Here is a 56533-nt window from a genome sequence, read left to right on the forward strand (position 1 = left end):
TGATCTCCGCACCGACGGCCGCATACGCTTCGTCGGGTGCGCTTGCCGCCACCCCCGCGCCGCTCTGCACCTTCACGGTGTGGCCCTGGGCCTTCAGTTTTTTCGCCGTCTCCGGGGTGACGGCGACACGCGTCTCGCCCTGCGCCGTCTCGAGCGGCACACCGATCAGCATGGGGATCTCCTCGCCAACATGGGTGAATTCTGGAATTGCGGGCGCCGCTTCGGGCGCCGCTTACGGGGCGACGAAGCTACCACAAGTCAACGCTAAGATCGGACCATGCCGGTCAGCCGCTGGACCCCCTTCGTCACCGTCGCGGCGGTCGTCGCGCACCAGGGCCGCTACCTGCTCGTCGAAGAACACACCGCCGAGGGCCTCAGGCTGAACAACCCGGCCGGGCATCTGGAGCCGGGCGAGTCGCCACAGCAGGCGGTGGTGCGCGAGGCGCTCGAAGAGACCGCGCGCGAGTTCAGGCCCGAGGCGCTGGTCGGCGTCTACCTCTCTCGTTTCGTGCGCGCAGCCGACGGCCGCGACCGCAGCTACCTGCGCATCGCCTATTGCGGCGGCGTCGGCGAGCCGCTGCCAGGGCGCGCCCTGGACCAGGGCATCGTCGGCACAGTCTGGCTCACGCCCGACGAGATCCGCACCGAGGCGGCGCGTTTGCGCAGCCCGCTGGTGCAGCGTTGTGTCGAGGACCATCTGGCAGGCCGCCGGCTGCCGCTCGACACGATCCATGCCGATCCGTCGGTGTTCGCCCCTCGAGTCGATCCGGGCTTGCGTTAGCACAAGCAAGCCTCGTTTCGCCCTCAAGCCCGGACGCCTGCCGCCGAACTGCACGTTGGTCGAGAACACTGCCGCCGCCGGCAGGACCGACCGGGCCATCACCGTCAGTGGCCTACAAAAAGAAAGAACCATGCGTCAAAACCTTCCGGTGACGCAGCGCGAACACCCGTTTCCAGACGGGACCACGCTGATGTCGATGACCGATCCGCGCGGCAAGATCGTCTACGCGAACGCCGCCTTCGTCGCGATCTCGGGTTACGCCCGCGAGGAACTGGTCGGCCAGCCACACAACATCGTGCGCCACCCGGACGTGCCGGCAGCCGCCTTCGCCGACATGTGGACGACGCTGAAGGCCGGCCAGGCCTGGACCGGCATCGTCAAGAACCGGCGCAAGAACGGCGACCACTACTGGGTGCGCGCCAACGTCGCCCCGATCGTGCGCGACGGCCAGACCGTCGGCTACCTGTCGGTGCGCACACGCCCGACGGCCGACGAAATCCAGGGCTCAGAGGCGCTGTACCGGCAGATCCGCGAAGGCCGCGCCAAGGGCCTGGCGATCCAGTGCGGGCTGCTGGTGCGCACCGGCGCCGGAGCGCTGCTGTCGCTGCGCCAGCGCATGTCGCTGGCCTGGCGCGTGCACCTGGGCTGCCTGCTGGCGGCGCTGCCAGCCGTCGGCGCCGCCGTCGCGAGCGCGGCGCCGGCACCGGTCGTCGCCGCGGTCGCCGCGTGCGCGGCAGTCGGCGCGCTGGCCGCCGACTGGTGGCTGCTGCAGCAGCTCGTGCGGCCGATCCGCAGCGTCGCCGAGCAGGCGCTGAAGGTCGCGACCGGCCAGCCGGGCACGGCGGTGCTGCTGGACCGCGCCGACGACGTCGGCATGCTGATGCGCTCGATCAACCAGTCGGGGCTGAACCTGCGCTCGCTGGTGGACGACGTCGCGCACCAGGTCGACGGCCTGGGCACCGCCAGCCGCGAGATCGCCGCCGGCAACCTGGACCTGTCGCAACGCACCGAGCAGACCGCGGCCAGCCTGGAAGAGACCGCGGCCTCGATGCAGCAGATGACCGGCAACGTGCGCCAGACGGCCGACAGCGCCGGCGTGGCCCACGATCTTGCCGCCGAGGCCACCGAGGCGGCGGCGCACGGCGGCGCCGCCGTCGGCCTGATGGTGGCGACGATGTCCGAGATCAGCGGCAGCTCGACACGCATCGGCGAGATCGTCGGCGTCATCGACGGCATCGCCTTCCAGACCAACCTGCTGGCGCTGAACGCGGCCGTCGAGGCCGCGCGGGCCGGCGAGCAGGGGCGTGGCTTCGCCGTCGTCGCCGCCGAGGTGCGGGCTCTGGCCAAACGGTCGGCCGAAGCGGCGCGCGAGATCAAGCGCCTGATCACGGAGTCGCAGGAGCGTGTCGAGGCCGGCAACCGCCAGGCCGGCGACACCGGCGCGGCGATGGAGCGCCTGGTCGGGCAGGTGCGCCGCGTCGGCGACCTGCTGGGCGAGATCAGCTCGGCAGCGCGTGAGCAGAGCGACGGCATCGGCCAGGTCAACAGCGCGGTGTCCGAACTCGACCGCTCGACGCAGCAGAACGCCGCGCTGGTGGAACAGACCGCCGCCGCCGCCGCCAGCCTGCGCCAGCAGGCGCAGGCGCTGTCCGAGGCGGTCGCGGTCTTCGACATGGGCGCGAAGACGGCACGCGGGTGAGGGGCGCGCGGCTGTGGCGCCGCGCGAATAATCGCCGGGTCCCTTCCAGGAGGCCGGCTTGAATTTCCAGCAGCTGCGTTCGGTGCGCGAGACAGCGCGCCGCGGCTTCAACCTGACCGAGGTCGCCCAGGTGCTGCACACCTCGCAGCCGGGTGTCAGCCGCCAGATCCGCGAGCTCGAGACCGAACTCGGCATCGAGATCTTCGTGCGCGCCGGCAAACGCCTGACCGGGCTCACGCCGCCGGGCGAGACCGTGCTGCCGATCGTCGAGCGCCTGCTGCAGGAGGCCGACAACCTGAAGCGCGCCGGCGACGACTACGCGGCCCAGGGCAAGGGCACGCTGGTCATCGCCGCAACCCACTCGCAGGCGCGCTACGCGCTGCCGACCGCGGTGCGCGACTTCCGCGCGATGCACCCGAACGTGCAGCTGCGGCTGCACCAGGGCTCGCCCAAGCAGGTGGCCGAGCTGCTGCTCGAGGGCGAGGCCGACCTGGGCGTCGCGACGGCGCTGATCGCGACCTATCCCGAGCTGGTGGCGCTGCCCTGCTACCGCTGGACGCACTCGGTGATCGTGCCCGCCGGCCACGAGCTCGCCGAGGAGGCGGCGCGCGGCGTGCCGCTGACGCTGGAGCGCCTGGCCGAGTTCGCGCTGATCACCTACGAACCCGGCTACACCGGCCGCAGCCAGATCGACGAGGCCTTCACGCAGCGCGGGCTGGTGCTGGACCTGGTGCTGTCGGCGATGGACGCCGACGTCATCAAGACCTACGTCGAGCTGGGCATGGGCGTGGGCATCATCGCCGCGATGGCCTGGGACGAGCAGCGCGACCCGGGCCTGCGCGCGATCGACGCGCGCCACCTCTTCGCCACCAACATGACCCACGTCGGCCTGCGCCGCGGCGCCTACCTGCGCGACTACGTCTACGACTTCATCCGCACCTTCGCGTCGCCGCTGGACCGGGCCCACGTCGAACGGGCGATGGCGGCGCCGGTGGGGACGGTGGTGGAGCCGTGACTGGGTGATCGGCGACGGTCGACGCCGCGCGCGCCGGCATCGGCGCGGGCCGCGGCCGCCGGGTGGCCGGTTCCGGTCATGTCCCCCGGCCCGGCTGCGCCGGGCCTCCTCCTCATACTTCCCTCCACCGGCCACCCGACGTCCGCGGCGGGCGGTGCGGGGGCTGTTCGCCTTTGAGGTCATCCTTTCGCGCCGGTCGGCGGTCAGTTGCTGAATCGTCTCCCTCGACGATCAAATCCCCGGCGTGCCCACCGCGCCGCCCCACGCAACCGCTAGCCTGCCAGCCTCGACTGCCCCAAGGCCAAGGCATGCGCTTCGACGGCAAGCTCACGAACTGGAACGACGACCGCGGGTTCGGCTACATCGTGTCCACCCAGGGCGGCGAGCCGATCTTCATGCACATCTCGGAATGGCCGAAAGACGCGCCGAGGCCGCGGCTGCAGCAGGCGGTGTCGTTCGAGATCGAACTCGGCCCCAAGGGCAAGCGCGCGTGCAAGGTCCAGCTCATCACGCCGCGCCGACCGGCGCCCCGGCCACCCCCGGCACGTGCCACGCAGTGGGGCACGGCCACGCTGTTCGTGATTCCCGCCTTCCTGCTGCTCTACCTGGGTCTGGCGGTGCTGTGGCGGCTGCCGCCATGGGTCGGCGGCGTGTACCTTGCCGCCAGCCTCGTCACCTTCAGCGCCTACGCGCTGGACAAGTCCGCTGCGGAACGCGGTGCCTGGCGCACGCCGGAGAGCACGCTGCACACGCTGGCGCTGTTCGGCGGCTGGCCGGGAGCGCTGCTGGCGCAGCAGGTGCTGCGCCACAAGTCGAGCAAGCAGGCCTTCCGCCGCGTCTTCTGGGCGACGGTGGTGCTGAACGTCATCGCCCTGCTGGCGCTCGGCTCGCCGCTGCGCGCGACGATGACCGGCGCTGGCTGAAGGGCTGCGCTCACGTGCGCGCCGAGCAGCGGCGCACGCCGCAACAGATGGGGCGTATCTGGCCGCCAGACCCGCGCAAGAGCCTGACGACGTCTCCGGGATCGCTGGGGCGCCCGGCGAAAGCAGGTTCGCCACACAGCTCCAAATCGCCCGTGCTCGGTATCTGTCTGCACGCACAACCGCCTGAGCACCGGCAGTGGAACACCTCCCGGTCCCGGAGCCGGCCGGCGGGGCGTGTCCCGGAGTGAAGTATTAGGAGGAGGGCGGGCGCAGCCCGCCCGGGGGACATGAACGCAGGGGCACGCCCCGCCGGCCGGCTCTCGCACCGACGGTGGCGGCGCGGTCTTCGCGAGATTGGGCGCACGACGCAACAGCAGGCGTTCGATTCCGACTGCCACGAGCGCTCCCCCAACCCGCCTACACGCTCCCCGCCACGAACCGCGTCACGCGCCGCGGCCGCAGGTGGTAGCGGCCGCCGATGGTGAGCCCCAGCCGGTCGCGCAGCGCGACGTAGTCGGCGCGCAGCATTTCGACGTCGACGAAGCCGGCTTCGTCGCTGCGGCGGAACTCCAGCCGCGTGTGCGCGCCCACCGTCAGGGTATGCGCCAGCGTCGCCGCAAGCGCCCCGTCCTGGGCGTCGGCGAGGATGTCCAGCTCGTGCGGGCGCACGTAGCCGGTCTCGCCGTCGGGCACGCCGAAGCGGCCGTGGAACAGGTTCACGTCGCCCAGGAACTGCAGCACGAAGGGCGTTGCCGGGTGGTCGTAGACCTGGTCCGGGGCGCCTTCCTGCTCGATGCGGCCGGCGTTCATCACGACCACGCGGTCGGCGACTTCCATCGCTTCCTCCTGGTCGTGGGTGACGAAGACGCTGGTGACATGCACCTCGTCGTGCAGCCGGCGCAGCCAGCGCCGCAGCTCCTTGCGCACCTTGGCGTCGAGCGCGCCGAAGGGCTCGTCCAGCAGCAGCACCTGGGGCTCGACCGCCAGCGCACGCGCCAGCGCCACGCGCTGGCGCTGGCCGCCGGAGAGCTGGTGCGGGTAGCGGTCCAGCAGCGGGCCCAGCTGCACCAGCTCCAGCAGCTCGGTCACCTTGCGCCGGATCGTCGCGTCGTCCGGGCGCCGGCTCTTGGGCCGCACGCGCAGGCCGAAGGCGACGTTCTCGAAGATCGTCATGTGGCCGAACAGCGCGTAGTGCTGGAACACGAAGCCGACGTTGCGCTCGCGCACGTCGGTGTTGGTCGTGTCCTCGCCGTGGAACAGCACGCTGCCCGAGTCCGGCACTTCCAGCCCGGCGATGATGCGCAGCAGCGTCGTCTTGCCCGAGCCCGAGGGCCCGAGCAGCGCGACCAGCTCGCCCGACGGAATGTCCAGGTTCAGGTCGTCGCAGACGACGGTGCTGCCGAAACGTTTCCTGAGGTTGCGGACTTCAATGCTCACCGGCAGTTCCCTTCAACGTCGCCTTCACGCGCTGCTCGACGACGTACTTCAACACCAGGGTGACGAGCGCCAGCGCCGCCAGCAGCGACGCCACCGCGAAGGCCGCGGCGAACTGGTACTCGTTGTAGAGGATCTCGATGTGCAGCGGCATCGTGTTCGTCTCGCCGCGGATGTGGCCGCTGACGACGCTGACCGCGCCGAACTCGCCCATCGCCCGCGCGTTGCAGAGGATCACGCCGTACAGCAGCGCCCACTTCACGTTGGGCAGCGTGACGCGGCGGAAGATCTGCCAGCCGCCGGCGCCCAGCACACGCGCCGCCTCCTCCTGCTCGACGCCCTGGGCCTGCATCAGCGGGATCAGTTCGCGCGCGATGAACGGGAAGGTGACGAAGATCGTCGCCAGCACGATGCCCGGCACCGCGAACACGACCTTCAGGTCATGGTCGCGCAGCCACTCGCCGAACCAGCCCTGCATGCCGAAGACGAGCACGAAGACCAGGCCGGCGATCACCGGGCTGACCGAGAACGGCAGGTCGATCAGCGTCAGCAGCACGTTCTTGCCGCGGAAGTCGAACTTGGCGATGCACCAGGCCGCGGCGACGCCGAAGACCAGGTTCAGCGGCACGCTGATCAGCGCCGCCACCAGCGTCAGCTTGATCGCCGACAGCGCGTCGGGCTCGACGATGGCCGCCAGGTAGACCGCCCAGCCCTTCTTCAGGCCTTCGTGGAAGACGGTCGCCAACGGCACGAACAGGAACAGCGTCAGGAAGGCGAGCGCGACGCCGATCAGCAGACGCCGCACCCAGGCCGGCTCCTCGGTGGCGCCGAGCCGGTGCGGCGGCGCCACGGCCTTCGGCCAGGCCTCGGTCTTGCGGTGCACGACGGCGCGCCAGCCGCCGCGCAGCCGCGTCGTCGTCGCCGTCGTCGCCGTCGTCGTGTTCATACGCCCCCCTGGCGCTTGCGCGCCCAGGCCTGCAGCGCGTTGATCACCAGCAGCAGCGCGAACGAGGTCACCAGCATGACGACGGCGACCGCGGTCGCGCCGGCGTAGTCGTACTGCTCGAGCTTGGTGATGATGATCAGCGGCGTGATCTCGCTCACCATCGGCATGTTGCCGGCGATGAAGATCACCGAGCCGTATTCACCCAGCGCGCGCGCAAAGGCGAGCGCGAACCCGGTGAGCAGCGCCGGCATCACGATCGGCAGCACCACCTTCGTCACCGTCTGGAGCCGCGTCGCGCCCAGCGTCGCGGCGGCTTCCTCGAACTCGCGGTTCACGTCCTCCAGCACCGGCTGCACCGTGCGCACGACGAAGGGCAGGCCGATGAAGACCAGCGCGACGAACACGCCGACCGGCGTGAACGCCACCTTGAACGGCAGCCACTGACCGATGGCGCCGTTGCCGGCGTAGATCGCCGTCAGCGCGATGCCGGCGACGGCCGTCGGCAGCGCGAACGGCAGATCCACCAGCGCGTCGACGAAACGCCGGCCCGGGAAGCGGTAGCGCACCAGCACCCAGGCGACGAGCAGGCCGAAGACGGCGTTCAGCAGCGCGGCGGCGAACGAAGCGCCGAAGGTCAGCCGGTAGGAGGCGACCACGCGCGGCGACATCGTCGCGGCGACAAACCCCTCCCAGGTCAGCGTCGCGGTCTTCAGGAACGCGGCCGACAGCGGCACGAGCACGATCAGGCACACGTAGAGCACGACGAAGCCGAACGCGAGATCGAAGCCGGGCAGGACGGTGTGGCGGCGCAGCAGCGCGCGGGAAAACGGCATCAGGCCTCCACGCGCCGTGCCGTTCGCACGCGCTTCATCGGTTTGCTCATGGGAAAGGGCTGTTAACGAAGCTGAACGCATCGTAGGCAGCACTTGTCGGCCACCTACGAAGCGTTTCGAGGATCGTTATGCGGCCGGCGTCTGTCCCCGCGGATGCGGGCGCCGGCCCGCGGGGGTCACTTGCGGGCGTAGACCTGGTCGAAGGTACCGCCGTCGGCGAAGTGCGTCTGCTGCGCCTTGGCCCAGCCGCCGAAGACCTGGTCGATCGTGAACAGGTTGACCTTCGGGAACTGACTCGCGTACTTGGCCGCGGCCTTCGGGTCGATCGGGCGGTAGTAGTTCTGGCCGGCGATGTCCTGGCCTTCGGGCGAGTACAGGTACTCGAGGTAGGCCTGGGCGACGGCACGCGTGCCCTTCTTGTCGACGACCTTGTCGACCACCGTCACCGGCGGCTCGGCCAGGATGGACAGCGAAGGCGCGACGATGTCGAACTTGTCCGGACCGAGTTCCTTCAGCGCCAGCAGGGCCTCGTTCTCCCAGGCCAGCAGCACGTCGCCGACGCCGCGTTCGACGAAGGTCGTGGTCGCGCCACGTGCGCCGCTGTCGAGCACCGGCACGTTCGCGAGGATCTTGCCGACAAACTCCTTGGCCTTGGCCTCGGAGCCGTACTTCTTCTGCGCGTAGCCCCAGGCGGCGAGGTAGTTCCAGCGCGCGCCGCCGGAAGTCTTGGGGTTGGGCGTGATGACGGCGATGCCGGGCTTGATCAGGTCGTCCCAGTCCTTGATGCCCTTCGGGTTGCCCTTGCGCACGAGGAACACGATGGTCGAGGTGTAGGGCGAGCTGTTGTGCTTCAGGCGCTTCTGCCAGTCGGGCGGCAGCAGCTTGGCGCGCGCGCCGATCTCGTCAATGTCGTAGGCCAGCGCCAGCGTGACGACGTCGGCTTCAAGGCCGTCGATGACCGAACGCGCCTGCTTGCCCGAACCGCCGTGCGACTGCTTGACCGTCACGGTGTCGCCGGTCTTGCCCTTCCAGTAGGTCGCGAACGCCTTGTTGTAGTCCTGGTAGAGCTCGCGCGTCGGGTCGTAGGAGACGTTCAGCAGCGTGATGTCCTTGGCCCAGGCCCCGGCGGCAGCAACGGCGAGCGCAGCAGCGGCGAACGACGCGCGCCAGGGGAAACGGTGGAGGTTCATGCGTAATCCGGTCGGTGAGGGATGCAACGCATGCTAGGAACGAGGAAGCAGCGAAAGAACGAATGAAATCGCCGATCCTTATGCGCTTTGCGCCCATCGCGTGCCGCGCTGCGTCCGGCTTGCGGCCGATCCGCGGCCGCGCCGACGGCGCCGGCTATGCTCGGGCGCCATGCCCACCCCCGTCTTGCGAAGACCCGCACACGCTCCCGGGAGCGCGCGATGACGCTGCCGCCCGCGGACTGGCCGCTGCGTGACCTGAGCCGCTCGGTGCGCACCGGCGAAGTCGACTGGCACGTGCAGGTCGCCGGTCGCGGCCCGGTCATCCTGCTGCTGCACGGCTCCGGCGGCTCCTCGCACTCGTTCGCCGGCATGCTGCCGCAGCTGGCGGCGCACGGCACCGTCGTCGTGCCCGACCTGCCGGGCCACGGTTTCACCACCGGCGCACGTTACGACTCGCTGACGCTGCCGCGGCTGCGCGAGGCGCTGGCGTCGCTGCTGCAGGCGCTGGAGCTGCCGCGGCCGGCGCTGGTGGCCGGCCACTCGGCCGGCGCGGCGCTGGCGCTGCGCTGGGCACTGGACGCGCCGCGGCCGCCGAAGGCGGTGCTGGGCTTCGCGCCGTCGCTGGTGCCGCCGCCCGCTTATTACATGCAGTGGATGGCGCCGCTGGTGCACCCGTTCGCGACCTCGGCGCCGGTGACCTCGCTGCTGGCCTGGTCGGTCGGGCCCACCGGCATGCTCGACTGGCTGCTCGACTCCACCGGCACCCGGCTGCCGGAACCGGAGCGCCGGCTCTACCGCACGCTGTTCGCCCAGCCCGGCCACGTGCGCGGCGCGATGAGCTTCATGGCCGCGGCCGACCTGCCGCGGCTGCTGCCGGGCTGCGCGGCGCTGCGCTGCCCGACGGCCTTCGTGCTCGGCCGCGACGACGGCTGGCTGCGCGAGCAGCCGTTGCGCCGGGTGCTGGAGCGCCACCTGCCCCAGGCCGCGGTCGAGACCTGGCCCGGCGGCCACCTGCTGCACGAGCTGGAGTCCCGGCGCGCCGCCGAGCGCCTGATCGCGCTGTTGTGAACGTCGCCCGCCGGGCCCGACACGGCCGCGTCGGGCGCCGGCGGCATACTGGCTGGCGATGACCGAATTCCTCTTCATTCGACACGGCGAGACCGACTGGAACCGCCAGCAGCGTTTCCAGGGCCACATCGACGTGCCGCTGAACCCGACCGGGCAAGCGCAGGCCGAGCGCCTGGCCGCGCGGCTGGCGGCGGCACCCGCCGACGCCGTCTACAGCAGCGACCTGGTGCGCGCGCGCCAGACCGCCGAGCCGCTGGCGCGTGCCTGGGGGCGGCCGTTGCAGCTCGTGCCGGAACTGCGCGAGCAGAGCTTCGGCGTGCTCGAAGGGCTGGAGCTGGCGACTATCGCCAGCGTGCAGCCCGAGCTGTGGGCGTTGTGGGCCGCACGCCGCGCCGACTACACGCTGCCGGGAGGCGAAAGCGTGCGCGACTTCAGTGCCCGCGTGCTGGTCGCGGTGACACGGCTGGCGGCCGACCACGAGGGCGGGCGCGTCGCCGTCGTCACCCACGGCGGCGTGCTCGACATGTTGTGGCGCCACGCCCGCGGCGAGCCGCTGGATGGCGCCCGCGCCTGCCTGATCCCCAACACCGGGATCAACCGGCTGCGCTGGCGCCAGGGCGCGCTCGCCGTCGAGTCCTGGGGCGACGACGCCCACCTCGCCGACCTGCCTCAGACCGCGCCGGCGGCACCGCTGGCGCGCTGAACTCAGGCTTTGCCGCCGGGCGGCGGCAGCGCCGCATCCTCGGTCGCCGCGGCGTCGCGCACCGTGCTGCTGATCGCCTTGCCGAGCGACTCGAGCACGCCTTCGTCGTCCACCGGCGCCGCGCCGCCCGGCGAGCTGCCGCCGACGTCGGCGCCAGGCGCGCCGGTCACCGGGTCGACGGGGTTGGCTGCGGGGTCCAGCGGCGCGGCGGGCGGATTCGGCGAGGTCATGGTGGTCTCCGACACGGTTAACACCAAACCGGCAAGTGCCGCTCCCAGGGCTTTCACCCCCCGGGAATGGGCGGGCGCAGCGTGTGTCTGCACACCTACGATGGCTCGCCGCTTGCGTGGCATGACGAATCACAACACCGATACAGGAGCCGACTTGCGCATGAGCACCTTCACCTCGCGGCACGGCCGCATCAGCCGCACGGCGATCGCCGCCGCCATCGTCGTCGCCGCCGGCAGCGCCGGCGCCGCCCCCTCGGCCGAGCTGGCCAAGGCCGCCGGCGCACGCGCGCTGGCCCAGGTCCAGGCCTTCCCGGGCCGCACGCTGCACGGGGCCGGCCAGAGCTGGGCAGTGCGCAACGTCGTCGTCGATGCCGACGGCCGCGAACACGTGCGCCTGGACCGGCGCTTCCGCGGCCTGCGCGTGATCGGTGGCGACGTCGTCGTGCACGCCTCGCGCAGCGGGGCCTTCGAGGACGCCTCGCTGACGCTGCGCCGCACGCTGGCGCTGGACATCCAGCCCCGCCGCAGTGCCGGCGACGCGCTGCGCACGGCGCTCGCCACCCATTCGGGTGCACTGCGCGGCAAGCCCGAACTCGTCGTGCACGCGCGCGGTGACAGCCCGGTGCTGGCCTGGGACGTGCTGCTCGACGGCGAAGGCGAGGACGGCACGCCGAGCGAACGGCACGTGATCGTCGACGCCGCGACGGCGCAGGTGCTGGAAAGCTGGGACGACGTGCAGACCGCGCCGGCCGCCGGCAGCGGCAAGGCGCTGTTCCTGGGCACCGTGCCGCTGACGACCGAGACTTCGGGCAGCAGCTACGTGCTCAAGGACACGACGCGCGGCGGCCAGAGCACGGTCGACATGAACAACCGGGGCTTCGGCACCGGCAAGGCGCTGTCCGACGCCGACAACGTCTGGGGCAACGGCACGACCAGCGACCGCGCGACGGTGGCCGTCGACGCCCAGTACGGCATCGCGATGACCTGGGACTACTTCAAGAACGTGCACGGCCGCAACGGCATCGCCGACAACGGCGTCGGCGCGCAGAGCCGGGTGCACTACAAGCGCAACTACGCCAACGCGTTCTGGAGCGACAGCTGCTTCTGCATGACCTTCGGCGACGGCAACTCCAGCATCTACCCGCTGGTGTCGCTGGACGTGGCCGCACACGAGATGTCGCACGGCGTGACCTCGCGCACCGCGGCGCTGGTGTATTCGGGTGAGTCCGGCGGTCTGAACGAGGCCACCAGCGACATCTTCGGCACGATGGTCGAGTTCTACGCCGCCAACGCCAACGACACGCCCGACTACCTGATGGGCGAGAAGCTGTTCAAGAACGGCACCGGCGTGATCCGCTCGATGATCCAGCCCAGCAGCGACGGCGCGTCGGCCGACTGCTGGTACTCGGGCCTGTCCTCGCTGGACGTGCACTACAGCTCGGGCGTGGCGAACCACTTCTTCTTCCTGCTCGCAGCCGGCACCACCGCCGGTCAGCCCAGCCGCACCTGCAGCGCCGGCAACACCCGCGTGGCCAATGGCAGCGGCACGCTGGCCGGCATCGGCAACGCCAAGGCAGAGAAGATCTGGTACCGCGCGCTGACGGTCTACATGACCTCCAGCACCAACTACGCCGCGGCCCGCAGCGCGACGCTGAAGGCGGCTGCCGACCTCTACGGTGCCGGCTCGGCCGAGGTGAACGCGGTCTCGGCCGCCTGGACCGCGGTCAACGTCAACTGACGGGGCACGCCGGCGGCGGCGCTCAGGCCGCCGCCGGCTTCAGCATCGCGACCGGCTCGGGCGCCAGCAGCGAGCCGTCGCGCAGCCCGCGCCAGGTCGCCAGCACCAGCCAGGCGATGACGAGCGAGGCCAGCGCCAGCACCACCGGGGCGAAGGCGGCGAGCCGGCTGCCCGGTGTCGCCAGGCGCAGCGTCAGCGCCGCGAACGCGGCCAGCGGGAATGACAGCCCCCAGTGCGGCAGCGCGAACGGCAGCGCCACGATGCGCCGCGCCTGCGTGCCGGCCCAGATCACCGCGAACAGCGCCACGCCCCAGCACATCCAGCCCAGCAGCGCCGGCGCACCGAACTGCAGCGCCGACAGCCCGACGACGGCCGGCGGCGCGACCAGGATGAAACTCGTCGGCCGCAGGCGCTCGGGCCAGGGGCCGCGCAGCGCGACCCGGGTCGCGAGCAGGCCGACGACGACCGGCCAGAACAGCAGGCCGATGCCGAACTGCGCCGCCGCCCATTCGTCGCGGCCCAGCGGCACGCCGGCCAGCGGCGCGAGCACGTTGCCGACCACCGGGATCAGCATCGCCGGCGTCACGCCGGGCCACTGCAGGCCGCCGGACTCGGCGTCGTGCCACCAGTGCTGCAGCACCCAGACCGTGACCACCAGCTGGCCCAGACAGCCCAGCCACCAGCCGGCCTCGATCCAGCCGGCGGGCCCCAGCAGCGCGGTGGCCACCGTTGCCAGCAGGATCAGCGCCACCGGCATCGCGGCGACGAAGGGGTAGCGCACCGGGTGGCGTCGGTCTTCGACCCAGGCCTCGGGGTGGCGCTTGAGCCGCAGCCCGAAAGCCGCGGCGAGCGCGACGAAGACCAGCGCCGCGAACGCGCCGAGCGCCAGCGAAATCGCCCCGGCCAGATCGCCCATCAGCGGAACCGCGCGATACCAGGCGAGCGACAGGCCGCACAAGCCCATCACGATGGTGAACCAGCCGGGGTGCAGGTACTTCAGCGCGTCGGGTCGGGACATCGGGAAACCTCGGATCGGGTCGGCCGCCCGCGCGCAGGCACCGGCACGCCGGCGCCCGCGGTGCGGCAAGCGGGATACAGAGAAGAGCCGGTGTGGCGCCGCAGCCGCAGCGCCGCGGCTTCAGCGCACCTTGGACAGCAGGTTCTGCACGTCGGCCAGCACCGCGGCGAGTTCGTCCTCGCGCGACTCGGCCAGCGACAGCCGCTGCTGCAGCTCCTGCTGCATGAAGCACACCGTCATGCGCACGTAGGTGCTGTCCAGCGCCTTGCGCACGGCCGACATCTGGCCGGCGATCTCGAGGCAGGGTTCGCCTTCTTCGACCATGCGCTGGATGCCCCGCAACTGCCCCTCCGCCCGCTTCAGGCGGTTGAGGATGTCGGTACGGCTGGTGGTGTCGACGAGCGAGCTCATGGGGCAGGGCTCCGGGGACGGGGCGGGTTTGCGATCAGTCCCCATTGTCGTGCCTCAAGCCCTTTTCGTGCCGGGGACGCCCAGCTTCTTCAGCACGATGCCCAGCGGGCAGACGTCGGTGAAGCCGAACTGGAACAGGTTCAGGCCGACGAAGGCGGTGAAGGCGAGCCACCATTCGCTGACGAACAGCGGGCTGGCCGGCGCGCCCAGCGCCAGCGAGATCAGGATGAAACTGCCCGCGAAGACGCGGATCAGGCGGTCGACGGTCATCGTGTCGCTCCTTCGGTTGCGGGTGGGGTCTCGTGGCGCCGGCGGAACAGCGCGTAGTACAGGACCGGGATCACGACCAGCGTCAGCAGCGTGGACACGGCAATGCCGAACAGCAGCGAGATCGCCAGGCCGTTGAAGATCGGGTCGTCGAGGATGAAGAGAGCGCCCACCATCGCCGCCAGACCGGTGAGCGCGATCGGCTGCGCGCGCACCGCGGCGGCATCGATGACGGCCTGCTTGAAGGCCACGCCGCGTGCGGCCTGCAGCTCGATGAAGTCGACCAGCAGGATCGAGTTGCGCACGATGATCCCGGCCAGCGCGATCATCCCGATCATCGAGGTGGCGGTGAAAGGCTGGCCCAGCAGCGCGTGGCCGGGCATCACGCCGATGATGGTCAGCGGGATCGGCGCCATGATCACCAGCGGCACCAGGTAGCTGCGGAACTGGGCGACGACCAGCAGGTAGATCAGCACCAGCCCGACGCCGTAGGCAGCGCCCATGTCGCGGAAGGTCTCGTAGGTGATCTGCCACTCGCCGTCCCACTTCAGCGCGTACTCGGCGTAGGGGTTGGCGGGCTGGCGGATCCAGTACTCGCCGAGCGGGCCGGCGTTCGGCAGCGTGGCTTCGGCCAGGCGCGAGCGGATGCCGAACAGGCCGTACAGCGGCGAGTCGGGCGTCGTGCCGCCGGCGCCAACGTCGCCCCAGACGTAGCTCACGCCCTGCAGGTCCTTGGTGTAGAGCGGCTTGTCGACGACGCCGCGTTCGATGCGCACCAGCTCCGACAGCGGCACCAGCGCCCCGGAGGCGCTGCGCAGCGGCAGCGCCAGCAGCGCGTCCAGGCCGACCTGGGCCTCGCGCGGCAGTTGCAGGCGCACGGGCACCGGGTATTTGGACTGGCCGTCGTGCAGCCAGGCGGCATCGGCACCCGACAGCGCACCCTGCACCGTGGCCGCGATGTCGGCCGCGGCGATGCCCAGCGTGTCGGCACGCTGGCGGTTCACGCGCAGGAAGGCGCGTGGCGCGTCGATGTGCAGCGAGCTGTCGATCGAGGTCACGTCGGGCGTCGCGTGGAAAGCCTGCTCCAGGCGGGCGGCGAGCTGCTGGCGGCCGGCTTCGTCGGGGCCGTAGACCTCGGCGACGATCGGGCTCATCACCGGCGGGCCGGGCGGCACCTCGACGAGCTTGAGCTTGGCGCCGCGGCGGGCGGCGATCTTCTGCAGCTCGGGGCGCAGGCGCTGGGCGATCGCGTGGCTCTGCTCGTGGCGCTCGGACTTGTCGACCAGGTTGACCTGCAACTCGCCCTGCTCGGCGTCGGCGCGCAGGTAGTACTGGCGCACCAGGCCGTTGAAGGTGATCGGGCTGGCGGTGCCGGCGTAACCCTGCAGGTCACGCACCTCGGGCTGGCGGGCAAGGTAGCCGCCGAGTTCGTGCAGCGTCGCCGCGGTGTCTTCCAGCGGCGTGCCGGCCGGCATGTCGACGACGAGCGCGAACTCGCTCTTGTTGTCGAAGGGCAGCATCTTCAGCACCACCCACTGCACGGCGGCCAGGCCGACCGAGAGCATCAGCGCCGCGACGATGCCCGCCAGCAGCAGCCAGCGCTTGCGCGCGCTGTCCAGCAGCGGCTGCAGCAGCCGCGCGAAGAAGCCCCGCAGCCGCCCGGCCAGCGCCTCGGCGCGGCCGCCGTGCGCCGCCGCGCCCTGCGGCTTCATCAGCTTGAGCGCCAGCCAGGGCGTGACGGTGAAGGCGATCGCCAGCGAGATCGCCATGCCCAGGCTGGAGTTGATCGGGATCGGGCTCATGTACGGGCCCATCAGCCCGCTGACGAAGGCCATCGGCAGCAGCGCCGCGATGACCGTCATCGTCGCCAGGATCGTCGGCCCGCCGACCTCGTCGACCGCGGCGGGGATGACTTCCGCGAGCGGCCGGCCGGGCTCCAGGCGCTGGTGGCGGTGGATGTTCTCCACCACCACGATGGCGTCGTCGACGAGGATGCCGATCGAGAAGATCAGCGCGAACAGCGACACGCGGTTCAGCGTGAAGCCCCAGGCCCAGCTGGCGAACAGCGTCGCCGCCAGCGTCAGCACGACGGCGGCGCCGACGATCACCGCCTCGCGCCGGCCCAGCGCCAGGCCGACGAGCAGGATCACCGAGCCGGTGGCGAACACCAGCTTGCTGATCAGCTTGTTCGCCTTCTCGGCGGCGGTGGCGCCGTAGTCGCGGGTCACCGTGGCCTCGACGCCCTCGGGCAGCAGGCCGTTGCGCAAGGCGTCGACCCGTTCGCGCGCGGCGCGGGCGACGTCGACGGCGTTGCTGCCGGGTTTTTTCGTCAGCGTCAGCGTCACCGCCGGGTGGCCGCCCGCGGCGCTGGCACCGCCGGGCGTGAACCAGACGTAGCGCGAAGGCTGCGCCGCGCCGTCCACGACCTCGGCCACCTCGCGCAGGTAGACCGGGCGCCCGCCGTTCGTGCCGACGACGAGCTCGCCGACCTCGGCGGCCGAACGCAGGAACTCGCCGGTCTCGACCGTCAGCGCGCCACCGCGTTCGTCGATCACGCTGCCGGCCGGCATGCCCTGGTTGGCCGCGGCCAGCGTCTGCTTCAGGCGCAGGATGTCGACGCCACGCTCACGCAGCCGCGCCGGCTGCAGCGTCACCTGGACAACGCGGCCGGGGCCGCCGATGGTCTGCACCTCGCGTGCGCCGGGCACCCGCTTCAGTTCGGCCTCCAGCGCGTGTGCGACACGCTCCAGCTCGGCGGCTGCGCGGTCGTCGCGGCTCCACAGCGTCAGCGCCAGCACCGGCACGTCGTCTATGCCCTTGGGCTTGACGATGGGCGTGAGCGTGCCAAGGCCCGAGGGCAGCCAGTCCTGGTTGGCGTTCAGCACGTCGTACAGGCGCACCAGGGCCTCGGTTCTCGCGACGCCGACCTCGAACTGAACCGTCAGCACCGCCAGGCCCGGGCGCGAGACCGAAAACGTGTGCTCGATGCCGGCGATCTGCCCCAGCACCTGCTCGGCCGGGCGCGCCACCATGTTCTGCACGTCGGCCGACGAGGCGCCCGGGAACGGGATCAGCACGTTGGCCATCGTCACGTTGATCTGCGGCTCTTCCTCGCGCGGCGTCACCAGCACCGCGAACAGGCCCAGCAGCAGCGCCACCAGCGCCAGCAGCGGCGTCAGCGCGTGCGCCTGGAAGGCGCGGGCCAGACGGCCGGCGATGCCGAGCGCGGGAGCTTCGGTCGGGCTTGTGGACACGGTGCGGCCCGTCACTTCGCGGCGACCGCACCGGCCAGGCCGGCACGCACGGCGTCGGCGGCGACACGTTCACCCGGCTTCAACCCGGCCAGCACCTCGACCGCGTCGCCGACGCGGGCGCCGGCACGCACCGCCTGCAGCACGAAACCCTCGCCACGCTGCACGTAGACGGCACTCAGCTCGCCGCGGCGCAGCAGCGCGGCCACCGGCACCGACAGCCGAGCGCCGGCCGCAGCCGCCGGCGCCCCGGCGAACAGCACGCGCACGTTGCGCCCCGGGGACAGGCCGGCGCTGGCCTGGGGCGGCAGATCCAGCCGCCACTCGACGGTCTGCGAGATGGCGTCGGCCGCCGGCAACTCGGTGCGCACGACCGGCACGACGCGGCGGCCGTCGGGCAGCACCACCTCGACGCCGGTGGCGGCACGCGCCGCCGCCGAAAGCGAGGCCGGCAGCTGCAGCACGGCGCGCAGCGCGCCGGGCGCGTACAGCGTCGCGATCGGCCGCCCGGCGCTTGCCAGGTCGCCGGCCTCGACGTGCGTGGCCTGGACGACAGCGTCGAAGGGCGCCGTCACCGCGGCGAAACCCCGCGCCAACGCCGCCTGCGAACGTGCCGCCCGCGCCTGCGCCAGCCCCGCCTGCGCCGCCTGCGCCTGGCTTTCGGCCAGGTCCAGCGCCGCCTGGCTGATGAACCCCTGGGCGCGCAGGCCGCGCGTGCGTTCCAGCTGCAGCGAGGCGTTGCGCCACTCGGCTTCGGCCTGGGCGACGCCGGCCTCGCTGCGCTGCAGCCCGGCCTGGGTGTCGCGCTCGTCGATGCGGGCGATCAGCTGGCCGGCCCTGACGCGGTCGCCGGCCTTGACCGCGAGCTGCAGCACGTTGCCCGACACCTGCGCCGCCACCGTGCTCTGGCGCAGCGCCTGCAGGCTGGCGTCGATCTCGAAACCGCCGGCCGCCGCGGCCTGGCCGACGACGACGACGACGGGCACCGTCGGCGCGGCAGCGGACGCCGGCGCGGCGGCCAGGCCGGCGAGCAGCGCCGGCAGCAGGGACACGCGAACGAGGGCGCGGGCGATCGGATTCATGCCGCCATCCTATCTGATACCCCACCGGGTATAAAACAGGTGCAACCCGAACCCGGCCGCCCCGTGCCGGATGTCGCGCGCGCCGGCGTCTCAGCCGGGCAGGCCGGCGCAGGGGTCGCGGCGCGGCATGGCCGGCACGGCGACGCCGCGCTCCTGGGCACGCGCGCCCATGTCGGCGTGGTGCTGCTCGACGTAGGCGCGGCAGTCGGCGCGCGTCGTCATCGCGCGCATCTTCGCCTGGTGCGCCGTGCGCTCCTCGGGCGTCATCAGCGCCCAGCCGGGTGTCACGCCCTGGCCCGCACGCGCCCTGCCACCGCCGGGCCCCATGCCGGCACCCGGGCCGCGGCCACCACCAGGCCCCATGCCCATGCCGGGAGTGGCGGCCGGTGCGGCAGCGCTGGCGGCCGCGCTGGCGGGCGCCGGCGCGTTCTGGGCGAAGCTGGCCGTGGCAAGCAGCACCGCGGCGGCGAGAACGAGGGATGAACGGATCGTGGGCATCGACATCTCCTGAGTGAGGAGACCCAATCTACCCCCCTCGGTATCGAAGGCCTTGATCCAGCGACAGCGGCCGTGCTGCCGCCAGGCGCGCGGCGAGGCGCGCCAGCCGGGGCTGCTGGTGCACGCGTGCATCATCCAGCGGCAGCCAGCGCGTCGCCAGTTCGCCGCCGGGGCCGGCGTCGTCCGTCGCGGTCGCGACGAAACAGAAATCGAGGTGCTGATGCGCGGGTTCGCCTCGGCGCTCGGACGCCGGAATGGCGTGCAGGTCGATGTCGAACGGCTGCTCGTCCAGTGCCAGCAGCGCGGTGGCGGCGATGCCGCATTCCTCGTGCAGTTCGCGCAGCGCTGCCTGCAGCAGATGCTCGCCGGCTTCGAGGTGGCCGCCGGGCTGCAGCAGCCGGCCCAGCGTCGGGTGCTCGATGAGCAGCGTGCGCCGGTGCGCCGCGTCGACGACGAAGACACTGGCCGTCAGGTGCCAGGGAAAGCTCGAACGGCTGCAGTGCGCGGCACCGATAGGCCCGCAGCGATCGAGCAGGGCCCCGTGGCGCAGCGCATCGACGCGGCGCGCGCGGTCGATCTGCGCCAGCAGGGTCGGGAAGAAAGCGGAGGTCATCGCGCGGAGCGGCAAAACAAAAGGCCCGCAGCCGGGAGGCAGCGGGCCTGGAGCGGGGAACCGAAGCGGCCGATCAGAACGGGATGTCGTCGTCCATGTCGTCGAAGCCGGTGCTCGACTTCTGCGGTGCCGGCGCACGCGGCGCCGGGGCGGCCTGCGGGCGCGGGGCCGGGGCGCGGCGCGGGGCCGGCGCCATGTCGTCGCCGCCACCGCCCATGTCGCCGCCACCGCCGCCTTCACGGCCGCCGAGCAGCTGCATTTCCATCGCGATGATCTCGGTCGTGTACTTCTCGACGCCGTCCTTGTCGGTCCACTTGCGCGTCTTCAGACGGCCTTCGACGTAGACCGGGCGGCCCTTCTTCAGGTATTCGCCGGCGATCTCGGCCAGGCGGTCGTAGAAGACCACGCGGTGCCATTCGGTCTCTTCCTGGCGCTCGCCGCTGGTCTTGTCCTTCCATTGCCGGCTGGTGGCGATGGTGACGTTGCAGATCGCCGAGCCGCTGGGGGCGTAGCGCACTTCGGGGTCGCGGCCGAGGTTGCCGACGAGGATGACTTTGTTGACCGAGGCCATGAGCGTGCCCTCCTGGGGTGGGGAAGACGAGAGGGAAGGACGGACGCCGGCGCGAAGGCCGGCACTGGGCGCCGATGATACCGGCCGCCCTGCCGGCCGGGGCCCCGCCTTGGGGCTTCCCCCTGCAGGAGGAGGCTGCCCTCGCCCGAGGGCGCGGGCCCGCGCCGACGCGCCTCGCGTACCATCCGGCCCCTCCATGAGTCCCGCCACCGTCGAGGCCGATCCCGCGCAGCAGGTACTGAACGCGGTCTTCGGCTACCCCGCCTTCCGCGGCCGCCAGCGCGACATCGTCGAGCACGTGGCCGCCGGCGGCGCCGCCCTGGTGCTGATGCCCACCGGCGGCGGCAAGAGCCTGTGTTACCAGGTGCCGGCGATCCTGCGCCACCGCGCCGGCCAGGGCGTCACCGTCGTCGTCTCGCCGCTGATCGCGCTGATGCACGACCAGGTCGGCGCGCTCGACGAAGTCGGCGTGCCCTCGGCCTTTCTGAACAGCACGCTCGACGGCGACGAGACGCGCCGCGTCGAACGCGACCTGCTCGCCGGCCGCCTGGTGCTGCTCTACGCCGCGCCCGAACGCATCCTGACGCCGCGTTTCCTGGCGATGCTCGAGTCGCTGGCCGAACGCGGCCAGCTGGCGCTGTTCGCGATCGACGAAGCCCACTGCGTCAGCCAGTGGGGCCACGACTTCCGCGAGGAATACCTGGGCCTGTCGGCGCTGCACGAGCGTTTCCCGCAGGTGCCGCGCATGGCGCTGACGGCCACCGCCGACGACCACACGCGCGAGGACATCGTCAGCCGGCTGCGGCTGGAGCAGGCCGAACGTTTCGTCTCCAGCTTCGACCGCCCGAACATCCGCTACACCATCGTCGAGAAGGACGAGCCCAAGCGCCAGCTGCTGCGTTTCCTGCGCGACGAACACGAGGGCGACGCCGGCATCGTCTACTGCCAGAGCCGCAAGAAGGTCGAGGACACGGCCTCCTGGCTGAGCGCCGAAGGCATCCCGGCGCTGCCCTACCACGCCGGGCTGGACGCCGACACGCGCCGCCGCCACCAGGACCGCTTCCTGCGCGAGGACGCCCTGGTGATGGTGGCGACGATCGCCTTCGGCATGGGCATAGACAAGCCCGACGTGCGTTTCGTCGCCCACCTGGACCTGCCCAAGAACATCGAGGCCTACTACCAGGAGACCGGCCGCGCCGGCCGCGACGGCCTGCCGGCCGACGCCTGGATGGCCTACGGCCTGGCCGACGTCGTCAACCAGCGCCGCATGATCGACGACGGCGAGGCCGACGAGGACTTCAAGCGCCTGCAGCGCGCCAAGCTCGACGCCCTGCTCGCGCTGGCCGAGGCCCACGACTGCCGGCGCGTGCGGCTGCTGGGTTATTTCGGCGAGTGTTACGGCGACGGCGGCGAACACGAGGACGACGACGCCGCCGGCGCCGTGCCCAGGCTGCGCTGCGGCAACTGCGACAACTGCCTGGCGCCGCCCGCCACCTGGGACGCGACGGAAGCCGCGCGCAAGGCGCTGTCCTGCGTCTACCGCTTCCGCCAGCAGGGCGGCAAACGTTTCGGTGCCGGCCACCTGATCGACGTGCTGCGCGGCAAGGTGACCGAGAAGGTGGCGCAGTACGGCCACGAGACGCTGTCGACCTTCGGCATCGGCGCCGAGGTTCCCGAGAGCCAGTGGCGCAGCGTGCTGCGCCAGCTGATCGCGCTCGGCCACCTGCGCACCGAAGGCGAGTTCAACACGCTGGAGCTCACCGCCGGCGCACGCGAGGTGCTGCGCGGCGAGGTGCAGCTGCTGCTGCGCGTGCCGGCCGAGGCGCCGCGGCGCGGCCGCAGCACCCGCACGCGCGGCGGCGCCGACAAACCCCCGCCGCTGCCGCTGGACGAAGCCGCCACCGCGCGCTTCACCGCGCTCAAGGCCTGGCGCGGCGAGGTCGCGCGTGAACACAACGTGCCCGCCTACGTCGTCTTCCACGACGCCGCACTGGCCGAGATGGCACGCGAGCGCCCCGCCACGCTGGACGAACTGGCCGGCATCAGCGGCGTCGGCAGCAAGAAGCTCGAAGCCTACGGAGCGGAAATCCTCCGCGTCCTGCGGCAAGACGCTTGATCTGCATCTATCGCAAAGCTGGCCCTCGCTCGATACTTGGGTATTAGGGGTATCAGCGCGACGGATCGCGCGGCTGACGGGAGCACCCGAAAAGGGCGAGGAACTTGGCGGGGAAAAGCCAGAAGCGAGCGCAGCCTGCGCCAGAGGTCGACGGCCTGACCGCGGCCCAAACCGACACCGTCTTTGCCGGCCGCGTGGTCGCGATCGGCGCCTCGGCCGGCGGGCTGGACGCGCTGGCTCGGGTCTTCAAGGCGCTGTCGCCGGCCACCGGCGCGGCCTTCGTCGTGATCCAGCACCTGTCGCCGGACCACAAAAGCATGATGGCCGACCTGCTCGGCCGCTACACCGAGATGCTGGTGTGCGTGGCCGAGCACGACATGGCGCTGGCGGCCAACCGCGTCTACCTGATCCCGCCCGGCAAGATGATGCGGCTGGCCGGCGACCGGCTGCAGCTGGCACCCAAGCCCGAACACGGGCTGACGCTGCCGATCGACACCTTCTTCAGCAGCCTGGCCGAGCAGTTCGCCGACCGGGCGATCGCCGTCGTGCTCTCGGGCACCGGCTCCGACGGCTCGCGCGGCGTGCAGGAGATCAACGCCGCCGGCGGCATCTTCTACGTCCAGGACCCGAGCAGCGCCAAGTTCGACGGCATGCCGCTCAGCGCCAGCCACGCCGCGCACTACGACTTCATGGGCACGGCCGAGGCGCTGGCGGCGCAGCTCGCGACCCAGCTCGTGGCGCCGCGCAACGAAGGCGTGCGCCTGCTGTCGCCGCACGCACCGGCGGTGGCGCAGCCGCTGGACACGATCCACGAGATGCTGCTGGCCTCCAGCGGCATCGACTTCCGCCAGTACAAGCCGACCACCGTGCTGCGCCGCATCGAGCGCCGCATGCAGGTGCTGCACTTCCCGTCGCTGCTCGAGTACCGCGAGCACCTGGCGGCTTCGCCCGACGAGCAGGTGCTGCTGCGGCGCGAGCTGCTGATCCCGGTGACGCGTTTCTTCCGCGACGCCGAGGTCTTCGAGCTGCTGGCCGAGCAGATCATCCCCGAGCTGGTGGAGCACGCCGGCCCCGAAGGCATACGCGCCTGGGTCTCGTGCTGCGCCACCGGCGAGGAGGCGTATTCGATCGCGATCCTGTTCGCCGAGGCCTTCCGCCGCATCGGCCGCACGCGGCCGGTGAAGATCTTCGCCACCGACGTCGAGCAGCAGTACCTGGACCACGCCGCCGCCGGCCTGTATCCGGACACGATCGCCGCCGAGATCTCGCCCGAGCGTCTGGCGCAGTTCTTCATCGACCGCCAGGGCCGCTACCAGGTGCAGCCCGAGCTGCGCCAGATGATCATCTTCGCGCGCCACAACGTCATCGCCGACCCGCCGTTCACGCGCATGAACCTGGTCAGCTGCCGCAACGCGCTGATCTACATGGAGCCGATCGCGCAGGAGAGCGCGCTGCGCCGGCTGCAGTACGCGCTCGCGCCCGGCGGCCACCTGATGCTGGGCCCGAGCGAGTCGCTGGGCGAGCTGCACCGCGACTTCCAGCCCGTCAGGCAGCGCAGCAAGATCTACCGCCTGCTGCGCCGCGACCGCTCGGCGGCGACGATGGACCTGCGCGGCCTGCACTACACGCGCGTCGGCGAGCCGCGCCGCGCCGGGCTCATGCCGCCGCTGGGCCCGCGCCCGGGCGGCGACACGGCGCTGGCTGTGCTGATGCAGAGCTATGCGCCGCCGTCGGTCGTCGTCAGCGAGGCGCGCCAGCTGCTGCGCGTCTACGGCGACACGCGGCTCTTGCTGCAGTTCAACGAAGGCCACGCGACGCTGGACCTGATGAAGCTGCTGCCGCGCGACCTGGCGCCGGTGGCGAGCATGCTGCTGCAGGCCATCGCCGCCGAGGGCACGCTGCAGCGTTCGGCGCCGATCCGGCTGGCCGACGGCGAGGGCTGGCGCCGGGTGCAGCTGGTCGCGCGGCCGCTGGACGGCAGCGACGACGGCGGCTACGCGCTGCTGTCGCTGGAGACCGTGACCGAGGGCCCGGTCGTGCGCGACGAAGACGGCGCGGGCGACGGTGTCACCGTGCCCCCCGACGACCGCTACCTGCGCCGCATCGAGGAGCTCGAGCGTGATCTGGCGATCATGCACGACAACCTGCAGGCGACGATCGAGGAGCTGGAGACCTCGAACGAGGAGCTGCAGGCGACGAACGAGGAGCTGATGGCCTCGAACGAGGAGCTGCAGAGCACCAACGAGGAGCTGCAGTCCGTCAACGAGGAGCTCTACACCGTCAACTCCGAGTACCAGGAGAAGGTCGACGTCCTGAACTCGGTCAACGCCGACCTGGAGAACGTCTCCAAGGCGGCGGCGATCCCGACGGTGTTCGTCGACGAGCACCTGCGCCTGACACGCTTCACGCCCGAGGCGACGCCGCTGTTCCACCTGCGCCAGGGCGACGAAGGGCGCTCGATCGAGGACTTCGCGCACCGGCTGGACTACCCCTCGCTGTTCGCCGACCTGCGCCAGACGCTGGAGCGCGGCAGCGTCAGCGAGCGCGAGGTGCGCAGCCGCAACGGCCAGTGGTGGCTGGCGCGCATCCAGCCCTATCCGGGCCGCACGCCCGGCGCCAGCCGCGCCGTGATGACCTTCGTCAACATCGACTCGGTGAAGGACTCGCAGCGCCTGCAGGCCGTCATCGACTCGCTGCCGCAGCACGTCGCCGTCGTCGACGTGCGCGGTGCGATCACGCTGGTCAACTACGCCTGGCGCCGCTTCGCGGCGGAGAACGGCGACCCCGCGGAACGCAGCACCGGCCCGGGCTGCAACTACCTGCGCACCTGCGCCGAGTCGGCGCTGTCCGACGCCGACGCGCTTCGGGCCCACGAAGGGTTGAACGCCGTGCTCGAAGGCCGCCTGCCGATGTTCCAGATGCACTATCCCTGTCACGCCCCGGACCAGAAACGCTGGTTCATGATGTACGCGGCACCGCTCGGCATCGCCGGCGGCGGCGCCGTCGTCAGCCACGTCGACATCAGCGAGTGGGTGCTGCTGAGCGGCGGCTCGCTGCCCGACGGCAGCCAGGCGGTCGCATGAGCGCTCAGGACTTGTCCGGGGCTCATTCCCGCTTGGCGGGACCGGCCGCCAGGCCGAAGGGTGCCCCAGTAAGCCCTCAGGACTTGTCCGGGGCTCATTCCCGCCTGGCGGGACCGGCCGCAGGCCGAAGGGTGCCCCAATGAGCGAGCTGCAGCTGCGCCGTCGCGTGCGCGAACGCGACCGTCTCGTCGCCCAGGTGGCCAACGGCGGCATCGACCTGCGCGCCGACCTGCTGCACGCGCTGCAGCGCGGCGACCTCGCCGGCGCCGAAGCCGCGATCCAGCGCAACGACACCAAGGTACGCACGCTCGCCGAGGACCTGCGCATCTACCAGGCCGAGCTGCACGCCCAGGCCGACGAGCTGCAGCAGAGCCGCGAGCGCACCGAGCAGGCGCTGTCGCGCTTCACGACGCTGTTCCTCGGCATGCCGGTGGCGTCCATGCTGGTGAACTTCAACGGCGAGGTGCTGGAGCAGAACGGCCAGGCCGAACGCCTGTTCGCGATGCAGCGCCAGACGCTGGGGGCGCGGCTGCTGTTCCGCCTGGTCGACGGCGCGCACTACCAGCAGCACGTGCGCCCGGCCTTCCACCAGGCACGCGCGCTCGGCTCGATCACGCTCGACGAGGTCGGCTTCGTCGCCGAGGACGGCCGGCGCTTCATCGGCGAGATGCACCTGTCGACGCTGCCGGTCGACGGCGACGTGCCGCAGTTCGCGATGGCCGTCATCGACCGCACCGAGCACATCGAGGACGTGCGCGCGCTGCGCGAGACCAGCGAGACGCTGCGTGTGCGCGAGTCCTTCCTCGCCGACTCGGCGCGGCTGGCGCGCATCGGCGGCTGGGAGTACGACGTCGAGTGCGGCACGATGCGCTGGTCGACCCACCTGCGCCGGGTCTTCGAGCTCACCGACGACGAGCCGGCGACGCTGGAGCGCACGCTGAACCTGTGCACGCCCGACGGCCATGCGGCGCTGTCGGGCGCGCTCTACGCGACGCAGCCGGGGCAGGCGCCGTTCGACTTCGAGCTCGACATGCACGACGCCCACGGCCGCAGCCTGCGGGTGCGCGTCGTCGGCCGCGCCGAACTCGGCGACGCCGGGCCGGTGGTCGTCGGCATGTTCCAGGACATCACCGTCCAGGCCCAGGCACGGCGCCGGATCGGCGAACTCACCGAGCGCCTGAGCGTCGCCAACGACGCCGGCGGCATCGGCGTCTGGGACTGGGACCTGCAGCACGGCGAGCTCTATCTGGACGAACGCCTGCGCGCTCTGACCGGCTTCGGCGACGCAGCGCCGCCGGCCGACATCTGCGCCGCGCTCGAGGGCTGTCTGCATCCGCAGGACGCTCCGGCCTTCGCCGAAGCGGTGCGGCAGGCGGCCGAGGCCTGCACCGCCTTCGGCATCGAGCTGCGGCTGGCACCCGACGACGGCCCCGAACGCTGGCTGCACGTGGCCGGGCGCGCCCACCTCGAAGGCGGCGCCGCGCCGCGCACCGTGCGCATGGTCGGCTGCGCCTGGGACACCAGCGGCGAGCACGAGCAGGCGCGGCTGGTCGCGGCCAAGCAGGCAGCCGAGTCGGCGAACCGTGCCAAGACGGTGTTCCTGTCGCGCGTCAGCCACGAGCTGCGCACGCCGCTGAACGCCATCCTCGGCTTCTCGCAGCTGATGCGGCTGGAGGCCGAGGCCGGCGACCTGGTCGTCAAGCCCTACCGCGTGGCGATGGTCGAGGACGCCGCACGCCATCTGCTGGAGCTGGTCAACGAGCTGCTCAACGTCTCCGGCATCGAGAGCGGCCAGCTCGCGCTGCGGCGCGTCGCGCTCGACCTGCGCCCGCTGGTGCGCGACTGCCTGCAGATGATCGCCGGCCAGGCGGCGTCCATGCGGCTGACGATGGAAGACCGCTGCAGCGAGGGCGCGCCGCTGCTGGTGCTGGCCGACCCGCTGCGCGTCAAGGAAGTGCTGCTGAACCTGCTGTCCAACGCCGCCAAGTACAACCGGCCGGGCGGCGCGATCACGGTCTCGGCGCGGCATGTCGCCGGCTGCGTCGAGCTGACGGTGGCCGACACCGGGCGCGGCCTGAGCGAGCAGCAGCTGGCCGAGCTGTTCCAGCCTTTCAGCCGCGCCGGCGCCGAGTGTTCGGGCATCCCGGGCTCGGGCATGGGGCTGTACTTCAGCAAGCGCGTCGTCGAGGCGATGGGCGGGCGCATCGAGGTCGACAGCGTCGCCGGCGAACACACCGCGTTCACGGTGGCACTCGACGCGGTGCCGGTGCACGGCGACGCGCTCGATCGCGGCTGAGCGGCCCGCCGCGGGCCCGCTGGCAGCGGACCCGCGGCGCTCGCTATGATGGCCGGTTGCCCCCCGCACGCTTATCGATGCCCGCAGACCGACCCCGCCCCGCGCCCGCCGCCGCCGAATTGCCGGCCTTGCGCGTGCGCGGCGCGCGCACGCACAACCTGAAGAACGTCGACCTCGACATCCCGAAACACGCGCTCGTCGTGATCACCGGGCTGTCGGGTTCGGGCAAGTCCAGCCTCGCTTTCGACACGCTCTACGCCGAAGGCCAGCGGCGCTACGTCGAGAGCCTGTCGGCCTACGCGCGCCAGTTCCTGCAGCTGATGGACAAGCCTGACGTCGACGTCATCGAGGGCCTGTCGCCCGCGATCTCGATCGAGCAGAAGGCCACCAGCCACAACCCGCGCTCGACCGTCGGCACGATCACCGAGATCCACGACTACCTGCGCCTGCTGTACGCGCGCGCCGGCACGCCCTACTGCCCCGAGCACGACCAGCCGCTGCAGGCGCAGAGCGTCAGCCAGATGGTCGACGCGGCACTTGCGCTGCCGCCGGACACCAAGCTGATGGTGCTGGCGCCGGTGGTGCGCGACCGCAAGGGCGAGTTCGTCGAACTCTTCGCCGACATGCAGGCGCGCGGCTACGTGCGATTCCGCGTCGGTGGCGACGGCGAGCCGGGTGCGGTCGTCGAAGCCGACGCGCTGCCGGCGCTGAAGAAGACCGAGAAACACGACATCGACGTCGTCGTCGACCGCTTGAAGACCCGGCCCGACATGAAGCAGCGCCTGGCCGAGAGCTTCGAGGCCGCGCTGCGCATCGCCGACGGGCGCGCGATCGCGCTCGAGATGGACACCGGCCGCGAGCACCTGTTCAGCAGCAAGTTCGGCTGCCCGGTGTGCAGCTACTCGCTGCCCGAACTCGAGCCGCGGCTGTTCTCGTTCAACTCGCCGGTGGGCGCCTGCCCGTCCTGCGACGGCCTGGGCCAGGTGACGGTGTTCGACCCGGAGCGGGTCGTCGCCTTCCCGTCGCTCAGCATGTCCGCCGGCGCCGTCAAGGGCTGGGACCGGCGCAACGGCTACACCTTCTCGCTGCTGGAGAGCGTGGCCGCGCACTACGGCTTCGACATCGACACCGCGTTCGAAGACCTGTCGCCCAAGGCGCGCCAGGTGCTGCTCTACGGCTCGGGTGACGAGGAGATCGAGTTCTCGTACACCGCCGAGGGCACCAAGGGCCGCCAGCGCAGCGTCAAGCGCCGCCATCCGTTCGAAGGGATCCTCCCCAACTTCGAGCGCCGCATGCGCGAGACCGACTCGCCCGCGGTGCGCGAGGACCTGGCGCGCTACCAGGCCGCCAAGCCCTGCCCGCAGTGCGAAGGCACGCGGCTGCGGCGCGAGGCGCGCCACGTCTTCCTGCGCCACGCCGGCAGCGGCGACGAGGCGGCGCGCAAGGGCCTGCCGATCTACGCCGTCGAACACGCGACGCTGGCCGAGTGCCTGAGCTACTTCGAGAGCCTGAAGCTCGAAGGTGCCAAGGCCGAGATCGCCGACAAGATCGTGCGCGAGATCCGCTCGCGGCTGCGCTTCCTGAACGACGTCGGCCTGACCTACCTGAGCCTGGACCGCGGCGCCGACACGCTGTCGGGCGGCGAGGCCCAGCGCATCCGCCTGGCGAGCCAGATCGGCAGCGGCCTGTCGGGCGTGATGTACGTGCTCGACGAACCCAGCATCGGCCTGCACCAGCGCGACAACGAACGCCTGATCGGCACCCTCAAGCACCTGCGCGACCTCGGCAACTCGGTGCTCGTCGTCGAACACGACGAGGACATGATCCGCGCCGCCGACCACGTCGTCGACATGGGCCCCGGGGCCGGCGTGCACGGCGGGCGTGTCATCGCCCAGGGAACGCCCGAGGAAGTGGCGGCCGACCCCGAGTCGCTGACCGGGCGCTACCTGGCGCACACGCTGCGCATCGAGGTACCGCCGCGCCGCTGCGCCGCCGACAACAGCCGCGGCGTGCTGCGCATCGTCGGCGCGCGCGGCCACAACCTGAAGGGCGTGGACGTCGAGATCCCGGTCGGGCTGCTGACCTGTGTCACCGGCGTCAGCGGCTCGGGCAAGAGCACGCTGGTCAACGACACGCTCTACACCGCGGTCGCGAAGAAGCTCTACCAGAGCCACGCCGAGCCGGCCGAACACGAGCGCATCGAGGGCCTGGAGGCCTTCGACAAGGTCATCAACGTCGACCAGAGCCCGATCGGGCGCACGCCGCGCTCGAACCCGGCGACCTACACGGGCCTCTTCACGCCGATCCGCGAGCTCTTCGCCGAGGTGCCGATGGCGCGCGAGCGCGGCTACGGCGCCGGGCGCTTCAGCTTCAACGTCAGCGGCGGGCGCTGCGAGGCCTGCGAGGGCGACGGCGTCATCAAGGTCGAGATGCACTTCCTGCCCGACGTCTACGTGCCCTGCGACGCCTGCCACGGCGCGCGCTACAACCGCGAGACGCTGGAGGTGCTGTACAAGGGCCGCAGCATCACCCAGGTGCTGGAGATGACGGTCGAGGAGGCCAACGGCTTCTTCTCGGCGGTGCCGGCGATCGCACGCAAGCTGCAGACGCTGCTCGACGTCGGCCTGGGCTACATCCGCCTGGGCCAGGCGGCGACGACGCTGTCGGGCGGCGAGGCGCAGCGTGTCAAGCTGGCGCTCGAGCTGTCCAAGCGCGACACCGGGCGCACGCTCTACATCCTCGACGAGCCGACCACCGGCCTGCACTTCCACGACATCGGCCTGCTGCTGCGCGTACTGCACCAGCTGCGCGACGCCGGCAACACCATCGTCGTCATCGAGCACAACCTGGACGTCATCAAGACCGCCGACTGGCTGATCGACATGGGCCCCGAAGGCGGCTCCGGCGGCGGCCGGGTGCTGGTGGCCGGCACGCCCGAGGACATCGCCGCCTTCCCCGGCAGCCACACCGGGCGCTTCCTGGCGCCGCTGCTGGAGACGGCGCGGCAGTGGCAGACGGGCGCCTGATCGCGGGAGTCAGGATGGCGCGGCCGGCGGCAGCCGGCGACGATGCGGGTGCAAACGAGCCGAAAGGAGCCCGATGAGCACCCTGCACGACTGGCTGGAACAGGCCTGGGAGCGCCACGACACGCAGGCGCAGGAACTGGCGCACGAACTGCTGGCCCGCGCCACCGCCCTGCCCGACGACGAGGACGGCGCCGACGCCGTGCGGCTGGCGCGGCACACGATGCTCAGCCACCTGGCGCGGCCCGGGCTGCTGCACGCCTTCATCGCCTCGTTGCCCGCCGGCGCGAAGCTCGACCCCGCGCGCTCGCGTGCCGAGTGGGCGCTGGCGCAGGTCGAAGGCCGGCCGGCCGAGCCGCTGCCGGAGGTCGTGGCCTGGGGCCTGCTCGGCGACGTCGTGCCAGCCGAGCTGCTGCTCGGACGCCTCGACTCGCCCCGCGTGCGCCTGCTGCCGCTGGAGACCCGCGCCACGAACCACCCCGACCCCGCCGCACGCCGCGCCTACGCCGCAACCGTGCACAACGTGACGCATGCGCTGCGCCTGGGCCCGCGCGAGCCGGCGCTGGACGTCTTGATGATCGAGATGGCCGAGCTCGAACGCCGCGCCTGGGAACGTGCCGGCACCTGGATGCACGTCGAACGTGCCGACTACCACCTGGCGCTGTGCCACGCCGTGCTCGGCCACGGCGCCGAGGCCCAGCGCCATGCCGCAGCCTGCATCGCGGCCTGCGAGGCCCACGACGCCGAGGCATCGGAGCGATTCTTCGCTCACGAAAGCGCCGTACACGCGGCGCAGGCGGCCGGCGACCGCGAGGCCCTCGTGCACCACCGCTCGGCAATGGTGGCGCTGCTGGCCGCGGTGCAGGACACCGACATGCACGCCTTCTGCGAGCAGACGCTGGCAGCGACGCCGCAATGAAAAAGGCCAGCTCGCGCTGGCCTTCGGATCTTCAGCAAGCGCCTGTCGGCGCCTGCGTGAAACTCACTTCAGGTGGCTGCTGATCAGCTTGGTCATCTCGAACATCGAGACCTGCGCCTTGTCGAAGATGGCCTTCAGCTTGGCGTCGGCGTTGATCATCGTCTTCTTCGCCTTGTCCTGCAGGTCGTTCTTCTTGATGTACTCCCAGACCTTCTTCGTGATCTCGGTACGCGGCAGCGCCTTGTCGCCGATGACGGCGGCCAGCGCCGCGCTCGGGGTCAGGGGCTTCATGAACGCCGCGCTGGGGGTGCGCTTCTTCGCCGGGGCGGCCTTCTTCGCGGCAGCCTTCTTCGCCGGCGCGGCGGCCGTCTTGGCGACGACCTTCTTCGCCGGAGCCGGGGCGGCCTTCTTCGGCGCGGCGGCCTTCGTGGCCGGTGCCGCCTTCTTCGCCGGTGCCTTGGTGGCCGCGGTCTTCTTCGCGGCGGTCTTCTTCGCAGTTGCCATGTGGATGTTCTCCGTCAGATGTGGCTCGGCTCCGGCGCCGCGCGAAGTCTCATAGGACCTCGTCTAGCAGGGTGCGCCGTGCACGCGGGATGGTACCGCCTGTGATGGGTCGCTGAGAAGCTGTTTTCATAGGTGGAAGGCAATCTCGCCACGCTATGCTGCGGCCCATGAAGATCCTCGCACGATGGTTCCTGCTGGCAGCGGCACTGCTGCTGGTCGCGAACCTCTACCCCGGTGTCACCGTTCACGGCTTCGGCGCGGCGCTGATCGCGGCCTTCGTGCTCGGTCTGCTGAACACGCTGGTGCGGCCGCTGCTGGTGCTGCTGACGCTGCCCGTCACGCTGATCACGCTCGGCCTGTTCCTCTTCGTCATCAACGCGCTGATGTTCTGGGCCGCCGCCAGCGTGCTCGACGGCTTTCGCGTCGCGGGCTTCGGTGCGGCGCTGATCGGCTCGGTGTTCTACAGCCTGTGCGGCATGGTGATCGACGCCGCCGTCGAGCAGCTTTTCGGCCGCCCGGCGCTGTAGCCGGCTCGGCCGTCCAGCCTCAGCTCGCGCGCGTGCCATCGCGCTCTAGCCTTCGGCAGGCGCGAGACGCCTTCCGGCGTCTCGCGTCCAGCCTCAGCGCGGGCAGTCGCGCACTTCCAGGCCCTCGATGGGCGGGCCGCTGTTGTCGCCGCTGGCGCGCGCTTCGCAGAACGCGCGCCGCAGCTGCGCGCGCAGTTCGCGCAGCCGGGCGTCGATCACCGAGGCCTCGATGAAGTCCTGCCCGGCGGCGCCACGTGCGGCGGCCTGGCCGGCACGCAGGCGGTCGATGGCGCCGTTGACGTCGCCCGAGGCATAACGCGCCTCGGCTTCGGCCCGCACGGCACGCAGCTTGAAGCCGGCGGCGTCGGCGGTGGCGGCCAGCTGCGACCAGGCACCGGCGTCCGCCGGGTGGTCGGTGACCCAGGTTTGCAGCGACTCGGTCGCGGCGCGCAGCGCGTCGGGCGAGCCCTTGCCGCTGCGTTGCAGGTCGAGCACGGCCTGGGTGCGCATCAGCAGTGGCGCGCGGCCGCGGGCGTCGACGGTGATCGCATCCAGCACCTGCAGCGCAGCCGCGGGCTGACCGGCGTTGAGGCGGATCTGCGCCTGCAGCAGCTGCAGGTCGCGCTCGGCCTGCGGCTCGCGCGGCTCGGCCTTGGTGGCCAGGGCCAGGGTCGCGGCGGCAAGGCGCTCGGCGCTGGCGTGCTCGCGCAGCAGCGAAGCCGACAGCGCCGCCGCATAGGCGGTGGCGATGCGGTCACGCAGCGGGGCGTCGACGGCGCCGGTGCCCTGGTCGACGAGGCGGTGCAGCGTCTGCGGGTCGCTGTCCATCAGCACCCGCGCGCGCTGCTGCATCAGCGCATGGCGCAGCGGCGGCGCGCCCTTGCCGCCGCCACTGAACATGGCGCGCGAGCGCGCCTCGCTGATGCGCTCGACCGTCAGCGGGTGGCTGCGCAGATACGGGAAGGCGCCGCTGTCGTTGAGCCGGTTGGCGCTGTCGAGCTTCTCGAACATCTGCGCCATGCCCTGGGGCGCGAAGCCGGCAGCGGTGAGCGTGCCGTAGCCCATGCGGTCGGCCTCGCGCTCGACGTCGCGCGAGAAGTTCAGCTGGCCCTGGATCGAAGCCGCCTGGCTGCCGACGATGGTCGCGTTGGCAAGGTCGGCGTTGCTGCTGCGCGCCGCGACGATCAGCCCCAGCAGCAGCGCCGCCATGCTGACCATCGAGTTGCGCTGCGCCGCGATGCTGCCGCGCGCGATGTGGCGCTGGGTCACGTGCGCGAGTTCGTGCGCCAGCACCGAGGCGAGTTCGTCGCTCGAGGTCGTCAGCGCGATCAGCCCCAGGTGCACGCCGACGAAGCCACCGGGCAGCGCGAAGGCGTTGACGGTGCGCTCGCGCAGCAGGAAGGCTTCCCAGGCGAACTGGCGGTCGAGCTCGGGCTCGATGTCGCCGCGCTGGCGCGACGCCGCCACCAGCGGCTGGAACAGCGAGTCCAGGTACTCGCGCAGCACCGGGTCGTCGATATAGGACGGGTCGGCGCGGATCTGGCGCATGACCTGGTCGCCGAGCCGGCGTTCGGCACCGACGGTGATGTCCTCGACGGCGGATTCGCCCAGCGACGGCAGCCGCACCTGGGCGGTCACGGCCTGGGCCGAGAGCGCCAGGGCCAGCGCGAGCACGAGGGCACGCGGGCGGCGCGAGAAAACGGTAGACCTCAAGGCGGGATGTCCGTGATGACCGCCGGCGACGCGCCGGCGCGAAGAACAGGGCGCGCTCTATGATGACACCGTCGCTTTGCCCTCTTGTTTCCGGCCATGAACTCACCGCTCACCCACTTCGATGCGTCAGGCCGGGCGCACATGGTCGACGTCGGCGCCAAGGACGAGAGCCACCGCGTCGCGCGCGCCGCCGGCCTGATCCGCATGCTGCCCGCGACCTTCGAACTCGTCGCCCAGGGACGCGCTGCCAAGGGCGACGTGCTCGGCGTCGCGCGCATCGCCGCGATCCAGGGCGCCAAGCGCACCGCCGAGCTGATCCCGCTGTGCCACCCGCTGCCGCTGACGCGCGTGACGGTGGACTTCGAGCTCGACGCCGCCGCCTGCTGCGTGCGCTGCGAGGCCCAGGTCGAGACCCGCGGCCGCACCGGCGTCGAGATGGAGGCGCTGGCGGCGGTGCAGATCGGGCTGCTCACCGTCTACGACATGCTGAAGGCCGCCGACCGCGGCATGGTCATCGACGGCGTGCGCGTGCTGGAAAAACGCGGCGGCAAGAGCGGCGACTGGCAGGCGCCCTGAAGCCGGCTCAGGGCCGGAAGAACTCGCGCCAGTCGGGCACACGCTGCGGCGCCTGGCACTGGAACGGCGCACTCGCCGCCGCCTGCGGGCCGTCGCAGGGCAGGAAGAAGTCGCGGCTGGCCGGGTTGCGAAACTCGCGCAGCCGGGCCGCGAGGTGGCGCGCGTTGTCGACTTCGCCGTGCGCGGCCAGCGCCTCGGCCCAGGCCGTCATCAGCCGCGTGTCCAGCAGGTGGTGGGTGGCCTGCTCGAAAGGCTGCATCGCGTCGGCGCCGGGCACGAGGCCGGTGGTGGCTGCGGCGTAGTCGGCGTGGTAGGAGAACAGCAGGCTGCGCTGGCCGCGGGCGATGCGTTCGACCAGCGGCGGCGAGTCGGGCGCGCTGGTGAAGATGCGCGTCACCGGCAGGTAGTCCAGCACCGCCAGCGCCGCGCCGACGACGAGCGCCAGCCCGCCGGCCACCAGCGTCGGCTGCGGCCAGCCCGAGGGCAGCGCCGGCCCGCGCCGGCGGCCGGCCGCGTAGGCCCAGGCCCAGGCCGCGGGCAGCAGGAAGTAGGCGTACCAGAGCGGGTACTCGAGCAGGCTGTGCAGCCCGATCATCAGCACCATGACCCAGGCGGCGCGGCGCTCGATGCCGCCGCCGTCGGCCGCCAGCTCGCCGCCGCCGAGCGCGAACGCACGCCGCGCCGCAGCCACCAGCGCCCACAGCAGCAGCGCCATCACGGCCGCGGCCGCCGGCACGCCGAGTTCCACCGCGAGCTGCAGCACCAGGTTGTGGGTGTGGTCGAAGAACGCCACCGGGCGCGTCGGGAACGGCGTCAGCGACCAGGCGAAGTTGAACTCGCCGAAGCCCACGCCGGTCCAGGGCTGGCGGCGGATCAGCTCGAGCGTGTTCGACCAGATCGCGAAGCGTGAACTCGACAGATCCGACTCCGCCAGGCGCGCTTCGCCGCCGAAGACGTGCTGCGACAGCCGCGCCCACTCGGCCATGCCGAGCCAGCCGACGAGGTAGATCACCGGCGCCGCGGCCAGCAGCAGGCGCGTCGGCCGGGCCAGGCGGCGGTCGAGCAGGCCCCACAGCGCCAGCAGCGCGACGCCCACCATGCCGGTGCGCGAAGCCGTCAGCACGACGGCGAAGACCACGGCCGCGAACAGCGCCGCGGCGAAGCGGCGGCCGATGCGGCCGAGTTCGGCCAGCGCGACGATCGCGATCGCCGACCACAGCAGCAGGCTGCTCAGGTGGTTGGGCTGGCGCAGGTTGCCGACCGCGCGCCCCGGGATGCCCGAGCGTGCGATCCACTGGCCGTCGGCCCAGTCGGGGGCGAAGACCTGCACCAGCGCGACGGCGACGTTGAGCAGCCCGGCCACCGCCCAGCCGACGCAGAAGTCGGCGAACACCGAACGCGGCTCGGTGCGCGCCTGGGCCGCGGCGCCGCCCGAGAGCATCACCATCGCGGCGACCAGCAAGGCTATGGCAGACAGCGCCATGCTCGACGGCAGCGCCCGCGACCAGGACCAGCAGACGCCCGCCAGCACCAGCGCCAGCGCCGCCTGCAGCGGCCCGACACCGCGCCAGTCCGAGCCCACACGCGGCGCCGCCGAGACGATGAACAGCCCCCAGAGCCCGACCGCCAGCGCCTGGTTCAGGAAGGTCGGCGACGGGGAGACGTTGTAGGCCAGCAGCGAGGGCGCGGCGGCGGCGGCGATGGCCAGCGCGACACGCACGGAGGAGGCGAAGGGGGCTGCAGGCAAGGGTGTGAGCCTCCGGCTGTGGGAGGCGTGGCGGCCTCCGCGGCGAGGCCGGCGCGATGCTATCAAGAACCCGCTGGCGCCCCCGGGCGCGCAGATACACTTTCTCCCGCCTGCGCTCCGCAGGCCCGCCCCATGCCCGCATTGCCCCAGAACGTCGCGGTCGTCCACGACTGGCTCGTCGACCGCGCCGGTGCCGAACGGGTACTCGAAGAGATCCTCGCGCTCTTCCCCGACGCGGTGCTGTACACGCTGATCGACCGCATGCCGGCGGCCGACGCCGCGCGCCTGCCGCGCCGGCGCACGGTGACCTCGTGGCTGCAGCGGCTGCCCGGCGTCGAGCGCTACTTCACGCGCTGCCTGCCGCTGATGCCGATGGCGATCCAGCAGCTGGACCTGACAGGCCACGATCTGGTGATCTCCAGCAGCCACTGCGTCGCCAAGGGCGTGCTGGTGCCGCCCGAGGCGCTGCACCTGTGCTACTGCCACTCGCCGATGCGCTACGCCTGGGACATGCAGGCCGAGTACCTGCGCACCGAAGGGCTGGAGCACGGCCCGCTGTCCTGGCTCGCACGCCGCATGTTCCACCGGCTGCGCGCCTGGGACGCCGGCAGCAGCAACGGCGTCGACCACTTCGCCGCCAACTCCAGCTTCGTGCGCCAGCGCATCCTGAAGAGCTACCGGCGCGACGCGGTGGTGATCCACCCGCCGGTGGACATCGGCGCCGCCGCCCAACTGGTGGATGACGGCGGGCGTCGCGGCTACATCACCGTCGGCCGGCTGATGGGATACAAGAACACGGCGCTGATGGTCGAGGCCTTCCGCCGGTTGCCCGGGCGCGAGCTGACCGTCGTCGGCGGCGGGCCGCAGCTGCAGGCGCTGCGGCGCGGCGCGCCGGGCAACGTGCGCTTCACCGGGGCGCTGCCCGAGGCCGACAAGTTGCGCCACCTGTCCAGCGCACGGGCTTTCGTCTTCGCCGCGGTCGAGGATTTCGGCATCGCGCCGGTGGAGGCGCTGGCGGCCGGAACGCCGGTGATCGCCCTCGCCCGCGGCGGGGCGCTCGACTATTTGCGCCAGGGCGAGAACGCCTGGCTCTATGCCGAGCCGACACCCGAGGCGCTGGCGCGGGCCGTCGTCGAATCCGAGGCCGGGTGGCCGGCGGACGTGCACGAGCGCTGCCGGCGCAGCGCGGAAGGATTCGGGGCCCAGCGGTTCCGGCAGGAGTTCAGCGCCTGGGTTCAGGCGCGCTGGAGCGACTGGCGCGATGCCGGAGACGGCCGATGACGACCGGACGCCGGGTCTGGCTGGGCCCGGCAGGGGTTACGGCGCTGGAGGCGGCGAGCCTGGTGGTGGGCTTCCTGACCCAGCTGCTGCTGATGCGCAGCCTGGGGCCTGCGGGCTATGGGCAGTGCGTGCTGGCGGTCGCCGTGGGCGTCGGCTTGAGCACGCTGACGGACTTCGGCTTCAACTTCTCGGGCACGCGCCAGGCGGTGCACTGGGCGGGAGAGCCGGCACGCAGACATCGGCTGTTCTGGGCCGTGCAGCTGACCAAGCTCGGCGTCGGCGGCTGCGCGCTGTCGGTCATGGCCCTGATCCCCGGCTCCGGCCCGTTGCTGCCGGCGGCGGCGATTTCGGTGCTGGGTGCGATCCTGTTTCCGACCTGGTACCTGATGGCCCGAGCTCGCCTGCTGGTCGCGGCAGGCACGCTGCTGGCCGGGCGCGTGGCAGCACTCGGTGCGATCGCTTTGTGGGTGCGGGAGCCGCAGGACATCGGGCTCGGCTCCGTCCTGAACTGCGCAGCGCCGCTGGTCGCCGTCGCGCTGGCGTCCATGGACCCCGAACTGCGCGGCGTGCGCCAGCCCTGCCGCCTGCAAGCGAACGAACTCGGCCGGGCATTCCGGCTGGGCGCCTCGACGGTCTGGATCAACGCCGTGCCGGCGCTCGGCAACGCGATGGTTCAGGCGCTGATCGGGGCCCTGGGCTCGCACGCCACCCTGGGACAGTACGCGGCGGCAGACAAGGTGCGCGCGGCGATCCAGGGCCTCTTCGGTGCCTTGGGCCAGGCGCTGTTCCCGGCCAGCGTCGCCGCGGCGGACGGTGCGCGTCCACGCAACCGGCTACCCGTCGTCCTGCTGGCGCTGGCATGCGCGGCGGCGCTGCCCTTGGCGCTGGCGCCGGAGTTCATCATCGGCGTCGTCGCCGGCTCCGGCTTCAGCGAAGCCGCCGGCGCGCTGCGCGTCATGAGTCTCGCGGTGATCAGTTCGACGGCCGTTCTCGGACTGGGCACGCTGCATCTGTTGGCACACAGTCTCGATGCCGCCTACGCGCGCGCCGTATTTGCAGGCCTGCTCGTACAAGCCGCGGCACTGGCGGCGCTGGTGCCCGCATTCGGCGCGGCCGGGGCGGCCGGCGCCCTGTGGATTGCGGATCTCGCCGCGCTGGCAGCCATGGTGCCGGCGCTGAGACGGCGCTGATCAGCGCCCGAACATCGGGCGGATGTAGCGCCGTGTCAGCACGCGCGCGGCGTGAAGGGTCTCGATCAGCGGCCGGTTCAGGCCAGCCTCGATCTGGCTGGTGCGCACGTCATGGAAACCGACCAGCGGTAGCCGGTCGCTGAGTCCGCCGCCGCGCATCACCACCAGCGGCTCGGCGATGTGGCGGAAGCTCGCGCCGGCGCGCCAGGCACGCAGCAGGAAGTCGTAGTCCATCGCGATGCGTCGATCGCAGTTGAAACCGCCGACACGGCGGTAGACGCTGCGGGCGACGAAGGTCGCCGGATGCACCAGCGGCATGCCGAGGTACCACGACGCGGCGGAGGTGGCGCGCGGTCGGCAGCGCGAGCGCTGCGTCCCGTCGAGTCGGATGGCGTCGCCGTGAACCACCTGCAGCGCTCCGGGATGCGCGCCGAAGGCTTGCGAAACGTGGTCCAGCGCACCGGGCAGCAGATGGTCGTCGGCATTGAGAATGCCGACGACGTCGCCCTCGGCGAGGGCGAGCGCCTTGTTCCATGCGTCGGAGATTCCCCGGTCAGGCTCACGGACGAGACAGCTGAAATGGTGCGCATAGGGTTGGACCCGGGCAAAGGCCTCGGGTCGCGAGCCCCCGTCGACAAATATGTACTGCAGCCCAGGCCGGGACTGGCTGAGCACACTGTCGATCGTTTCGGCGACTTCGGGCCCTGGGTTCAGGGCCGCCGTGATCATCGTGATGCGAGGCGAGCTCATCGTGCAGGCGAGCCCAGGACCCGTTCATACAGCGCCTCGTACTCGCTCAGGCAGCGCACCTGACCGAAGGCCTCTCCGACGCGCTGCAGGCCGTTGGCTTGCAGAGTCCGCCAGCGCTGTTCGTCGCCGAGCAGGCCACGCACCTGCTGCGTCAGCGCGCATTCATCTCCGGAGGCGACGAGTACGCCGGTCCGGCCATCGTCGATCACCTCCGCGGTGCCCGGCGAACGCGTCGCCACGACCGGCACACCGAGCGCCATCGCTTCCATCGGCAGCAGCGGCAGGCCCTCCCAGAGCGAGGGCATGATCAGCACGCGGGCGCTCGCGACCAAGGCGAGTGCCTGATCGTGCGGCAGCGCGCCCACGCACCGCACCTGCCGCCCGCCGGGCGTGGCCTGCAAGGCACGGTGGGTCGCGTCGCGCAGCGGGCCGTCGCCGGCGAGCACGCAACGCCGGCCTTCGGCAGCCAGTGCCGCGAGCACCCGCGCCGCCGCCAGCGGCCCTTTCGGGCGATCGAGGCGGCCGACGAAGGCGACGTCGACATCCCGCTCGGCACGGGCGTGGCTGCGGAGCGCCTGGACATCGACGCCGTTGTGGATCACCTCGGCCTCGGCGCACGCTGCAAGCAGCGCGTGGCGCCGGGCGGCGCCGAGGTCGGCATGCGACACGAAGACCCGGGCATCGACACGCCGCATCACCCGCCGCTCCGCGACATTCGCCAGCCAACGCAGCGGCCCCGGCAGATGAAGCTGGTGCAGGCCATGGACCGTGTAGACCAGCCGGCCGGGAACACGCGCCGGCAAGCCGGCCACGTAATGCGCTGCCCGCAGCCCGTGCAGATGGGTCAGGTCGAAGCGACGCCCGGCCAGCGCCCGCGCCAGACGCTGCGTGATGCGGGGGTCGCCAGGCTGGCCGAAGAAATCGACGCCGATGAAATCGACCCCTCGCCGCCGCGCCTGCTGCTCGAGATACGAGCCCGGCTGGGACACCAGCACGAGTTCGGCCGCCGCGCCGGCCAGATGGTCGACGAGCCCCAGCACGACAGTACTGCCACCGCCTGGGCGCCCGTCGGCGACGATCTGAGAGAGGCGCAAACCCTTCATCGTGATGTCCGGCTTGGGCTTCAGTCGCGAGCCCAGGGCCAGCGATAACGCCCGTCGACCTTGTCGCACGGCAGCTGGAACCGATCCTGCAGGACCTCGGCTCCGGTTGCCACATAGGTCGGATTCATGGCCCGGAAATAGCGGAACTGGACCCGGTCGGCGCCGTCCAGGTAGAGGCGCATGTCAGAGCCGGCATAGTGCCTCAGGGCCACGCCGTCGATGACGCGGTCGATGCCATTGTTCGGCGGGAAGAACCGGGGACACGCCGCCTCGATGCGTTCGAAGACCCGCAGCGTGCGGGCGTCGAAGGCGGTCGCGGCGGCCGGCGCGGCACGTCCCGTCGCCTGAAGCGGGCAGATCCAGAAGCCTCGTTGGCGCGGGCCCGACCCGCGGGTCTCCGCCAGGCCCGTCGGCAGCGTGGACCACAGCGCCGTGCAGGGCGCTGGCGCCGAACCGAGGCCGACGCTGCCGGCCACACGGTCGTAGTACTCGCGCACCGCCGGCTCCGGCTGGCCATCGGCGTCCATGAAGTTCGGCAGGATCGGCGCGACGATGTAGCGCGGCAGGTCGCTGGCGACGAGGCGCTGCAGGCGCACGAACTCCGGCAGCTTGGGCGTCAGGTCGATCTGCCCGGTGACGTTGGCCCAGCGAGAATCGGGATGGAACAGCGGGACGAGGGCGGAATAGGAGATCGTCGTCACCGTCAGGAACACCGCCGGCCGGTGGCGCTGCGGGGCGTCCTCCAGCGACAGTGCCGGGCCGTCGGACCACCGTGCCAGCCCCCATTGGTTGGGCCGGTAACTTTGATACACCCCGTACACCTGCATCGTGCAGACCAGCGCCAGCACGCTGACGCGGAAAGAGCGGGTCCCGGGCAGGCGGCGCCAGACCATCACCAGCAGCGGCCCGACCAGCAGCAACCCGAACGCGAAGTAGCGTGCGTTGCCGATGACGAAGGTCCAGACGTAGAACGTCAGACCGAGCAGCAGCAGGGCCTGCGTCGACTGGCGGCCGAAACCGGGTCTGCCGCGGTGAGCGAACCAGACGACCAGCAGGAGCAGGCCCAGCCAGGCGAAACGGAAGTCCGGCGCGGCACGTTCGAAATAGATGCCGGCCGAAGGATCGATCAGGATCAGCGGCCGCAGCAGGCCTTCGAGCCAGCCGTCGGGCTTGAAGCGCAGCATCCTCTAGGCCCCCCCGAACCAACTGCCGAAGAAGGGGTAGAACGGGTTGCCGGTCAGCCGCCACAGCTGCCAACCCCAGGGCGCGTAAGCGAGCCCGAAACCCAGGGCCGCGCCGAGCGCGATCGCCAGCCCGCGCCGCGGCGGGAACCAGGGCTTGTGCGGAGTCCACCACCACAGCAGCAGCACCGGCAAGTAGATGGCGTTGGACAGCTTGAAAGCGGCCGCTACGCCCCACAGCGCCGCCGCGACCGCCGCCGAGCGGCTGCCGGCGCCCGGACGCAGCATCAGTGCGATCGCCCACAGCAGCGGCACCGCGGCCAGCAGATCGTTGGCGCTGGTCTCGACGCCGATCAGGATCACCGTGCTGGCGACCGCCAGCGCGCAGCTCAGGCTGCGCAGCGCAACGCCTTGCCAACCAGCGGCGTCGGGCATCAGGCGCCGGCCGATCAGCCAGACCGGGGGCACCACCATGGCCGCCTGGAACGCCGACCAGAGCGCCCCTGCGGCAGCGCCCGAACCGGTCCACAGCGCGAGCCGATAGATCGGCCAGTAGAGATAGGGGTACTGATAGCCCTGGTAACTGGCGGCGACCACGTCCAGATCCCAGCGCGGCGACTGCGCCACCAGGCCGAGGTAGACGTGGTGATTCAGCGCGTCCCAGCTCCACGAGAAGTAGCCGGTGGCCAGCGGTATCGAAGCCGCTGCCAACGCTGCGAGCAGCGTGAGGACGAACGCCTCCAGTGCCAGTGCCCGCGTCACGGGGTCAGCGCGAGCGCTGGGCGGCGGTGGCTGCCGGCCGACTCGAGTCGAAAGCGCTGCGCAGCGCGGCAAAGAAGATCGACGCCACCAGCGACTGGCTGCCGATCAGGACCAGCGCGATGCCCGGGATGATCTGGCGCATCGCGACCTCGGGATCGAGGGCGCCGAAGCCGGCGCGGCCCCATTGCAGCATCAGCGCGGCGCACAAGGCCATGCCGGCCAGCGCGCTGGCGCCACCCCATAGCGGCAGCGTCGGCCCGGCCGCCATCTGCAGCGCCCAGCGCTCCCGCGGATGCGGCGTGTCCAGGCGCGCGAAGTGACGCGCGAGAACCGCTCCGACCGCAAACAGCATGGTCTGATAACCCAGCACCATCGCCGCGGCGGCGAAGAGCTGGGTATGGATGCCGACCGGCCAGGCGATCTGCCCGGGCCGGACCGCATTCGCCAGCGCCAGCTGCAGCAGGCCGAATCCGAAGATCGCGAGGCCGGGGTAGAGGAACAGCCAGCGCGGCGCGTACAGCATCAGGTAGCGCAGGTGGCGCCAGCCGTCGCGCCAGGTGTTCAGGTGCGGCGGACGGCCGCGGCCGTCCTTGGACAGCGTCACCGGCACCTCGGTGACACGCAGCCGTGCCTGCAGCGCCTTGACGATCATCTCGCTGGCGAACTCCATGCCGGGTGTCACCAGGTGCAGCGCCAGCACCGCATCGCGGCGAAAGCCGCGCAGGCCGCAGTGGAAGTCTCGCAGCGGGCCGCCGAACAGGCGCCGGCCGAGAAAGCTGAGCACCGGGTTGCCGAGATAGCGGTGCAGCGGCGGCATCGCGCCGTCGGCGATGCCGCCGCGGAAGCGGTTGCCGACGACCAGATCATGGCCGGCACGCAGTTGCTCGACGAACGGCGCCAGGGCGCTGAAGTCGTAGCTGTCGTCGGAGTCGCCCATGACGACGAACCGGCCGCGGGCGGCCGCGATGCCGGCGCGCAGCGCGGCACCGTAACCACGCTCCGGAACCGGGACCACACGGGCGCCGAGTTCGACCGCCAGGGCCTGAGAACCATCGATCGAGCCGTTGTCGGCGACCAGGACCTCGCCCTCCACGCCCGATGCGGCGAGAAAGGCCCTGGCTTTGGCGACACAGCGACCCAGCGTGCGCGCCTCGTTGAGGCAGGGCATCAGGATCGTCAGTTCCAGCGTCGACGGCGGTTCGACGGCCACGGCGCCGGCCAGCGGCAGCACCTCGTTGTGGTTATCCAAGACGGCTGAGCGGTTCATGGCATCGGCGGAAGCTGGAACGCGATGATGGCCGGGTTGGGCGCAGGCCAGAAAGAGAAATGGCGGCCGATCGGCCGCCATTCAGGCTTGCTGGACGCGGGGATCAGCCCTTGCAGGAACCCGGCAGGTACTTGGGCGGCAGCGTCGTGCCGTCAGTCGTGCTACCGCAACGCCACGCGGCGATGGTGCCGCCAGCAGCAGGCGCGGTCGTCATGTCCGAATCGGAGAACGGCTTGAGCGACACGATCTTGCCGTCCAGCGCGGTGTCGTCGAAGCCCTGGGTCGTGACCTTGATCGTCCCGTCGGAAGCGGTATCGACCTTCTTGACGTACTTGGTGCCGGAGCCGTCGGCGACTTCGCAGCCCCAGGAACCGGCCTCGGGAAGCGTGGTCGCGGACTGAACGGTCTCGGTGATCGCGGTGCGGCAGGCAGAGGCCGCCAGCACGATTTCCGAAACCTTGGCCTTCTTCGTGTAGTCGGAATATGCCGGCAGCGCAACGGCGGCCAGGATGCCGATGATCGCAACGACGATCATCAGTTCGATCAGCGTGAAACCTTGCTGGGCACGTTTCATGGATGGAGCTCCGGTTGAGAGTGGGGAAGATTCGAGAGACACCCCGCATTCGCAGGGGTCGTGCCAGGCCGCATAGCGTCAAATCCATCACACCGACTGACGCAAAACGTCACTTTCCCGGGCCCGCGCGCTGCCCCATGGGGCACAAAGCGACGTTTCTCGTCAGTCGCCCAACACCAGCCGCTGCCCCGAGCGCAGCGCGCGCACGCGGTGCGGGCCGGGCAGCGCGGCGATCTCCGACATCACCGCGTCGACCATGCCGGGTTTGATGTGGGTGATGTAGACGTCCACCGGCCGCTGCAGCTGCGCCAGTTCCTCGCGCAGCAGCGCCGGGCACAGGTGCAGGCTGACGTCGGCGAGCGCTCGTTCGTCGTCGCCGAAGGCGGTCTCGACGATCAGCGCGCGCAGGTCCAGCTGCGCCAGCCGGCGCCAGAGCGCCGGGATCGGGCCGGTGTCGCCGCTGTAGGCCCAGGTGCGTCCGGCCGCGTCGACCAGCGCAAAACCGACCGCCGGCACGGTGTGCGACGCCGGCAGCACCTCGACCGTGCGGCCGGGATCCAGCACCAGCCGGTCGCCGACCGCGAACGGCACGAACTCCAGCATCGGCTGCTCCGGGCTGGGCAGGCGCGTGAAGTCGGGCCAGATGACGCCGTTGAAGACGTGCGTTTGCAGCGCCGCCAGCGTCTCGGGCAGCGCGTGCACCCGGATCGGCGGCCGCCCCGCGGCGGCGCGGCGGCGCTTGACGCTGTCGGCCAGCAGGCCGATCGCGAGCACGTGGTCCAGGTGCGAGTGGCTGACGAACACGTGGTCTATGCACACGAGTTCGTCCAGGGTCAGCTCGCCGACGCCGGTGCCGGCATCGACCAGCACGTCGTCGTCGAGGAGGAAGGAAGTGGTTCGGTTGCCCGCGGCGATGGAGCCCGAACAACCGAGGATGCGGATCTGCATGAGGCGGCGAAGTCGGCCGCCGGAAGTCCGACGGGAGACCCATGCTGAACGCCGGACCGCAGGCACGCAAGCCGGGGAATGGGCATTCGCCCCGCTGCAGCGGGGGGTCGTGCTGCCGCGCGGGCAGCGACCGTGAAGACCGTCACGCGCCACCGCGGAGGGGGCGGCAGCACCGGCTCAAGTCTCGCCCGCGAAATCGCGCTCGGGCCTTGGATCGGCGGGCCAGGCCTTCCGGCGTCGCCGGCCCGGCGCTCAGTGGTGGATGAACTGCATCGCCGTGCCGGCGAGCTCGATGACGTCGCCGTTGCGCAGCGGCACCGAGTCGCCGGCCAGCGGCACGCCGTTGACGCTGGGGCGCGTGACGCCCTCGACGTGCGAGAAGGCATAACCGTTGGGCCGGCGCGTGATCGAGGCCACCTGCACACCCGGCTTGCCGACGGTGGTGACGACCTTGGTCAGCGTCACCTCGCGGCCGGCGGCGGCGCCGTTGAGCACCTTGATCGAGGCGCTGCCCGTCGGCGCCGCAGCCGCCGCCGGGGCGTGGCCGGAACGGGTCGGGCCGGCGGACGTGAAGGCCGGCGCCGTGCCGGTAGCCGGCCGCATCACCATCGTCTTCTCGTACTCCGAGCTCTCCTCGGTCAGGTACTTGATCTTGTACTTGCCGATCTCGACGGTGTCGTTGTGCGCCAGCAGCTGCTTCTTGATCGCCTTGCCGTTGATGTAGGTGCCGTTGGTGCTGTTCAGGTCTTCGATGAAGACGTCGGCCGCGACCATCTGCAGCACCGCGTGCTCGCCGCTCACCGCCAGGTTGTCGATGACGATGTCGTTGTAGGGGCGCCGCCCGAGCGTCGTCTTGTCCTTGGTGATCTGGACTTCCTTGATGACGACACCGTCTAGCGATACCACCAGCTTGCCCATTCGAGACCTCAGATGTGCCTACCGTCGGCTGCGGCGTGCGGGCGCCGCCCGATCCGCGCCGGTACGGCCGTTGTTTTGATACTGGCTAGCGGCGAAACGGCCACCAGGAGCGGACAGCGGCCCCGGCACCACCCGAGGCGCGCGCCAGGACCACGGAGATATTATCCCTGCCGCCTGCGTCATTGGCGGCGTCGATCAGGGTACGACACCCTGCCTCGAGGGACTCGCCGCAGGCCGCCAGCAGCCGGCCGATCGCGGCGTCGTCGAGCATGTCCGAGAGCCCGTCGGAACACATCAGGTACAGGTCGCCGGCCAGCACGTCGTGCACGTGCATCTCCAGCAGCACCGTGTCCTCTACACCGACGGCGCGCGTGACCAGGTTCTTGTTCGACGAGAACGCGGCCTGCTCGGGCGTGATCAGGCCGGCGTCGATCTGCTCCTGCAGCAGCGAGTGGTCGCGCGAGATCTGCTGCAGCCGGCCGCCGCGCATGCGGTAGGCGCGCGAGTCGCCGACGTGGCCCAGGATCAGGCGGTTGTCGCGGAACACGGCCACCACCAGCGTCGTGCCCATGCCGGCGTACTGCGGGTTGGCGTTGGCGGCGTTGAAGATCGCGCGGTTGGCGTTGTCCACGCAGATGTCCATCGCCCGGCGCACGTCGCCGTCGCTGGCCTGGGCACCGGCCTCGCGCAGCCAGCGGCCGAGCTCGCGCACGATGAAGCTGGTGGCCATCTGGCTGGCGACTTCGCCGGCGTTGTAGCCGCCCATGCCGTCGGCCAGCACGGCGAGCAGCGCCTCGGCGTCGATCGCGACCGAGTCCTCGTTGTTGCTGCGGGCGCGACCGGTATCGACGCCGGAAAAGAACTCGGTCGTCATCGGCACGGCACGAACCTGGCTCGGTCAGTCATGGTTTTTTGCGATTGTGCAACGGATATCTGCACCCCGGCCGCCCCGGCATGTCAAGAGCGCGGCAGCGGCACTGCCGCCGTGCCGTCGATCGCACGGATGATGTCGTGCAGCGCGTCGGCGACCACCACGGCATCGGCCGGACGTTCGGCGGGGCGTTTGGCCAGCAGCCTGGCGACAAGCTCGACCAGGGCCGCGGGCAGCCCGGGGCGCAGGCTGCCGAGATCGGGCGCGGGACGTTCGGCGACGTCGCGCAGCAGCTCGCCCAGCGAAGGCGCCTCGTGCGGCCGCCGCCCGGCCAGCAGCTCGAAGAGCAGGACGCCGAGCGCGTACAGGTCGCCACGCGCGTCGGCGGCGGCGCCGGCCAGCTGCTCCGGCGCCATGTAGGCCGGCGAGCCGAGCACGAGGCCGGTGCGGGTGCTCTCGGCGTCGACGCCGCGGGCCAGGCCGAAGTCCGTCAGCGTCACGCGCCGGCTCGCCCAGTCGACCATCACGTTGGCCGGCTTCAGGTCGCGGTGCACGACACCCTGGCCGTGGGCATACGCCAGCGCGCGTGCGACGCGCTCGGCGACACGCAGCACGACCGGCTCCGGCAGCAGCCGCGCGCCATGGGTGTAGCGCTCCAGGCTGCAACCGCACAGCAGTTCCATCACCAGCCAGGGGCCGGCCTCGTCGCTGCCGGCGCCGATGACGCGCACGATGTCCGGGTGCTGCAGGCGCCGCGTGGCGTCGGTCTCGGCGGTGAAGCGGCGCTGCGTGTCGCCGCGTCGGCGCGGGTCGCCGGCCGGCAGCCGCAGGCGCTTGAACGCCACCTGCTCGCCGCTGGCGATGTCGGTGGCGAGGTGCACGTCACCGTGCTGGCCGCTGCCGATGAGGCCGGCGAGGCGGTAACCGCCCACGACGGGGCCGGCGGCGGGGGTTGGGGGAAGCACGGGCTGCGGCGCGGGAAAAAGGACCGCGCGACGCTAGCACAGGGCCGGCGCACGACCGCCCCGCGTTCGTGTGTTCAGTCGCTCAGCGCCAGCACCGTGGCCATGCCGGTGGCCACCGCGGCGGCGGCGGTCCAGCGGCCGCCGTCGGACTGCGGCTGCTCGGCACTGACCGGCTGCATCGCGACGCCGAGCTTGGGGCGGCGCGCATCGAGCACGCGCAGGTCGGCGCCGAGCCGGCGGCGCAGGCGCTCGCTGACTTCGGGCAGCGGGCAGCGCGCGACCATCCACTCGCGTTCGCCGGGGGTGGACGCGAACACCGGCTCCAGGCGCGCGCGCAGGCCGCGCGCCCAGTGCTCGCGCCACTGCTCGCGGTTGCGGTGCGAGACCCACTTGCCGATGCGGTGCGTCAGCTTGGGGGCACAGCCGACGACGATCCAGCGTGTCGGCAGGCCCGAGGCGGCCAGCATCGGCGCCAGGATCTGACGGGCGTGGTCGGCGTCGTCGACAAAGACAGCGATCTGTTCCATGGTGGGTCTCCTCGCGTTGCTGGGAGTCAGGCGGCACGCGGCGGTTCCGCAGCCGCCGCCCGATGGCGGCGCGCCGTCCACCAGCCGGCACCGAGCACGCCGCAGACGAGCACGGCGTAGGTCAGCAGGCGCGCCGGCAGGTTCGGGTCGTAGAAGGGGTCGAGCCAGGGTTCGCCGACGATCATCTTGGCCGCGGTGAACGCCAGCACGCCGGCACCGACGTAGGTGATGATGGGGAAGCGGTCGACGAGCTTGAGCACCAGCGTGCTGCCCCAGACGACGATCGGGATGCTGATCAGCAGGCCGATGACGACCAGGTCGAAACTGCCGTGGGCGGCGCCGGCGACACCGAGCACGTTGTCGATGCCCATCAGCGCGTCGGCGACGATGATGGTGCGCATCGCGCCCCAGAAGGTGGTGACGGCGATGCCGTGTTCACCCTCACCGTCCTGCGGCGCCAGCAGCTTGTAGGCGATCCAGACCAGGCCCAGGCCGCCGACCAGCATCAGCCCCGGGATCTTCAGCAGCCAGACCACGGCCAGCGTCATCGTCGAGCGCACGACGACCGCGCCGACGGTGCCCCAGACGATGGCGCGCTTGCGCAGGTGTTCCGGCAGCTGGCGTGCGGCCAGCGCGATGACGATCGCGTTGTCGCCCGCGAGGACGAGGTCGATCAGGATGATGGCGACGAGCGCCGAGAACCAGGCAGGTGAGAGGAACTCCATCGAAACTCCAGGCGAGAACGAACGACGTAGGGCACACGGCGTGCGCGGTGTGCTCTGGCGTCGAAGGTCTCGCTCGGCTGGAGTTGTATGGTTGTGGCCCGACGGACCGGAAGCTGCGCTTCGTATTGACGGCCCGCCATCGTCCGGCGCCGACCGTGTCCCCCTGGTCGGGCCGGCAGGAGCTACTCCCCTTCGGTGTGGCGATGATAACCACCGGGCCCGCGTCGGCGGGTCCGTAGCGCCACTTACTCCGTGTCAGGCTTCGCGGCCGAGCGCCGGCGCTGCAGCATCAGGCCGATGCCGACGACCAGCGCCGCGCCGATGGCGCCGGCGGTGTTGACGACCGCGTGCGGCTGTTCGCCGAAACGGCTGACGACGGCGGGGTCGGTGAGCAGCATCTCGCCGGCCAGGAAGCCCAGCAGCGCGGCGCCGGCGGTGACGATCAGCGGGTAACGCTCCATCACGCGCAGCAGCAGCGTGCTGCCGAAGATGATCAGCGGGATGCTGACGGCCAGGCCGATGACCAGCAGCGGCACGTCGCCGTTGGCGGCAGCGGCGACGGCGAGCACGTTGTCCAGGCTCATCACCAGGTCGGCGACGAGGATGGTGCGCACGGCCGCCAGCATGCCGCCGTCGGCTGCGCCGCTGCCCTGGTCGCCGCCGTCGTCGTCCTCGCGCAGCAGATCGACGCCGATGTAGAGCAGCGCCAGGCCGCCGATGATCTTCAGGAAGGGCCAGGCGAGCATCTTCGCGGCGATGATCGTCAGCACGATCCGCATCACGATGGCGGCGGCGCTGCCCCAGAAGATGGCCTGCTTCTGCTGCTGCGGCGGCAAGGAGCGCGCAGCCAGTGCGATGACGACGGCGTTGTCGCCGGACAGCAGGATGTTGACCCAGATGATCGAGCCGAGCGCGGCCCAGAAGGCAGCCGATGTGATTTCCATGTGACCCCGGTTGTTATGTTTCGCGCGGCGCTGGAACGACGCCGCGACATCTGCGGCGCAGTGTAGGCAGGGCACTGCGGGTGCCGGTGCGTGGAACTACGCACGGCTTCACGAACGCCCCCGGTGCGGACACGGCGCGGGGCTCATGCCAGCCTCAGCACGCCGGCCCCGGCGACGATGGCGCAGCCGGCGAGCACGCGCGCCAGGCCCAGGCGCTCCTTGAGCACCAGGCCCGAGATCAGCATCGCGAACACGATCGAGGTCTCGCGCAGGGCCGCGACCACCGCCACCGGCGCCTGCGTCATCGCCCACAGCGCCAGCGCGTACGAGGCGATCGTGGCGGCGCCCGCGGCCAGGCCGACACGCCAGTGCTTCGAGAGCTGGGCGACGAAGCCCGGCCGGCGGCGCAGCAGCGCCCAGGCCGTCAAGGGCAGGCCGGTGAGCAGGTAGATCCACAGCGTGTAGGCGAGCGGCGCCCCCGAGCGGCGCACGCCGGCGCCGTCGATCAGCGTGTAGGCGGCGATGACCAGCGCGTTCAGCAGCGCGTAACCGAGCCCGGCACGCTGCGCGCCGCGGCTGCCGACGAGCGCCAGCGCGAGGATGCCGGCGCACAGCAGCGTGACACCGGACCAGGCCGCCGGCGACAGCGGCTCGTGCAGCACGGCGGCGCTGGCGAGTGCCACCAGCAAGGGCGCGCTGCCGCGCATCAGCGGGTAGGCCAGGCTCATGTCGGCGGCTCCGTAGGCGCGGGCGACGAGCACGAAGTAGCCGACCTGCAGCACGGTCGACGCGGCGATGAACGGCCAGCTCGCCGGCGCCGGCGCCGCCAGCCAGGGCAGCGCCAGCGCGGCGATGGCCGCCGAGCAGACGGCCACCATCACCGTCGTCAGCAAGGTGTCGCGTGCACCTTTGACGATCGCGTTCCAGCCGGCGTGCAGCGCGGCGGCCAGCAGAACGAGGGCGAGGACGGTGAAGGACATCGGAGGCCAGCGTGAGCGCAGACGAAAAAGGCCCGTCGTGCGGGCCTTGGTCTGCTGCTCGTCGGCTGTTTACAGCAGCGACTTCAGCAGCCGCCCCATCTCCGACGGGTTGCGCGTGATCGTGAAGCCGCACTCCTCCATGATCGCGAGCTTGGCGTCTGCCGTGTCGGCACCACCCGAGATCAGCGCCCCGGCGTGGCCCATGCGTTTGCCTGCCGGCGCGGTGACGCCGGCGATGAAGCCCACCACCGGCTTCTTCATGTGTTCCTTGCACCAGCGTGCGGCCTCGGCTTCGTCGGGGCCGCCGATCTCGCCGATCATGATTACCGCGTCGGTGTCCGGGTCCTCGTTGAACAGCCGCATCACGTCGATGTGCTTGAGCCCGTTGATCGGGTCGCCGCCGATGCCCACCGCCGAGCTCTGGCCTATGCCCAGCTCGGTGAGCTGCGCCACCGCTTCATAGGTCAGCGTGCCCGAGCGGCTGACCACGCCGACGCGCCCCGGCTTGTGGATGTGGCCCGGCATGATGCCGATCTTGATCTCGTCGGGCGTGATCGTGCCCGGGCAGTTCGGCCCCAAGAGCAGCGTCTTCTTGCCGCCCGCGGCTTCGCGCTGCTTCATCTTGTTGCGCACCTCCAGCATGTCCTTGATCGGGATGCCTTCGGTGATGCAGATCGCCAGGTCCAGCTCGGCCTCGACCGCTTCCCAGATCGCCGCGGCGGCACCCGCCGGCGGCACGTAGATCACGCTGACGGTTGCGCCGGTCTGCGCCGCCGCTTCCTTGACGCTGGCGTAGATCGGGATGCCCTCGAAGTCCTCGCCGGCCTTCTTCGGGTTCACGCCGGCGACGAAGCAGTTCTGGCCGTTGGCGTAGTCGCGGCACATGCGGGTGTGGAACTGCCCCGTCTTGCCGGTGATGCCCTGCGTGATGACGCGGGTGTCCTTGTTGATCAGGATGCTCATCGATGTCCTCGTTCGTTTCGCGTCAGCCGCGGTGGCTGCAATCAAGCGGCCGCCGCGGAACCGGCTTCGCCGGGCCGCTGGCGGCGCCCCCTTGAGGGGGAGCGCCGAAGGCGCTACGGGGGTGGGTCATTTCACTGCGTTGACGATGGCGGTGGCCGCTTCGGCCATCGTGTCGGCGCTGATGATCGGCAGGCCCGAGTCGGCCAGCATCTTCTTGCCCAGGTCCTCGTTCGTGCCCTTCATGCGCACCACCAGCGGCACCTGCAGGTTCACCGCCTTGCACGCGGCAACCACACCTTCGGCGATGGTGTCGCACTTCATGATGCCGCCGAATATGTTGACCAGGATGCCTTTGACCTCCGGGTTCTGCAGCATGATCTTGAAGGCCTCGGTGACCTTCTCGGCGTTCGCCCCGCCGCCCACGTCCAGGAAGTTCGCCGGCTCGCCGCCGAAGAGCTTGATGGTGTCCATCGTCGCCATCGCCAGCCCCGCGCCGTTGACCAGGCAGCCGATGTTGCCGTCCAGGCTGATGTAGCTGAGGTCGAACTTGCTCGCCTCGACTTCGGCCGGGTCTTCTTCGTCCAGGTCGCGGCAGGCGACGATGTCGGGGTGCCGGTACAGCGCGTTGGCGTCGAAGTTGAACTTGGCGTCCAGCGCCTTGATGTGGCCGTCGCCTTCGAGAATCAGCGGGTTGATCTCGGCCAGGCTGGCGTCGGTGGCCATGTAGCAGGCGTAGAGCTTCTTGAACACGTCCACAGCCTGCGCCTGGCTGGCCGCGGGCACGCCGATGCCGGCAGCCAGCTCCAGCGCCTGCGCGTCGGTGAGGCCCACCAGCGGGTCGACGAAGACCTTCAGGATCTTCTCGGGCGTGGCGTGCGCCACTTCCTCGATGTCCATGCCGCCTTCGGACGAGGCCATCAGCGCGATCTTCTGCGTCGCGCGGTCGGTGAGCGCGGCGACGTAGTACTCCTTCTTGATGTCGGCGCCTTCTTCGACCAGCAGCCGGCGCACCTTCTGGCCTTCGGGGCCGGTCTGGTGCGTGACCAGCTGCATGCCCAGGATCTGCGAGGCCAGCGCCTTGACCTCGTCGAGCGAGCGCGCCAGCTTGACGCCGCCGCCCTTGCCGCGGCCGCCGGCGTGGATCTGCGCCTTCACCACCCATACCGAGCCGCCCAGCTTCTGCGCCGCTTCCAGCGCCTCCTGCACCGTGAACGCCGCGTAACCTCGCGGCACCGGCACGCCGTGCTGGCGCAGCAGTTCCTTGGCCTGGTATTCGTGGATCTTCATTCGGGGCTCCTGGGGGTGTCGTGAAACGCGCCGGCGGGGCGATGCCAGCGCGGGTAGTGGAGACGCACGACCTCGCCGTCGCTGCGCAAGGCATGACAGCGGTCGAGCTGGAAGGGTTTGACGCCGCCGTCGCCGCGCGTGTCGATGACCTCGCCGGCGAAAGCCTGGATCACCGCGGTCGGCAGCACCTGGGCGAGTTCGGTGATGTGGGTGCAGCCGAGCACGCCGCCGACGCGCTCCTGCAGTCCTTTGCGGAAACCGCGCGCCAGGTTCAGGCCGATCAGCGAGCGGTAGGCCTGGCCGTGGTCGTCGCAGTGGCCGGCATACGGCATCCAGCGCGTCCTGGCGCCGGCGTCGACGACGTTCAGCGAGGTGTCGACCACCAGCCGGATCAGCATGTCGTGGATCGGCATGCCGGCGGCGCGGCGTTCGCCGGCCAGTTGGGCGTCGCGCGTCTTGGTGTCGACCAGCGTCGCATCCACTTCCCAGAGGCCGTCGTCCCGGACAAAGACCTGCACGTCGAACTGGCGACGGTGCTTGAGCTGGCGACGGGCCGCCGCTGGCGGGAGAGTCATCTGGGAGCAGGGCGGGCGCCGCGCAAAAAGGCGGCGGCAATGTAGCACGCGAGCCGCTAGCGCATTGGTCGCCTGGACATTGCCTGGACGGCGTGGCGGACGGCACGGGGCGCCGCTTGCGCCTGCGGTACAGGCCTGCTATTCGAGGTCGGCGGCGAAGTCGGACGCGTCCGTATCGGTGCCAGCGCCGGCCGGCGGAACGACCCGGCGGATGAGTTCCGCCTCGAAACCCCGGCCGGCGAGGAAACGCATCTGCCGCGCGCGCTCCGACGCGTCGGCCGGGGCGCTGCCGAAGCGGCGCCGCCAGAGTTCAAGCGCACGCTCGAGTTCGCTGCCGCGCGCCTGCTCCAGCGTCTGCGCGATCAGCTCGGGCGCCAGCCCCTTGGACTGCATCGTCTGCCGCAGCCGGCGCGCGCCGAAGCGCGGCGCACCATGGGCCAGCACCGACTCGGCGACCCGCGCCTCGTTCAGCAGGCCGTCGGCCTGCAGCGCGTCGAGCGCGGCCGCGATCTGCTCGGCGGCACTGGCTTCGGCGCTGTCCTCGGCATGGCGCGCCAGCTTGCGCTCGAGTTCGACACGCGAGTGCTCGCGCTGCGCCAGGTAACGCAGCGCGCGGCCTTTGAGCGAAGGTGCGGCAAAGGCCATCAGGCGGCGCGCGGGCGCAGCGGCGGCGTCAGCTGGCCGCGGCTTCGGTACCCGAGAGCAGCGGGATGCCGAGCGATTCGCGCACCTTGTTCTCGATCTCGCGCGCGACGTCGGGGTTCTCGCGCAGGAACTCCCGCGCGTTGTCCTTGCCCTGGCCGATCTTCTCGCCGCCGTAGGCATACCAGGCGCCGGACTTCTCGACGATGCGGGCGGTGACGCCCATGTCGATGATCTCGCCTTGGCGGCTGATGCCTTCGCCGTAGAGGATGTCGAACTCGGCGGTCTTGAACGGCGGCGCCACCTTGTTCTTGACGACCTTGACCTTGGTCTCGCTGCCGATGACCTCTTCGCCGCGCTTGATGTTGCCGGTGCGGCGGATGTCCAGCCGGACCGAGGCGTAGAACTTCAGCGCGTTGCCGCCGGTCGTCGTCTCGGGGTTGCCGAACATGACGCCGATCTTCATGCGGATCTGGTTGATGAAGATGACCATGGTGTTGGTCTTCTTGATCGTGGCCGTCAGCTTGCGCAGCGCCTGGCTCATCAACCGTGCCTGAAGGCCCGGCAGCGAGTCGCCCATCTCGCCTTCGATTTCAGCCTTGGGCGTCAGCGCCGCGACCGAGTCGACGACGATCAGGTCGATCGAGCCCGAACGCACCAGCGCGTCGACGATCTCGAGCGCCTGCTCGCCGGTGTCGGGCTGGCTGATCAGCAGGTCCTGAAGGTTGACGCCCAGCTTCTGCGCGTACTGGATGTCGAGCGCGTGTTCGGCGTCGATGAAGGCGCATGTGCCGCCTTCCTTCTGCATCTCGGCGATGACCTGCAGCGTCAGCGTGGTCTTGCCCGAGGACTCGGGGCCGTAGATCTCGACGACGCGGCCACGCGGCAGGCCGCCGACGCCGAGCGCGACGTCCAGGCCCAGCGAGCCGGTCGAGACGACCTGGATGTCCTCGATGACCTCGCCTTCACCCAGGCGCATGATCGACCCCTTGCCGAACTGCTTTTCGATCTGGGCGAGAGCGGCTTGCAGGGCCTTGGCTTTTTCGGCGTTGAGCGGTTTCGGCGCGTCCATCGGGTTCTCCTTGATTGGCCCGGATTATTGCAGAAACTGGATATTCGTACAGTTCTTTGGTGCGCCCCCCACAGTGGGTAGACAGGGCGAACACCCTGCCAAGTATCAAGAGGCAAACCGCTAAAATTGCCTGATCCAGAGCCCGGAGCACGGGCCCGCCGTCGGAGACCGCCATGCGCATCCTCATCGCCGAAGACGACCAGGTCCTGGCCGATGGCCTGTTGCGCTCGTTG

52 protein-coding genes and 1 pseudogene (1 of these 53 cut by a window edge) are annotated in these 56533 nt (G+C 71.2%); 17 read left to right on the forward strand and 36 right to left on the reverse strand.

Going from position 1 to position 56533, the window contains the following annotated elements; genetic code table 11:
- Positions 1-172: pseudogene (locus tag CKO43_RS09455) on the reverse strand (NAD(P)(+) transhydrogenase (Re/Si-specific) subunit alpha); the annotation flags it as partial.
- 105 nt (positions 173-277) lie between these two features.
- Here CKO43_RS09455 and CKO43_RS09460 point away from each other — a divergent pair.
- The 4 genes from CKO43_RS09460 (at position 278) to CKO43_RS09475 (ending at position 4418) form a co-directional block, all read left to right on the forward strand.
- Complete coding sequence (locus tag CKO43_RS09460; RefSeq protein WP_200229337.1) at positions 278-781, forward strand: NUDIX hydrolase; 504 nt, start codon at positions 278-280, stop codon at positions 779-781.
- A gap of 130 nt (positions 782-911) precedes the next feature.
- Entirely contained in the window at positions 912-2480 is a 1569-nt protein-coding gene (locus CKO43_RS09465) for a methyl-accepting chemotaxis protein (protein WP_200378482.1), read from the forward strand.
- Between the two features lie 58 nt (positions 2481-2538).
- Positions 2539-3495 (forward strand): CysB family HTH-type transcriptional regulator, encoded by a 957-nt coding sequence (locus CKO43_RS09470; protein ID WP_200229341.1) that lies wholly within the window; start codon positions 2539-2541, stop codon positions 3493-3495.
- Positions 3496-3803: 308 nt separating this feature from the next.
- A complete protein-coding gene (locus tag CKO43_RS09475) occupies positions 3804-4418 on the forward strand; it encodes a cold shock and DUF1294 domain-containing protein (RefSeq protein ID WP_200378483.1) in 615 nt (204 codons plus the stop codon).
- 417 nt (positions 4419-4835) lie between these two features.
- Here the strand turns inward: CKO43_RS09475 and CKO43_RS09480 are convergent, their stop codons facing one another.
- The 4 genes from CKO43_RS09480 to CKO43_RS09495 all read right to left on the reverse strand — a co-directional run bounded on the left by CKO43_RS09480 (position 4836) and on the right by CKO43_RS09495 (position 8821).
- Entirely contained in the window at positions 4836-5855 is a 1020-nt protein-coding gene (locus tag CKO43_RS09480) for a sulfate ABC transporter ATP-binding protein (RefSeq protein WP_200378484.1), read from the reverse strand.
- Entirely contained in the window at positions 5845-6798 is a 954-nt protein-coding gene (gene cysW, locus CKO43_RS09485) for a sulfate ABC transporter permease subunit CysW (RefSeq protein WP_207184958.1), read from the reverse strand. The genes CKO43_RS09480 and cysW overlap by 11 nt, the downstream gene beginning before the upstream one ends.
- A complete protein-coding gene (gene cysT / locus CKO43_RS09490; RefSeq protein ID WP_200229348.1) occupies positions 6795-7631 on the reverse strand; it encodes a sulfate ABC transporter permease subunit CysT in 837 nt (278 codons plus the stop codon). Before cysT ends, cysW begins: the two co-directional genes overlap by 4 nt.
- A 176-nt stretch (positions 7632-7807) precedes the next feature.
- Positions 7808-8821 carry a sulfate ABC transporter substrate-binding protein gene (locus tag CKO43_RS09495; protein ID WP_200378485.1) on the reverse strand — a complete coding sequence of 338 codons (1014 nt, stop codon included), beginning with the start codon at positions 8819-8821 and terminating at the stop codon, positions 7808-7810.
- Between the two features lie 219 nt (positions 8822-9040).
- On the opposite strand from CKO43_RS09495, the gene bchO reads away from it, so the two are divergent.
- Together bchO and CKO43_RS09505 are read left to right on the forward strand one after the other, a co-directional pair.
- Positions 9041-9889, forward strand: coding sequence for an alpha/beta fold hydrolase BchO (bchO, locus tag CKO43_RS09500; RefSeq protein ID WP_200378486.1), 849 nt, complete (start codon positions 9041-9043; stop codon positions 9887-9889).
- A 58-nt stretch (positions 9890-9947) separates the two neighbouring features.
- Entirely contained in the window at positions 9948-10592 is a 645-nt protein-coding gene (locus CKO43_RS09505; RefSeq protein WP_200229355.1) for a histidine phosphatase family protein, read from the forward strand.
- A gap of 2 nt (positions 10593-10594) precedes the next feature.
- Here the strand turns inward: CKO43_RS09505 and CKO43_RS09510 are convergent, their stop codons facing one another.
- Complete coding sequence (locus CKO43_RS09510) at positions 10595-10822, reverse strand: hypothetical protein (protein WP_200378487.1); 228 nt, start codon at positions 10820-10822, stop codon at positions 10595-10597.
- Positions 10823-10982: 160 nt separating this feature from the next.
- Between CKO43_RS09510 and CKO43_RS09515 the strand changes: the two genes are divergently transcribed.
- Positions 10983-12560 carry a M4 family metallopeptidase gene (locus CKO43_RS09515; protein WP_200378488.1) on the forward strand — a complete coding sequence of 526 codons (1578 nt, stop codon included), beginning with the start codon at positions 10983-10985 and terminating at the stop codon, positions 12558-12560.
- Positions 12561-12582: 22 nt separating this feature from the next.
- Here CKO43_RS09515 and CKO43_RS09520 read toward each other — a convergent pair whose 3' ends face one another.
- The 8 genes from CKO43_RS09520 to CKO43_RS09555 form a co-directional block, all read right to left on the reverse strand.
- Positions 12583-13578: an SLAC1 anion channel family protein gene (locus CKO43_RS09520; protein ID WP_200378489.1), complete on the reverse strand. Its 996-nt coding sequence runs from the start codon at positions 13576-13578 to the stop codon at positions 12583-12585.
- Positions 13579-13698: 120 nt separating this feature from the next.
- On the reverse strand, positions 13699-13989 hold the full coding sequence (locus tag CKO43_RS09525) for a metal-sensing transcriptional repressor (protein ID WP_009857886.1): 291 nt from the start codon (positions 13987-13989) through the stop codon (positions 13699-13701).
- A 54-nt stretch (positions 13990-14043) separates the two neighbouring features.
- Complete coding sequence (locus tag CKO43_RS09530) at positions 14044-14259, reverse strand: YgaP family membrane protein (protein ID WP_200229364.1); 216 nt, start codon at positions 14257-14259, stop codon at positions 14044-14046.
- Complete coding sequence (locus CKO43_RS09535) at positions 14256-17510, reverse strand: efflux RND transporter permease subunit (protein WP_346728235.1); 3255 nt, start codon at positions 17508-17510, stop codon at positions 14256-14258. The genes CKO43_RS09530 and CKO43_RS09535 overlap by 4 nt, the downstream gene beginning before the upstream one ends.
- A gap of 11 nt (positions 17511-17521) precedes the next feature.
- Positions 17522-18589 carry an efflux RND transporter periplasmic adaptor subunit gene (locus CKO43_RS09540; RefSeq protein WP_200378491.1) on the reverse strand — a complete coding sequence of 356 codons (1068 nt, stop codon included), beginning with the start codon at positions 18587-18589 and terminating at the stop codon, positions 17522-17524.
- Between the two features lie 90 nt (positions 18590-18679).
- Positions 18680-19087, reverse strand: a complete 408-nt coding sequence (locus tag CKO43_RS09545; RefSeq protein ID WP_200378492.1) for a hypothetical protein — start codon at positions 19085-19087, stop codon at positions 18680-18682.
- Positions 19088-19115: 28 nt separating this feature from the next.
- Positions 19116-19700, reverse strand: a complete 585-nt coding sequence (locus tag CKO43_RS09550; RefSeq protein WP_200378493.1) for an NUDIX hydrolase — start codon at positions 19698-19700, stop codon at positions 19116-19118.
- Positions 19701-19773: 73 nt separating this feature from the next.
- Positions 19774-20271: a single-stranded DNA-binding protein gene (locus CKO43_RS09555; protein ID WP_200229371.1), complete on the reverse strand. Its 498-nt coding sequence runs from the start codon at positions 20269-20271 to the stop codon at positions 19774-19776.
- 196 nt (positions 20272-20467) lie between these two features.
- Here CKO43_RS09555 and recQ point away from each other — a divergent pair, with 196 nt between their 5' ends.
- From recQ to CKO43_RS09580, 5 genes are all read left to right on the forward strand, one after another.
- A complete protein-coding gene (gene recQ, locus CKO43_RS09560; protein ID WP_200378494.1) occupies positions 20468-22387 on the forward strand; it encodes a DNA helicase RecQ in 1920 nt (639 codons plus the stop codon).
- A 104-nt stretch (positions 22388-22491) separates the two neighbouring features.
- Entirely contained in the window at positions 22492-25470 is a 2979-nt protein-coding gene (locus tag CKO43_RS09565; RefSeq protein ID WP_242481112.1) for a chemotaxis protein CheB, read from the forward strand.
- 139 nt (positions 25471-25609) lie between these two features.
- Complete coding sequence (locus tag CKO43_RS09570; protein WP_200378495.1) at positions 25610-27766, forward strand: sensor histidine kinase; 2157 nt, start codon at positions 25610-25612, stop codon at positions 27764-27766.
- 77 nt (positions 27767-27843) lie between these two features.
- Positions 27844-30792, forward strand: coding sequence for an excinuclease ABC subunit UvrA (gene uvrA, locus CKO43_RS09575; RefSeq protein ID WP_200378496.1), 2949 nt, complete (start codon positions 27844-27846; stop codon positions 30790-30792).
- 73 nt (positions 30793-30865) lie between these two features.
- Positions 30866-31708 carry a hypothetical protein gene (locus tag CKO43_RS09580; protein ID WP_200378497.1) on the forward strand — a complete coding sequence of 281 codons (843 nt, stop codon included), beginning with the start codon at positions 30866-30868 and terminating at the stop codon, positions 31706-31708.
- Positions 31709-31771: 63 nt separating this feature from the next.
- On the opposite strand, the gene CKO43_RS09585 is transcribed toward CKO43_RS09580, so the two are convergent.
- Entirely contained in the window at positions 31772-32212 is a 441-nt protein-coding gene (locus tag CKO43_RS09585; RefSeq protein ID WP_200229378.1) for an SWIB/MDM2 domain-containing protein, read from the reverse strand.
- Positions 32213-32379: 167 nt separating this feature from the next.
- On the opposite strand from CKO43_RS09585, the gene CKO43_RS09590 reads away from it, so the two are divergent.
- Entirely contained in the window at positions 32380-32739 is a 360-nt protein-coding gene (locus CKO43_RS09590) for a phage holin family protein (RefSeq protein WP_200229380.1), read from the forward strand.
- Between the two features lie 93 nt (positions 32740-32832).
- On the opposite strand, the gene CKO43_RS09595 is transcribed toward CKO43_RS09590, so the two are convergent.
- A complete protein-coding gene (locus tag CKO43_RS09595; RefSeq protein WP_207184959.1) occupies positions 32833-34452 on the reverse strand; it encodes a M48 family metalloprotease in 1620 nt (539 codons plus the stop codon).
- Between the two features lie 96 nt (positions 34453-34548).
- On the opposite strand from CKO43_RS09595, the gene moaC reads away from it, so the two are divergent.
- Positions 34549-35028: a cyclic pyranopterin monophosphate synthase MoaC gene (gene moaC / locus CKO43_RS09600; protein WP_200378498.1), complete on the forward strand. Its 480-nt coding sequence runs from the start codon at positions 34549-34551 to the stop codon at positions 35026-35028.
- 7 nt (positions 35029-35035) lie between these two features.
- Here moaC and CKO43_RS09605 read toward each other — a convergent pair whose 3' ends face one another.
- Positions 35036-36775, reverse strand: a complete 1740-nt coding sequence (locus tag CKO43_RS09605) for a PglL family O-oligosaccharyltransferase (RefSeq protein WP_200378499.1) — start codon at positions 36773-36775, stop codon at positions 35036-35038.
- A 132-nt stretch (positions 36776-36907) separates the two neighbouring features.
- Here CKO43_RS09605 and CKO43_RS09610 point away from each other — a divergent pair, with 132 nt between their 5' ends.
- Both CKO43_RS09610 and CKO43_RS09615 read left to right on the forward strand, forming a co-directional pair.
- On the forward strand, positions 36908-38056 hold the full coding sequence (locus CKO43_RS09610; protein ID WP_200378500.1) for a glycosyltransferase: 1149 nt from the start codon (positions 36908-36910) through the stop codon (positions 38054-38056).
- Complete coding sequence (locus CKO43_RS09615; RefSeq protein WP_200229388.1) at positions 38053-39246, forward strand: lipopolysaccharide biosynthesis protein; 1194 nt, start codon at positions 38053-38055, stop codon at positions 39244-39246. Before CKO43_RS09610 ends, CKO43_RS09615 begins: the two co-directional genes overlap by 4 nt.
- On the opposite strand, the gene CKO43_RS09620 is transcribed toward CKO43_RS09615, so the two are convergent.
- The 19 genes from CKO43_RS09620 to recA form a co-directional block, all read right to left on the reverse strand.
- Positions 39247-39996, reverse strand: coding sequence for a glycosyltransferase family 2 protein (locus CKO43_RS09620; RefSeq protein ID WP_200229390.1), 750 nt, complete (start codon positions 39994-39996; stop codon positions 39247-39249).
- Positions 39993-41099 carry a glycosyltransferase family 4 protein gene (locus tag CKO43_RS09625; protein ID WP_200229392.1) on the reverse strand — a complete coding sequence of 369 codons (1107 nt, stop codon included), beginning with the start codon at positions 41097-41099 and terminating at the stop codon, positions 39993-39995. Before CKO43_RS09625 ends, CKO43_RS09620 begins: the two co-directional genes overlap by 4 nt.
- A 20-nt stretch (positions 41100-41119) precedes the next feature.
- Positions 41120-42283, reverse strand: a complete 1164-nt coding sequence (locus CKO43_RS09630) for a hypothetical protein (protein ID WP_200229394.1) — start codon at positions 42281-42283, stop codon at positions 41120-41122.
- Positions 42284-42286: 3 nt separating this feature from the next.
- Entirely contained in the window at positions 42287-43042 is a 756-nt protein-coding gene (locus CKO43_RS09635; protein WP_200229396.1) for a hypothetical protein, read from the reverse strand.
- A gap of 4 nt (positions 43043-43046) precedes the next feature.
- On the reverse strand, positions 43047-44309 hold the full coding sequence (locus CKO43_RS09640) for a glycosyltransferase family 2 protein (RefSeq protein WP_200378501.1): 1263 nt from the start codon (positions 44307-44309) through the stop codon (positions 43047-43049).
- A 103-nt stretch (positions 44310-44412) separates the two neighbouring features.
- Positions 44413-44883: a pilin gene (locus CKO43_RS09645; protein WP_200229400.1), complete on the reverse strand. Its 471-nt coding sequence runs from the start codon at positions 44881-44883 to the stop codon at positions 44413-44415.
- Between the two features lie 162 nt (positions 44884-45045).
- Positions 45046-45831 (reverse strand): MBL fold metallo-hydrolase, encoded by a 786-nt coding sequence (locus CKO43_RS09650; protein WP_200229402.1) that lies wholly within the window; start codon positions 45829-45831, stop codon positions 45046-45048.
- 252 nt (positions 45832-46083) lie between these two features.
- On the reverse strand, positions 46084-46749 hold the full coding sequence (locus tag CKO43_RS09655; protein WP_200229404.1) for an FHA domain-containing protein: 666 nt from the start codon (positions 46747-46749) through the stop codon (positions 46084-46086).
- 85 nt (positions 46750-46834) lie between these two features.
- The gene (locus CKO43_RS09660; RefSeq protein ID WP_200229423.1) at positions 46835-47623 is read right to left on the reverse strand and encodes a Stp1/IreP family PP2C-type Ser/Thr phosphatase; all 789 of its coding nucleotides are present in this window, start codon (positions 47621-47623) and stop codon (positions 46835-46837) included.
- Positions 47624-47706: 83 nt separating this feature from the next.
- Positions 47707-48585 (reverse strand): protein kinase domain-containing protein, encoded by an 879-nt coding sequence (locus tag CKO43_RS09665; RefSeq protein WP_200378502.1) that lies wholly within the window; start codon positions 48583-48585, stop codon positions 47707-47709.
- Between the two features lie 74 nt (positions 48586-48659).
- Positions 48660-49112 (reverse strand): hypothetical protein, encoded by a 453-nt coding sequence (locus CKO43_RS09670; protein WP_200229409.1) that lies wholly within the window; start codon positions 49110-49112, stop codon positions 48660-48662.
- Positions 49113-49138: 26 nt separating this feature from the next.
- Positions 49139-49837 carry a TerC family protein gene (locus CKO43_RS09675; protein WP_200229411.1) on the reverse strand — a complete coding sequence of 233 codons (699 nt, stop codon included), beginning with the start codon at positions 49835-49837 and terminating at the stop codon, positions 49139-49141.
- Between the two features lie 245 nt (positions 49838-50082).
- The gene (locus tag CKO43_RS09680) at positions 50083-50781 is read right to left on the reverse strand and encodes a TerC family protein (RefSeq protein ID WP_200229414.1); all 699 of its coding nucleotides are present in this window, start codon (positions 50779-50781) and stop codon (positions 50083-50085) included.
- Positions 50782-50924: 143 nt separating this feature from the next.
- Complete coding sequence (locus CKO43_RS09685; protein WP_200378503.1) at positions 50925-51761, reverse strand: EamA family transporter; 837 nt, start codon at positions 51759-51761, stop codon at positions 50925-50927.
- 69 nt (positions 51762-51830) lie between these two features.
- On the reverse strand, positions 51831-52724 hold the full coding sequence (sucD, locus tag CKO43_RS09690) for a succinate--CoA ligase subunit alpha (RefSeq protein WP_200378504.1): 894 nt from the start codon (positions 52722-52724) through the stop codon (positions 51831-51833).
- Positions 52725-52850: 126 nt separating this feature from the next.
- Positions 52851-54011 carry an ADP-forming succinate--CoA ligase subunit beta gene (sucC, locus tag CKO43_RS09695; protein ID WP_200378505.1) on the reverse strand — a complete coding sequence of 387 codons (1161 nt, stop codon included), beginning with the start codon at positions 54009-54011 and terminating at the stop codon, positions 52851-52853.
- Positions 54008-54586 carry a DUF2889 domain-containing protein gene (locus CKO43_RS09700; protein WP_200232300.1) on the reverse strand — a complete coding sequence of 193 codons (579 nt, stop codon included), beginning with the start codon at positions 54584-54586 and terminating at the stop codon, positions 54008-54010. The genes sucC and CKO43_RS09700 overlap by 4 nt, the downstream gene beginning before the upstream one ends.
- A gap of 138 nt (positions 54587-54724) precedes the next feature.
- Positions 54725-55231, reverse strand: a complete 507-nt coding sequence (gene recX / locus CKO43_RS09705; RefSeq protein ID WP_200378506.1) for a recombination regulator RecX — start codon at positions 55229-55231, stop codon at positions 54725-54727.
- 28 nt (positions 55232-55259) lie between these two features.
- Positions 55260-56300, reverse strand: a complete 1041-nt coding sequence (gene recA, locus CKO43_RS09710; protein ID WP_200232302.1) for a recombinase RecA — start codon at positions 56298-56300, stop codon at positions 55260-55262.
- Positions 56301-56473: 173 nt separating this feature from the next.
- Here recA and CKO43_RS09715 point away from each other — a divergent pair, with 173 nt between their 5' ends.
- On the forward strand, positions 56474-56533 hold the beginning of the coding sequence (locus CKO43_RS09715) for a response regulator (protein ID WP_200232303.1). Its footprint extends 612 nt past the window's final position; only the first 60 of its 672 coding nucleotides appear in the window; the start codon lies at positions 56474-56476; its stop codon lies beyond the right edge, outside the window.

It is taken from the genome of Rubrivivax gelatinosus (assembly GCF_016583785.1).
Lineage (GTDB): Bacteria > Pseudomonadota > Gammaproteobacteria > Burkholderiales > Burkholderiaceae_C > Rubrivivax > Rubrivivax gelatinosus_B.

Coding starts and splice junctions, on each gene's coding strand:
- CKO43_RS09615 (WP_200229388.1), top strand. CDS start 38,053: ATGACGACCGGACGCCGGGTCTGGCTGGGCCCGGCAGGGGTTACGGCG.
- CKO43_RS09655 (WP_200229404.1), bottom strand. CDS start 46,749: ATGGGCAAGCTGGTGGTATCGCTAGACGGTGTCGTCATCAAGGAAGTC.
- CKO43_RS09550 (WP_200378493.1), bottom strand. CDS start 19,700: ATGACCTCCGCTTTCTTCCCGACCCTGCTGGCGCAGATCGACCGCGCG.
- CKO43_RS09700 (WP_200232300.1), bottom strand. CDS start 54,586: ATGACTCTCCCGCCAGCGGCGGCCCGTCGCCAGCTCAAGCACCGTCGC.
- CKO43_RS09590 (WP_200229380.1), top strand. CDS start 32,380: ATGAAGATCCTCGCACGATGGTTCCTGCTGGCAGCGGCACTGCTGCTG.
- CKO43_RS09475 (WP_200378483.1), top strand. CDS start 3,804: ATGCGCTTCGACGGCAAGCTCACGAACTGGAACGACGACCGCGGGTTC.
- CKO43_RS09530 (WP_200229364.1), bottom strand. CDS start 14,259: ATGACCGTCGACCGCCTGATCCGCGTCTTCGCGGGCAGTTTCATCCTG.
- CKO43_RS09555 (WP_200229371.1), bottom strand. CDS start 20,271: ATGGCCTCGGTCAACAAAGTCATCCTCGTCGGCAACCTCGGCCGCGAC.
- recX (WP_200378506.1), bottom strand. CDS start 55,231: ATGGCCTTTGCCGCACCTTCGCTCAAAGGCCGCGCGCTGCGTTACCTG.
- CKO43_RS09510 (WP_200378487.1), bottom strand. CDS start 10,822: ATGACCTCGCCGAATCCGCCCGCCGCGCCGCTGGACCCCGCAGCCAAC.
- CKO43_RS09460 (WP_200229337.1), top strand. CDS start 278: ATGCCGGTCAGCCGCTGGACCCCCTTCGTCACCGTCGCGGCGGTCGTC.
- CKO43_RS09580 (WP_200378497.1), top strand. CDS start 30,866: ATGAGCACCCTGCACGACTGGCTGGAACAGGCCTGGGAGCGCCACGAC.
- CKO43_RS09465 (WP_200378482.1), top strand. CDS start 912: ATGCGTCAAAACCTTCCGGTGACGCAGCGCGAACACCCGTTTCCAGAC.
- CKO43_RS09675 (WP_200229411.1), bottom strand. CDS start 49,837: ATGGAGTTCCTCTCACCTGCCTGGTTCTCGGCGCTCGTCGCCATCATC.
- CKO43_RS09540 (WP_200378491.1), bottom strand. CDS start 18,589: ATGAATCCGATCGCCCGCGCCCTCGTTCGCGTGTCCCTGCTGCCGGCG.
- CKO43_RS09645 (WP_200229400.1), bottom strand. CDS start 44,883: ATGAAACGTGCCCAGCAAGGTTTCACGCTGATCGAACTGATGATCGTC.
- CKO43_RS09545 (WP_200378492.1), bottom strand. CDS start 19,087: ATGCCCACGATCCGTTCATCCCTCGTTCTCGCCGCCGCGGTGCTGCTT.
- CKO43_RS09625 (WP_200229392.1), bottom strand. CDS start 41,099: ATGAAGGGTTTGCGCCTCTCTCAGATCGTCGCCGACGGGCGCCCAGGC.
- bchO (WP_200378486.1), top strand. CDS start 9,041: ATGACGCTGCCGCCCGCGGACTGGCCGCTGCGTGACCTGAGCCGCTCG.
- cysT (WP_200229348.1), bottom strand. CDS start 7,631: ATGCCGTTTTCCCGCGCGCTGCTGCGCCGCCACACCGTCCTGCCCGGC.
- CKO43_RS09680 (WP_200229414.1), bottom strand. CDS start 50,781: ATGGAAATCACATCGGCTGCCTTCTGGGCCGCGCTCGGCTCGATCATC.
- uvrA (WP_200378496.1), top strand. CDS start 27,844: ATGCCCGCAGACCGACCCCGCCCCGCGCCCGCCGCCGCCGAATTGCCG.
- CKO43_RS09640 (WP_200378501.1), bottom strand. CDS start 44,309: ATGAACCGCTCAGCCGTCTTGGATAACCACAACGAGGTGCTGCCGCTG.
- CKO43_RS09685 (WP_200378503.1), bottom strand. CDS start 51,761: ATGTCCTTCACCGTCCTCGCCCTCGTTCTGCTGGCCGCCGCGCTGCAC.
- CKO43_RS09610 (WP_200378500.1), top strand. CDS start 36,908: ATGCCCGCATTGCCCCAGAACGTCGCGGTCGTCCACGACTGGCTCGTC.
- CKO43_RS09525 (WP_009857886.1), bottom strand. CDS start 13,989: ATGAGCTCGCTCGTCGACACCACCAGCCGTACCGACATCCTCAACCGC.
- cysW (WP_207184958.1), bottom strand. CDS start 6,798: ATGAACACGACGACGGCGACGACGGCGACGACGACGCGGCTGCGCGGC.
- CKO43_RS09505 (WP_200229355.1), top strand. CDS start 9,948: ATGACCGAATTCCTCTTCATTCGACACGGCGAGACCGACTGGAACCGC.
- CKO43_RS09620 (WP_200229390.1), bottom strand. CDS start 39,996: ATGAGCTCGCCTCGCATCACGATGATCACGGCGGCCCTGAACCCAGGG.
- recQ (WP_200378494.1), top strand. CDS start 20,468: ATGAGTCCCGCCACCGTCGAGGCCGATCCCGCGCAGCAGGTACTGAAC.
- CKO43_RS09495 (WP_200378485.1), bottom strand. CDS start 8,821: ATGAACCTCCACCGTTTCCCCTGGCGCGCGTCGTTCGCCGCTGCTGCG.
- CKO43_RS09650 (WP_200229402.1), bottom strand. CDS start 45,831: ATGCAGATCCGCATCCTCGGTTGTTCGGGCTCCATCGCCGCGGGCAAC.
- CKO43_RS09585 (WP_200229378.1), bottom strand. CDS start 32,212: ATGGCAACTGCGAAGAAGACCGCCGCGAAGAAGACCGCGGCCACCAAG.
- CKO43_RS09520 (WP_200378489.1), bottom strand. CDS start 13,578: ATGTCCCGACCCGACGCGCTGAAGTACCTGCACCCCGGCTGGTTCACC.
- CKO43_RS09630 (WP_200229394.1), bottom strand. CDS start 42,283: ATGCTGCGCTTCAAGCCCGACGGCTGGCTCGAAGGCCTGCTGCGGCCG.
- recA (WP_200232302.1), bottom strand. CDS start 56,300: ATGGACGCGCCGAAACCGCTCAACGCCGAAAAAGCCAAGGCCCTGCAA.
- CKO43_RS09515 (WP_200378488.1), top strand. CDS start 10,983: ATGAGCACCTTCACCTCGCGGCACGGCCGCATCAGCCGCACGGCGATC.
- CKO43_RS09660 (WP_200229423.1), bottom strand. CDS start 47,623: ATGACGACCGAGTTCTTTTCCGGCGTCGATACCGGTCGCGCCCGCAGC.
- CKO43_RS09670 (WP_200229409.1), bottom strand. CDS start 49,112: ATGGAACAGATCGCTGTCTTTGTCGACGACGCCGACCACGCCCGTCAG.
- CKO43_RS09570 (WP_200378495.1), top strand. CDS start 25,610: ATGAGCGAGCTGCAGCTGCGCCGTCGCGTGCGCGAACGCGACCGTCTC.
- sucC (WP_200378505.1), bottom strand. CDS start 54,011: ATGAAGATCCACGAATACCAGGCCAAGGAACTGCTGCGCCAGCACGGC.
- moaC (WP_200378498.1), top strand. CDS start 34,549: ATGAACTCACCGCTCACCCACTTCGATGCGTCAGGCCGGGCGCACATG.
- sucD (WP_200378504.1), bottom strand. CDS start 52,724: ATGAGCATCCTGATCAACAAGGACACCCGCGTCATCACGCAGGGCATC.